Source organism: Streptomyces sp. NPDC002004 (assembly GCF_053593975.1).
Genome location: NZ_JBSFDP010000008.1, coordinates 225,426 through 283,096, shown reverse-complemented (window position 1 = coordinate 283,096; position 57,671 = coordinate 225,426). Strand labels below are relative to the sequence as shown.

The 57,671-nt window shown below is 72.5% G+C and carries 42 protein-coding genes (2 of these 42 cut by a window edge); 18 read left to right on the top strand and 24 right to left on the bottom strand.

Annotated features, from left to right (window positions below):
* The 4 genes in view from ACWCP6_RS16145 to ACWCP6_RS16130 are tightly spaced (at most 22 nt apart) and all read right to left on the bottom strand, a layout consistent with a single transcriptional unit that may run on beyond the window.
* A protein-coding gene (locus ACWCP6_RS16145) for an AAA family ATPase (protein WP_450933050.1) crosses the window boundary here: on the bottom strand, window positions 1–716 show its 5' portion. Its footprint begins 277 nt before the window's first position; only the first 716 of its 993 coding nucleotides appear in the window; its start codon is at window positions 714–716; its stop codon lies off the left edge, out of view.
* A complete protein-coding gene (locus ACWCP6_RS16140) occupies window positions 713–1,921 on the bottom strand; it encodes a DUF4350 domain-containing protein (RefSeq protein WP_450933049.1) in 1,209 nt (402 codons plus the stop codon). Before ACWCP6_RS16140 ends, ACWCP6_RS16145 begins: the two co-directional genes overlap by 4 nt.
* Window positions 1,918–2,628 carry a DUF4129 domain-containing protein gene (locus ACWCP6_RS16135; protein ID WP_450933068.1) on the bottom strand — a complete coding sequence of 237 codons (711 nt, stop codon included), beginning with the start codon at window positions 2,626–2,628 and terminating at the stop codon, window positions 1,918–1,920. Before ACWCP6_RS16135 ends, ACWCP6_RS16140 begins: the two co-directional genes overlap by 4 nt.
* 22 nt (window positions 2,629–2,650) lie before the next feature.
* Complete coding sequence (locus ACWCP6_RS16130) at window positions 2,651–4,006, bottom strand: DUF7544 domain-containing protein (protein WP_450933048.1); 1,356 nt, start codon at window positions 4,004–4,006, stop codon at window positions 2,651–2,653.
* Between the two features lie 140 nt (window positions 4,007–4,146).
* Here ACWCP6_RS16130 and mtnA point away from each other — a divergent pair, with 140 nt between their 5' ends.
* The 7 genes from mtnA to ACWCP6_RS16095 all read left to right on the top strand — a co-directional run bounded on the left by mtnA (window position 4,147) and on the right by ACWCP6_RS16095 (window position 12,987).
* Entirely contained in the window at window positions 4,147–5,295 is a 1,149-nt protein-coding gene (mtnA, locus tag ACWCP6_RS16125) for an S-methyl-5-thioribose-1-phosphate isomerase (RefSeq protein ID WP_450933047.1), read from the top strand.
* 15 nt (window positions 5,296–5,310) lie between these two features.
* Entirely contained in the window at window positions 5,311–6,000 is a 690-nt protein-coding gene (gene mtrA, locus ACWCP6_RS16120) for a two-component system response regulator MtrA (protein ID WP_450933067.1), read from the top strand.
* Window position 6,001: 1 nt separating this feature from the next.
* Entirely contained in the window at window positions 6,002–8,131 is a 2,130-nt protein-coding gene (gene mtrB, locus ACWCP6_RS16115; protein ID WP_450933046.1) for an MtrAB system histidine kinase MtrB, read from the top strand.
* Window positions 8,121–9,965: an LpqB family beta-propeller domain-containing protein gene (locus ACWCP6_RS16110; protein WP_450933045.1), complete on the top strand. Its 1,845-nt coding sequence runs from the start codon at window positions 8,121–8,123 to the stop codon at window positions 9,963–9,965. The genes mtrB and ACWCP6_RS16110 overlap by 11 nt, the downstream gene beginning before the upstream one ends.
* A gap of 303 nt (window positions 9,966–10,268) precedes the next feature.
* Window positions 10,269–11,006 (top strand): ComF family protein, encoded by a 738-nt coding sequence (locus ACWCP6_RS16105; protein ID WP_450933044.1) that lies wholly within the window; start codon window positions 10,269–10,271, stop codon window positions 11,004–11,006.
* Between the two features lie 318 nt (window positions 11,007–11,324).
* Entirely contained in the window at window positions 11,325–12,017 is a 693-nt protein-coding gene (hpf, locus tag ACWCP6_RS16100) for a ribosome hibernation-promoting factor, HPF/YfiA family (protein ID WP_450933043.1), read from the top strand.
* A gap of 226 nt (window positions 12,018–12,243) precedes the next feature.
* Window positions 12,244–12,987 carry a response regulator gene (locus tag ACWCP6_RS16095; RefSeq protein WP_450933042.1) on the top strand — a complete coding sequence of 248 codons (744 nt, stop codon included), beginning with the start codon at window positions 12,244–12,246 and terminating at the stop codon, window positions 12,985–12,987.
* 218 nt (window positions 12,988–13,205) lie between these two features.
* On the opposite strand, the gene ACWCP6_RS16090 is transcribed toward ACWCP6_RS16095, so the two are convergent.
* Both ACWCP6_RS16090 and ACWCP6_RS16085 read right to left on the bottom strand, forming a co-directional pair.
* Entirely contained in the window at window positions 13,206–14,408 is a 1,203-nt protein-coding gene (locus ACWCP6_RS16090) for a winged helix-turn-helix domain-containing protein (RefSeq protein WP_450933041.1), read from the bottom strand.
* Between the two features lie 182 nt (window positions 14,409–14,590).
* Window positions 14,591–15,163 carry a GNAT family N-acetyltransferase gene (locus ACWCP6_RS16085; RefSeq protein ID WP_450933040.1) on the bottom strand — a complete coding sequence of 191 codons (573 nt, stop codon included), beginning with the start codon at window positions 15,161–15,163 and terminating at the stop codon, window positions 14,591–14,593.
* Between the two features lie 201 nt (window positions 15,164–15,364).
* Here ACWCP6_RS16085 and secA point away from each other — a divergent pair, with 201 nt between their 5' ends.
* The gene (gene secA / locus ACWCP6_RS16080; RefSeq protein WP_450933039.1) at window positions 15,365–18,181 is read left to right on the top strand and encodes a preprotein translocase subunit SecA; all 2,817 of its coding nucleotides are present in this window, start codon (window positions 15,365–15,367) and stop codon (window positions 18,179–18,181) included.
* Between the two features lie 94 nt (window positions 18,182–18,275).
* Here the strand turns inward: secA and ACWCP6_RS16075 are convergent, their stop codons facing one another.
* A complete protein-coding gene (locus tag ACWCP6_RS16075; protein ID WP_450933038.1) occupies window positions 18,276–18,866 on the bottom strand; it encodes an Rv3235 family protein in 591 nt (196 codons plus the stop codon).
* Between the two features lie 311 nt (window positions 18,867–19,177).
* Here ACWCP6_RS16075 and ACWCP6_RS16070 point away from each other — a divergent pair, with 311 nt between their 5' ends.
* Complete coding sequence (locus ACWCP6_RS16070) at window positions 19,178–19,693, top strand: DUF6912 family protein (RefSeq protein WP_450933037.1); 516 nt, start codon at window positions 19,178–19,180, stop codon at window positions 19,691–19,693.
* Between the two features lie 136 nt (window positions 19,694–19,829).
* Entirely contained in the window at window positions 19,830–20,495 is a 666-nt protein-coding gene (locus ACWCP6_RS16065; protein WP_450933036.1) for an HAD family hydrolase, read from the top strand.
* A gap of 226 nt (window positions 20,496–20,721) precedes the next feature.
* On the opposite strand, the gene ACWCP6_RS16060 is transcribed toward ACWCP6_RS16065, so the two are convergent.
* The gene (locus ACWCP6_RS16060; protein ID WP_450933035.1) at window positions 20,722–21,288 is read right to left on the bottom strand and encodes a DJ-1/PfpI family protein; all 567 of its coding nucleotides are present in this window, start codon (window positions 21,286–21,288) and stop codon (window positions 20,722–20,724) included.
* Window positions 21,289–22,025: 737 nt separating this feature from the next.
* Here ACWCP6_RS16060 and ACWCP6_RS16055 point away from each other — a divergent pair.
* From ACWCP6_RS16055 to ACWCP6_RS16045, 3 genes are all read left to right on the top strand, one after another.
* Entirely contained in the window at window positions 22,026–26,969 is a 4,944-nt protein-coding gene (locus ACWCP6_RS16055) for an NAD-glutamate dehydrogenase (protein ID WP_450933034.1), read from the top strand.
* A gap of 172 nt (window positions 26,970–27,141) precedes the next feature.
* Window positions 27,142–27,630, top strand: a complete 489-nt coding sequence (locus ACWCP6_RS16050) for a GtrA family protein (RefSeq protein ID WP_450933033.1) — start codon at window positions 27,142–27,144, stop codon at window positions 27,628–27,630.
* Window positions 27,608–29,161, top strand: coding sequence for a hypothetical protein (locus ACWCP6_RS16045; RefSeq protein ID WP_450933032.1), 1,554 nt, complete (start codon window positions 27,608–27,610; stop codon window positions 29,159–29,161). The genes ACWCP6_RS16050 and ACWCP6_RS16045 overlap by 23 nt, the downstream gene beginning before the upstream one ends.
* Window positions 29,162–29,177: 16 nt before the next feature.
* Here ACWCP6_RS16045 and ACWCP6_RS16040 read toward each other — a convergent pair whose 3' ends face one another.
* The 4 genes from ACWCP6_RS16040 to ACWCP6_RS16025 form a co-directional block, all read right to left on the bottom strand.
* Window positions 29,178–30,860, bottom strand: a complete 1,683-nt coding sequence (locus ACWCP6_RS16040) for a glycosyltransferase family 2 protein (protein ID WP_450933031.1) — start codon at window positions 30,858–30,860, stop codon at window positions 29,178–29,180.
* Window positions 30,857–33,076 (bottom strand): CDP-glycerol glycerophosphotransferase family protein, encoded by a 2,220-nt coding sequence (locus tag ACWCP6_RS16035; protein ID WP_450933030.1) that lies wholly within the window; start codon window positions 33,074–33,076, stop codon window positions 30,857–30,859. Before ACWCP6_RS16035 ends, ACWCP6_RS16040 begins: the two co-directional genes overlap by 4 nt.
* A 255-nt stretch (window positions 33,077–33,331) precedes the next feature.
* The gene (locus ACWCP6_RS16030; protein ID WP_450933066.1) at window positions 33,332–34,174 is read right to left on the bottom strand and encodes an ABC transporter ATP-binding protein; all 843 of its coding nucleotides are present in this window, start codon (window positions 34,172–34,174) and stop codon (window positions 33,332–33,334) included.
* Window positions 34,175–34,208: 34 nt separating this feature from the next.
* Window positions 34,209–35,138 carry an ABC transporter permease gene (locus ACWCP6_RS16025; RefSeq protein ID WP_450933029.1) on the bottom strand — a complete coding sequence of 310 codons (930 nt, stop codon included), beginning with the start codon at window positions 35,136–35,138 and terminating at the stop codon, window positions 34,209–34,211.
* Between the two features lie 166 nt (window positions 35,139–35,304).
* Between ACWCP6_RS16025 and ACWCP6_RS16020 the strand changes: the two genes are divergently transcribed.
* Window positions 35,305–35,925 carry a TetR/AcrR family transcriptional regulator gene (locus tag ACWCP6_RS16020; protein ID WP_450933028.1) on the top strand — a complete coding sequence of 207 codons (621 nt, stop codon included), beginning with the start codon at window positions 35,305–35,307 and terminating at the stop codon, window positions 35,923–35,925.
* 147 nt (window positions 35,926–36,072) lie between these two features.
* Here ACWCP6_RS16020 and ACWCP6_RS16015 read toward each other — a convergent pair whose 3' ends face one another.
* Window positions 36,073–36,333, bottom strand: a complete 261-nt coding sequence (locus tag ACWCP6_RS16015; protein ID WP_450933027.1) for a hypothetical protein — start codon at window positions 36,331–36,333, stop codon at window positions 36,073–36,075.
* A 483-nt stretch (window positions 36,334–36,816) separates the two neighbouring features.
* On the opposite strand from ACWCP6_RS16015, the gene ACWCP6_RS16010 reads away from it, so the two are divergent.
* Window positions 36,817–37,254 carry a hypothetical protein gene (locus tag ACWCP6_RS16010; protein ID WP_450933026.1) on the top strand — a complete coding sequence of 146 codons (438 nt, stop codon included), beginning with the start codon at window positions 36,817–36,819 and terminating at the stop codon, window positions 37,252–37,254.
* 151 nt (window positions 37,255–37,405) lie between these two features.
* On the opposite strand, the gene ACWCP6_RS16005 is transcribed toward ACWCP6_RS16010, so the two are convergent.
* The 4 genes from ACWCP6_RS16005 to ACWCP6_RS15990 all read right to left on the bottom strand — a co-directional run bounded on the left by ACWCP6_RS16005 (window position 37,406) and on the right by ACWCP6_RS15990 (window position 42,820).
* Complete coding sequence (locus ACWCP6_RS16005; protein ID WP_450933025.1) at window positions 37,406–38,332, bottom strand: ADP-ribosylglycohydrolase family protein; 927 nt, start codon at window positions 38,330–38,332, stop codon at window positions 37,406–37,408.
* 158 nt (window positions 38,333–38,490) lie between these two features.
* Window positions 38,491–39,474, bottom strand: a complete 984-nt coding sequence (galE, locus tag ACWCP6_RS16000) for a UDP-glucose 4-epimerase GalE (protein ID WP_450933024.1) — start codon at window positions 39,472–39,474, stop codon at window positions 38,491–38,493.
* 119 nt (window positions 39,475–39,593) lie between these two features.
* Window positions 39,594–41,396 (bottom strand): glycosyltransferase, encoded by a 1,803-nt coding sequence (locus tag ACWCP6_RS15995; RefSeq protein ID WP_450933023.1) that lies wholly within the window; start codon window positions 41,394–41,396, stop codon window positions 39,594–39,596.
* Window positions 41,397–41,488: 92 nt separating this feature from the next.
* Window positions 41,489–42,820 carry a glycosyltransferase 87 family protein gene (locus ACWCP6_RS15990; RefSeq protein ID WP_450933022.1) on the bottom strand — a complete coding sequence of 444 codons (1,332 nt, stop codon included), beginning with the start codon at window positions 42,818–42,820 and terminating at the stop codon, window positions 41,489–41,491.
* An 81-nt stretch (window positions 42,821–42,901) separates the two neighbouring features.
* Here ACWCP6_RS15990 and ACWCP6_RS15985 point away from each other — a divergent pair, with 81 nt between their 5' ends.
* A complete protein-coding gene (locus ACWCP6_RS15985; protein ID WP_450933021.1) occupies window positions 42,902–45,025 on the top strand; it encodes a glycosyltransferase family 39 protein in 2,124 nt (707 codons plus the stop codon).
* 137 nt (window positions 45,026–45,162) lie between these two features.
* On the opposite strand, the gene ACWCP6_RS15980 is transcribed toward ACWCP6_RS15985, so the two are convergent.
* Window positions 45,163–45,741 (bottom strand): MarR family winged helix-turn-helix transcriptional regulator, encoded by a 579-nt coding sequence (locus tag ACWCP6_RS15980; protein WP_450933020.1) that lies wholly within the window; start codon window positions 45,739–45,741, stop codon window positions 45,163–45,165.
* A gap of 128 nt (window positions 45,742–45,869) precedes the next feature.
* Between ACWCP6_RS15980 and ACWCP6_RS15975 the strand changes: the two genes are divergently transcribed.
* Window positions 45,870–46,280: an organic hydroperoxide resistance protein gene (locus tag ACWCP6_RS15975; protein ID WP_450933019.1), complete on the top strand. Its 411-nt coding sequence runs from the start codon at window positions 45,870–45,872 to the stop codon at window positions 46,278–46,280.
* A gap of 539 nt (window positions 46,281–46,819) precedes the next feature.
* Here the strand turns inward: ACWCP6_RS15975 and ACWCP6_RS15970 are convergent.
* Window positions 46,820–48,376, bottom strand: a complete 1,557-nt coding sequence (locus ACWCP6_RS15970; protein WP_450933018.1) for a hypothetical protein — start codon at window positions 48,374–48,376, stop codon at window positions 46,820–46,822.
* On the bottom strand, window positions 48,373–51,960 hold the full coding sequence (locus ACWCP6_RS15965) for a CDP-glycerol glycerophosphotransferase family protein (RefSeq protein WP_450933017.1): 3,588 nt from the start codon (window positions 51,958–51,960) through the stop codon (window positions 48,373–48,375). The genes ACWCP6_RS15970 and ACWCP6_RS15965 overlap by 4 nt, the downstream gene beginning before the upstream one ends.
* 113 nt (window positions 51,961–52,073) lie before the next feature.
* On the opposite strand from ACWCP6_RS15965, the gene ACWCP6_RS15960 reads away from it, so the two are divergent.
* Window positions 52,074–54,143 carry a bifunctional glycosyltransferase/CDP-glycerol:glycerophosphate glycerophosphotransferase gene (locus ACWCP6_RS15960; protein ID WP_450933016.1) on the top strand — a complete coding sequence of 690 codons (2,070 nt, stop codon included), beginning with the start codon at window positions 52,074–52,076 and terminating at the stop codon, window positions 54,141–54,143.
* Window positions 54,144–54,198: 55 nt separating this feature from the next.
* Here ACWCP6_RS15960 and ACWCP6_RS15955 read toward each other — a convergent pair whose 3' ends face one another.
* From ACWCP6_RS15955 to ACWCP6_RS15940, 4 genes are all read right to left on the bottom strand, one after another.
* Window positions 54,199–54,588, bottom strand: a complete 390-nt coding sequence (locus ACWCP6_RS15955; RefSeq protein ID WP_450933015.1) for a hypothetical protein — start codon at window positions 54,586–54,588, stop codon at window positions 54,199–54,201.
* A gap of 173 nt (window positions 54,589–54,761) precedes the next feature.
* Window positions 54,762–55,679: a carbohydrate ABC transporter permease gene (locus ACWCP6_RS15950; RefSeq protein ID WP_450933014.1), complete on the bottom strand. Its 918-nt coding sequence runs from the start codon at window positions 55,677–55,679 to the stop codon at window positions 54,762–54,764.
* Window positions 55,676–57,034 carry a carbohydrate ABC transporter permease gene (locus ACWCP6_RS15945; RefSeq protein ID WP_450933013.1) on the bottom strand — a complete coding sequence of 453 codons (1,359 nt, stop codon included), beginning with the start codon at window positions 57,032–57,034 and terminating at the stop codon, window positions 55,676–55,678. The genes ACWCP6_RS15950 and ACWCP6_RS15945 overlap by 4 nt, the downstream gene beginning before the upstream one ends.
* Window positions 57,035–57,040: 6 nt before the next feature.
* Window positions 57,041–57,671, bottom strand: partial view of an ABC transporter substrate-binding protein gene (locus tag ACWCP6_RS15940; RefSeq protein ID WP_450933012.1) — the end only. Its footprint extends 770 nt past the window's final position; only the last 631 of its 1,401 coding nucleotides appear in the window; its start codon lies beyond the right edge, outside the window — the gene reads right to left on this strand; it ends in the stop codon at window positions 57,041–57,043.

Below are 57,671 nucleotides of genomic sequence, written 5' to 3'. Positions count from 1 at the left end.
TCCGGAGAAACGGTTGTCTTCGCGACGGCGGCGCGGGCGGCTTCCAAGTCGGCGGCGTTCGCGACGGGGCGTACGCCGGCGGCGTGCAGATCACGCGGGTTGAAGCCCTCGGCATGGCGGGTCAGGACGTCGATCTCGTCCTGACGGGTCGGCAGCGGCACCGTGAGCTTCAGCAGGAAGCGGTCCAGCTGGGCCTCGGGGAGGGGGTAAGTGCCCTCGTACTCGACGGGGTTCTGCGTCGCGGCCACGAGGAACGGCTCGGGCAGCGGGCGCGGGGTGCCGTCGACGGTGACCTGGCGTTCCTCCATCGCTTCGAGGAGGGACGACTGCGTCTTGGGCGGGGTGCGGTTGATCTCGTCGGCGAGCAGCAGGTTGGTGAAGACCGGGCCGGGCTGGAAGGAGAACTCGGCGCTGCGGGTGTCGTAGACGAGGGAGCCGGTGACGTCGCTCGGCATCAGGTCGGGCGTGAACTGGACGCGCTTGGTGTCGAGTTCCAGCGACGCGGCCAGCGCACGCACGAGCAACGTTTTCGCCACCCCGGGGACTCCTTCAAGGAGAACGTGTCCGCGGCACAGGAGGGCGACGACGAGGCCGGTGACGGCGGGGTCCTGGCCGACCACGGCCTTGGCGATCTCCGCGCGCAGTGCCTCCAGGGAGGCGCGTGCGTCGTGGGACTGCCCGGTGGGCCCGGCATTGTCAGTGGTCGGGTCCGTCATGAATGGCGTACCTCTCTTTCGAGGGCGTCGAGTTGGTCGGCGAGTGCGATCAGGGCCGCGTCGTCGCGGGGCGGCGGTCCGAAGAGGAGGGTGTGCAGGTCCTGGCCGGGGCGGTCGAGCCGGGAGGTCAGGGCGGGAAGGAGCGACTCCTGCGTGTGCGCCTGCGCGGGGGACACGCCGACAAGGGGCGCGAGCCGGGTGCGTGTGGCGTTGCGCAGGGCCGAGGCGGCGCGATCGCGGGCGTCGGCCTTGCGGTAGAGGCGGGCGCGGCCTTCGACGGTCTCGGAGGCGCGGATCGCGACGGGGAGACGTTCGGCGACGAGGGGGCCGAGGCGTCGGCCGCGCCAGAAGGCGACGAGGACGACGGCGATGGTGAGCTGCAGGGTGCCCCAGAGCCAGCCCGAGGGGATCAGGTCGAAGAAGCTGCGGCGGCCCGTGTCGTCGGCCGTCATGTCGGAGAGCGAGGGGAGGTACCAGACCAAGTGGGGTCGGGAACCGAGCAGTTGGAGGGCGAGCGAGGCGTTGCCCTGCTCGTCGAGACGGTCGTTGGTGAGGATGTCCGCGGCGCCGAGTACGACCGTGTCGCCGCCGTGCGTGGCGGGGATGCGCACGACGGTCGGCAGGCCGCCGCTGGGGTAGCAGGAGTCCACGGCGGGCAGCGAGGTGTGGTAGCGGATGCCGCCGGTGTCGGCGTCGCCGGCGCGCCTGGCGGCGGGCAGGTCGCAGTGCGGAGCGAGCGTCGACTCGGTGCTCGGGGCGGCGTCCGCGGAGACCCCCGGAGCCAGGGTGCCGACGGACGGGATGTCGGGGGCGACGAGGACGGTGCGGCCGCCGGAGCCGGTGAACGCCGCCCGCAGACGGCCCTGCTGACGGTGCGTGAGAAGGTCGGGGACCGCCACCAGCAGTGTGGTGTCGGGGCCGGCCGCGGCGCGGGCCTCGTCGAAGCGGGTGACGACGCGGGTGGACACGCCGTGCGGGGCGAGGAGTTCGGCGACCGCCCGGCTGCCGGAGGGGTCGGCGGAGCGTGGATCGAGGCGGCCGTGCTGGGCTCCGGAGCGGACCACGGCCAGAGCGACGGCGGCCGCGAGGAGGATCAGCAGGGCGAGCACCGGGCCGCGTGTGCGCGTCCACACCTGGCGGGCGCGCGGCGACGTCGACGTGGTGGGCGCGCCGGGAGCGGGCGGGAGCGTGGTGGTCCGGGTCATGCGCCCGCGCCTCCGCTCGGGGTGCCGGGGGCTTCATCGGCCGCGCCGGCGGCGCTCGCCGTGAGGACGGGCTTTGTGCGCTCCAGTTCCTCGTCGAGCGCGGTGAGCCGGTGGTACGCGGCCTCGTCGGCGGTGCGGCCACCGTATGTGACGTCGTCGAACTCGCGGGCGGCGGCGCGCAGTCGGTCCGTGTGCGAAGGAAGGGAGCGGCCCGCTTCCGCGGCTGCCTCGTCGGCGGTGCGGCCGGGGCGGACGTCGAGGAGGGCGCGCTCCTCCAGGGAGCGTACGACGGCGCGCATCCGCTCCTGGAGGGCCTGGCTCCAGTGGCCCTGGGCGGCGTGCGCCTCAGCGGCGGCCCGGTGCTCGGCGGCGCTGCGCGGGCGGTCGTCGAAGAGCGGTGCGGACGACGACGGGGCCCGGTGGGGTGTGCCGAGACGCCACCACAGGGCAGCCATGACCGCGACGACGACCAGCACGATGACCACGAGTCCGACCGCACCGCCCGGGCTGGCGCCCGACGCGGCGTCGAACAGGCCCTCGACCCACTCCCAGAAGCGGTTGAGGGCGCGCTGGAACAGGCTCGGGTCGTTCTCGTGGTACATCCGCTTGGACAGCTCGCGCTTGGCGGCCTCCCGCGCGGGATCGCGCGCGATCGTCACCGGCGGCTCGTCGCCGGAGCCTGCCCGTAGAAGCGCCGCGGCGAGCATTCCCCCCGTCGAGGTCACGCCATCAGCTCCCCGGGACGGTGCCGGGGGCGGCGGTGCCGTGGTTCTCGACACCGGCCGCGCGGGCCAGCTCCAGGTCGAGCGCCTCACGGCGGATCCGCCGGTCGATGTACAGGAGCACGGTCACCCCGGCGATGATGGGCAGCGTCAGCGTGCGGCCGACCATCGTGCCGATGCCGGTGACGACGAGGAACGTCCAGCCCACGCTGCCGCTGCCGTTCAGGAACCCGGCTATGCCGTCGCCGGAGACCGCGCCCGCGACGAGGGTGAACGGAATCACGATGATCGCCGCGATGATGTCGGCGACCACGACGGCCAGCAGCTGGATGCCGAAGATCCGCCACCAGGAGCCGCGGACGAGCTTCACGGAGCGGCCCATCGACTTCAGGACGCCCTGCTTCTCCAGCATCAGCGCGGGCGAGGCGAGGGAGAAGCGGATCGTCAGCCAGACCGCCACCACCATGGCGCCGAGCGCGCCGAGGAAGGCCAGGGCGATCCCCGCGTCGGTGCTGCCCGAGGCGGCCACCGCGACACCGGGCACGATGCCCAGGGTGAGGATCACGCCGGCGATGAGCGGGAGGAGCAGCGTCAGGCCGAGCAGCCTGAGCAGCCGCGGCCGGGCGTCGCGCCAGGCCTCGCCGACGGTCACCGGCTTCCCCAGGACCGCCCGGCTCATGACCATGGTGAGCATGGCCGTCGCGATGATCGTGCCGAGCAGTGCGATCACCGCGACGACGGCGGAGTTCAGCATGGTGTCGCCCATGGCGCGGCTGAGGTCGCCGACGGAGGCGTTCGGATCGCTGAGGGTGCTCGAGTCGGCGGTGTTCCTCAGCGCCAGGCCCTGTACGAGGACGGTCGCGAGCTGGATGACGGCGGCGACGGTCAGCGAGATGCCGAGCACGCTGCGCCAGTAGGTGCGCATGGTCGACACGGCGCCGTCGAGGATCTCGCCGAGGCCCAGCGGCCGCAGCGGGATGACACCGGGCTTGGCCGCGGGCGGCCGGCCCTGCCAGGCACCCCAGCCGTAGCCCCCGGCGGGGCCGGGTCCGCCCCAGCCGCCGGGACCGCCCTGACCCGGACCGCCCCAACCGCCGGGACCCTGAGCGCCCCCGCCCGGACCGGGCGGCGGGGCCTGGGCCGGGCCCTGAGGGCCTGGCGAGGACCAGGAGGCGGGCGGCGGCTGCTGCTTCGACCACGTGGCTCCGGGACCGGCGCCCTCGGAGCCGGCACCCGGCTCCTGTCCGCCCGGGGCCGGTCCGGTGCCGTCGGCGGGCTCGGCGGGGCGCGGCTCTCCCGGCTCCCGGCCGTCTCCGCCGGAGGGGTCAGATCCGGGCGAGGCCCAGCCCGGAGTGTCGTTCATCGTCGCTCCTTCACGGTGCCCGTCCGCGGTCGCGGCAGCAGGTTGCCAGCCATCGTGTCACGCTGTGCCCGGCAACGTACCGGGGGTCGAGCGGGCTGCACACCTTCAATTGTCCGTCGGGTACGGGGCAGACTGAGCGGATGGCTGATCAGTACGCGCGACCCGGTGAGGACATACCGGCCACGGACATCCCCGCGATCAGATGGGACGAGCCACCCGAAGGACCCGTACTGGTCCTTCTCGATCAGACCAGGCTGCCCGCAGACGAGGTCGAGCTGGTGTGCACCGACGCCCCGGCGCTCGTCCAGGCGATCCGCACGCTCGCCGTCCGCGGAGCACCTCTGCTGGGGATCGCCGGGGCCTACGGCGTCGCGCTCGCCGCCGCACGGGGCTTCGACGTGGAGGAGGCCGCCGGGGCACTGGCCGGCGCACGGCCCACCGCCGTGAACCTCGCGCACGGCGTGCAGCGGGCGCTGACCGCGTACCGCACCGCGATCGCCGACGGCAGCGGACGTGAAGGGGCCGCAGATGCGGCGCTCGCCGAGGCGAAGGACCTGCACGCGGAGGACGCCGCGGCCAGCCAACGGATGGCCGCGCACGGCCTGGCACTCCTCGACGAGCTGCTGCCCGGCGGCAATCACCGGATCCTCACCCACTGCAACTCCGGATCGCTGGTGTCAGGGGGCGAGGGCACGGCGTTCGCGGTGGCGCTCGCGGCGCACCGGGCAGGACGGCTGCGCCGGCTGTGGGTCGACGAGACACGGCCGCTGCTCCAGGGCTCCCGGCTCACGGCCTACGAGGCGGCACGCACCGGGATGGCGTACACGCTGCTCACGGACAACGCGGCGGGATCACTGTTCGCGGCGGGCGAGGTGGACGCGGTCCTGATCGGGGCGGACCGGATCGCGGCGGACGGTTCGGTGGCGAACAAGGTGGGCAGCTATCCGCTCGCGGTGCTGGCCCGCTATCACCATGTGCCGTTCATCGTGGTGGCGCCCGTGACGACCGTGGACCCGGACACGGCGGACGGTGCCTCCATCGAGGTGGAACAGCGACCCGGCCACGAGGTGACGGAGGTGCCGGTGCCCCAGGTGCCGCTCGTGCCGGTGGCCGGGCTGGAAGCAGGCAGCGGGGTCCCCGTGGCGCCGCTGGGGACACAGGCGTACAACCCGGCATTCGACGTGACGCCGCCCGAGCTGGTGACGGCCGTCGTCACCGAGCAGGGCACCGTTTCCCCCGTGACGGCCGAGGCACTGGCAGGGCTGTGTGCCAGGTCACGCCACAGATAACGATTGGCTAATGGGATGATGTCGTTTATGAAGGGACGAGTCCTTGTCGTCGACGACGACACCGCACTGGCCGAGATGCTCGGGATTGTGCTGCGTGGTGAAGGTTTCGAGCCGTCGTTCGTGTCCGACGGTGACAAGGCGCTTGCCGCATTCCGCGAGACCAAGCCCGATCTGGTGCTGCTGGACCTGATGCTCCCCGGCCGGGACGGCATCGAGGTGTGCCGCCTGATCCGGGCCGAATCCGGCGTGCCGATCGTCATGCTCACCGCCAAGAGCGACACAGTCGACGTGGTGGTGGGCCTGGAGTCGGGAGCGGACGACTACATCGTCAAGCCGTTCAAGCCCAAGGAGCTCGTCGCCCGCATCCGTGCGCGGCTGCGGCGCTCCGAGGAACCCGCACCGGAGCAGCTCGCCATCGGTGACCTCGTCATCGACGTGGCCGGGCACTCCGTGAAGCGGGACGGCCAGTCGATCGCGCTCACCCCGCTCGAGTTCGACCTGCTGGTCGCGCTCGCCCGCAAGCCGTGGCAGGTGTTCACCCGCGAGGTCCTGCTCGAGCAGGTGTGGGGCTACCGCCACGCGGCCGACACGCGCCTGGTGAACGTACACGTGCAGCGGCTGCGCTCCAAGGTCGAGAAGGACCCGGAGCGGCCCGAGATCGTGGTCACCGTGCGTGGCGTCGGATACAAGGCCGGACCGAGCTGACATGTCCAGGGACGACAGTGCCGTCCCGGCCCCCGGCACGCCCGGGGGCCCCTCGGGGCGGCCTGTCGGCCACATATCGGCGGCGGCCCGCCTGAGACGGCTGATCGACAGCGGACTGCTGCTCCAGGGCGGAGTGAAGGGCAGCCCCGTGCTGCGGCTGTTCATGCGCTGGGTGCGGCGGCCGCTGCTGCCCGCCGTGCGGCTCTGGCGGCGCAACATCCAGCTGAAGGTCGTCGCGACGACACTGCTGATGTCGCTCGGAGTGGTCCTGCTGCTCGGCTTCGTCGTCATCGGCCAGGTACGCAACGGCCTGCTCGACGCCAAGGTGAAGGCCTCGCAGAGCCAGGCCGACGGCGGCTTCCGCGCCGCAAAGGACACGGCCGACTCGGCGAGCGGCCGAGGACCGGACGCCACCGCGCCCGACGGCCACACCGAGCAGAACGCCGCGGTGTGGATGAACAAACTGGTCGAACAGCTCTCCAGCGGCGGCCAGAGCGCGTTCGACGTGGTCACGCTCAGCCCCGGGGGCGACGGCGACGCCGGCAGCGTGCGGGCGCCGCGCGGATCCGGCGGCGTCGACCCGCTGCAGAGCGTTCCGGAGGACCTGCGCCGCCGCGTCGCGCAGACCACCGGCGCATCCCAGAGCTACACCCGCATCACCTTCGTCGACGGCCAGGAACCCGAGCCCGCCCTGGTGATCGGCAAACAGCTCAGCGACCCCCACAGCGACCCGTACCAGCTGTACTACCTCTTCCCGCTCACGCAGGAGGAGAAGTCGCTGAGCCTGGTCAAGGGCACGCTGGCGACCGCCGGCCTGTTCGTCGTGGTGCTGCTCGGCGCCATCGCCTGGCTGGTGGTGCGCCAGGTCGTCACCCCCGTACGCATGGCCGCCGGCATCGCCGAGCGGCTGTCCGCCGGACGCCTCCAGGAACGGATGAAGGTCACCGGCGAGGACGACATCGCCCGCCTCGGCGAAGCCTTCAACAAGATGGCATCCAACCTTCAGCTCAAGATCCAGCAGCTGGAGGACCTGTCACGGATGCAGCGCCGGTTCGTCTCGGACGTGTCGCACGAGCTGCGGACGCCGCTGACGACCGTACGGATGGCCGCGGACGTCATCCACGAGGCGCGCGAGGACTTCGACCCGGTCACCGCCCGGTCCGCCGAACTGCTCGCCGACCAGCTCGACCGGTTCGAGTCGCTGCTCGCCGACCTGCTGGAGATCAGCCGGTTCGACGCGGGAGCAGCGGCCCTGGAGGCCGAGCCGATAGACCTGCGCGAGGTCGTGCGCCGGGTCGTCGACGGCGCCGCGCCGCTCGCCGAGCGCAAGCACACCCACATACGCATCGTCGGTGACCAGCAGCCCGTGGTCGCCGAGGCCGATGCGCGGCGCGTCGAACGCGTGCTGCGCAACCTCGTCGTCAACGCCGTGGAGCACGGCGACGGCAAGGACGTCGTCGTACGGCTCGCCGCGGCGGGCGGTGCGGTCGCCATCGCGGTGCGGGACTACGGCGTGGGCCTCAAGCCCGGCGAGGCGACCCGCGTCTTCAGCCGCTTCTGGCGCGCCGACCCGGCACGCGCCAGGACCACCGGAGGCACGGGCCTCGGGCTGTCCATCGCCCTCGAGGACGCGCGGCTGCACGGCGGCTGGCTGCAGGCCTGGGGCGAACCCGGGGGCGGCTCACAGTTCCGGCTGACGCTGCCGAGGACGGCGGACGAGCCCCTGCGCGGGTCCCCGATACCCCTGGAACCCGACGACTCGCGGCGCAACCGCGGACGCCGCGGCGGCGCCGGCACGCCGCAGGGCGGCATGAGCGCCCGCGCCACGGTGCCTCCGCAGGCGCCCGCAGGTGCGACGGCGGTCGGCAGCCGCATGGGGGCACGCACCTCCATACCCCCGCGGCTGCCCACGAGCACGGCGCCCACACCGACGGCTGACCCGACGGCGCTGCCGGGGAACGGCGCCCGCGTCGTGCCGCGGGCCACGAACGAGGCCGACAGCGCGGCACCCGCGCAGAACGGCGCGGCCGACGGGCCCGCCGACGACAGTCAGACGGGGCGCACCACAGGCGGGGCTTCCGCCGACGGATCGGCCCCGGGCAGGGAAGGGGAGGCCGCTCGTGGGCGGTGAGCGGTGGTCCCGACGACGGCGCACGATCCGCACCGGAGTCGCCCTCGGGTGCGGCGCCGCGCTGCTGGCCGGCTGCGCGTCGATGCCGGACAGCGGAGACCTGCGCGGTGTGGAGGCCTCGCAGCGGCCCGACTCCCAGGTGCGGGTGTTCGCGATGCCGCCACGGGACAACGCGTCCCCGTTCGAGATCATGCAGGGCTTCCTGGAGGCACTGACCAGCGACGACCCGCAGTTCGACATGGCGCGCAAGTACCTGACGAAGGACGCGTCGAAGAACTGGCACCCGGACCGTTCCACGACGATCCTCGCCGACGGCCCCAACACCAGCGCCGACCGGGTCGGCAACGGCACGGAGGGCGGTCGCACCTACACACTGAGCGGCCGCAGGGTCGCCCGCGTCGACGGGCAGCAGGCATACGAGCCCGCCGGGGGGACGTTCGGCGAAACCGTGCACCTCACCCAGGAGGACGGCCCCGACGGCCGGCAGTGGCGGATCGACGCGCCGCCGGCGGGCGCCGTGCTCGGACAGTCCGACTTCGAGCGGATGTACCAGCCCGTCAACAAGTACTACTTCGCGCTCGGTTCACCGTCCCGGGAGAGCGGCCCCGAAGGACTCGTCGCCGACCCCGTGTTCGTACGCCAGCGCGGTGTCGACCCGCTGACACAGACCGTGCGGTCGCTGCTCGACGGGCCCACCCACTGGCTCAACCCCGTGGTGCGCTCAAGCTTCCCGACCGGTACACGGCTCAAGGACGGCGTCAAAGAACTGGCGCCCGACGACGAGAACAAGCTGAAGGTGCCGCTGAACGCACGCGCCGACCGGGTCGGGCAGAAGCAGTGCCTCGAAATGGCCGCCCAACTCCTCTTCACCCTGCAGGACCTGGCGTCGACGGCTGTCGACCAGGTGGAACTGCAAGGGTCGAACGGTTCCCAGCTGTGCGTGCTCGGCGCCGACCGCGCCGAGACCATCGCACCGCACCGCACCGCCGGCCGCGCCGACTACCAGTACTTCCTCGACGCCAAGAGCCGACTGGTGCGCCTGCCCGGAAACGGTGGCGGCGGCAGCCCCGAACCCGTACCGGGACCCTTCGGCAAGGACGACCGGGCGTGGCGCGCGGTCGCCGTGTCCCGCGACGAGGACCGCGCGGCCGGCGTGTCCATGGACGGACGGCAGCTGTACGTCGGTGCGCTCGTCTCCGGCGCCTCGCTCGGGGACCCGGTGGTGCGCAGCCACGCCAAGGAGGAGAAGGACGCGCTGACGGCGCCCAGTTGGGACGGCCGCGGCGACCTGTGGGTGGCCGACCGGGATCCCAAGAGTCCGCGGCTGCTCATGCTGGAGCAGGGCGGCGGGACGCCGCTCGAGGTGAAGACGCCGGGCCTTGACGCGTCGCGCATCGAAGCGGTGCGGGTGGCCGCCGACGGTGTGCGCATCGCGCTGCTCGTGGAGGAGAACGGCAAGCGGACGCTGCGGATCGGCCGTGTCGAACGACAGGGAGACGCGGGCCGTCCGTCCGACGTGGCCGTCGTCGAAACCCGGCCCGCCGCACCGCAGATGGAGGACGTCACCGCCATGTCCTGGGCAGGCAGCAGCCGTCTCGTCGTGGTCGGGCGCGAGTCCGGCGGCGTGCTCCAGATGCGGTACATCCAGTGCGACGGCTCCGCGCCGACGGCCGGACTCCTTCCCGGCCTCACCGGTGTCAAGGCCATCACCGCATCCGACGACGACCGGCTCCCCCTGGTCGCCCAGTCCGATGACGGAATCGTCCGCCTCCCGCCGGGCGCGGCCTGGCAGACGGTGCTCAAGGACGGGACGGCACCGGTTTACCCCGGGTGAGCGCCCCGCCCCCGGGCCCGGCGTGAAGGGGTGGGCGTCCTGCCCCGGACCACGGCCCGAAGGGGCGAGGAGCCCGCCCCGGGTCACGGCCTCGGCGGTGCGCGCCGTGCGCAAGGCCGCTCTGCGCCGTGCACGAGGCCGCTCTCCGGGGCGAGCGCACCCGCGAGGGCGGCCGGGTCGGCAACGGATCCCCGCCGTGCCGGACGCGGGCCCGCCCCGGCACATCACCGACTTGTCATCAGGTCTCGGCCCTCTTGTCCACAGGGGTGGCACCACCCCGCTCCCGTGGGCAGAGTGGTCCACATGCGGGGGTGGTGGCAGGACATCGCCGATCTCGTGTTGCCGGGAGCGTGCGCGGGATGCGGTACGCAGCGCACGGCGCTGTGCTCCAGGTGCCGGGACGCGGTGAGGGAGCGCGTGCCGCGAAGGGTGCGCCCCGATCCGGAGCCCGTGGGGCTGCCGGTGGTGCACGCGGCGGCGCCGTACGCGGACGCGGTGCGGGCCGTGCTGCTCGCGCACAAGGAGCGCGGCGCACTGGGCCTCGCCCGGCCGCTGGGGTCGGCGCTGGCGAGGGCGGTGCGGTGCGGGGCGGAGGGGGGAGGGGAGGGGGGTGGGGGAGCCCCACCCGGCCCGGAGCGCCCCTGGCTCCTCGTCCCCGTCCCCTCCTCCCCCCAGGCCGTCCGCGCGCGGGGCCACGACCCCACACGGCGGATCGCGCTCGCCGCTGCGGGTGAGTTGCGGCGGGCGGGGGTGCGGGCACGGATGGTCGCGGTGCTGCGGCAGCGGCGGGCGGTGGCCGACCAGGCGGGGCTGGACGCGCGGGAGCGGCTGGCCAATCTGGACGGGGCGCTCGAGGTGGCGGCAGGGGGTGTCGGGCTCATCACCCGAGGGGCCGCGATCGTGCTCGTGGACGACCTGATGACCACGGGCGCGTCATTGGCGGAGGCAGCGCGTGCATTACGTGCCGTGGGCACCGAAAATGGGATCAGCGGAGCCGTGGTGGCCGCTTCTCCGGATTCTTTCGAAATAAACAGAAAGTGAAGGGGATCTTGTGTCCTCGCAGGTGGCGACGAGGTCAATTCACCTGAACGGAGGTACGCCCCAGTAGAGGGTGACGACATCCGTCCGGGCGAGATATGTTCGGGTGTGAGGAAAGGCGGGTAGCCGCCCCTCCACTAATCACATTGCTGTGCCCTGGGGTTTTTCCGCTATCACCCGGGGCAGTGGGGTGGAGAGCTCGCCCACGGGGGAGGAGGAGGTGGAAGCACCGAGTCCGAGGCTCCGGCACGTCGTACGGAGCCTGTGCACAAGGGAGACGCTCCGCCGGTACAGCGGAGCAATCCGGGAACGGAGTTCTGCGTGGACATCGTCGTCAAGGGCCGCAAGACCGAGGTGCACGAGCGCTTCCGAAAGCACGTGGCCGAGAAGCTGAAGCTGGAGAAGATCCAGAAGCTCGATGGCAAGGTGATCAGCCTCGACGTCGAGGTGTCCAAGGAGCCCAACCCCCGACAGGCCGACCGCTCCGACCGGGTGGAGATCACGCTCCACTCACGCGGTCCGGTGATCCGGGCGGAAGCCGCGGCCAGCGACCCCTACGCGGCGCTGGACCTGGCGACGGAGAAGCTCGAGGCGCGGATGCGCAAGCAGCACGACAAGCGTTTCAGCCGTCGCGGCGCAGGCAGGGTCTCGGCCGCCGAAGTGGCCGACCTCGTCCCCGACGCCGCCCGGCTCAACGGAGACGGGACGCTCGCACGGGAAGAGGAGCCCGACGGCGTGCCCGTCATGAAGATGGGATGCCTTGAGGTCCAGGGCGAAGGACCGCTCGTCGTACGCGAGAAGACCCACACTGCAGCCCCGATGTCGCTCGACCAGGCGCTCTACGAGATGGAGCTGGTGGGGCACGACTTCTATCTGTTCGTCGACTCCGAGACGAAGGAGCCGAGCGTCGTGTACCGACGACACGCCTATGACTACGGCGTCATTCACCTTGCCCCGGACGTCATGGCCAGCCGGGCCGAATCCGCCGGCGCAGGCGGTGTGATCGGCGGCTGAATTCCCGGGTGACCACGGAAGGTGACCACAGAACCGGTGCCCCTGGTGAGCGCGTGCGCCCCCAGGGGCACCTGTGTGCGCCCACATCCGGCATCGCACTGTCACCGCACTGGCGTCCGGGCATGAAATCATGGCGGCCAGGCCAACCGGTGCGCTGCCGCCCCGGGTTGGCGACGACCCACCCGGCAGCGCAGAAGAAGGGCCTCGGCCTTCAGGGGGAGGAACGATGGCGGACAGCTTCGGACCGATGCACGACGCGGGTGCCGGCGACGGCTCCGTCGGCGTGGGCCCGGCAGGCTCCCCACGGAAGGAGCCCATCAGGGTCCTGGTGGTCGACGACCACGCCCTCTTCCGCCGCGGCCTGGAGATAGTGCTGGCCGCGGAGGAGGACATCCAGGTCGTCGGGGAGGCGGGGGACGGCGCGGAGGCGGTCGACAAGGCCGCCGATCTGCTGCCCGACATCATCCTGATGGATGTGCGGATGCCCCGTCGCGGCGGCATCGAGGCGTGCACCTCGATCAAGGAGGTGGCCCCCAGCGCGAAGATCATCATGCTGACGATCAGTGACGAGGAGGCCGACCTCTACGACGCGATCAAAGCGGGTGCCACCGGGTATCTCCTCAAGGAGATCTCCACGGACGAGGTCGCCACGGCGATCCGCGCCGTCGCCGACGGCCAGTCGCAGATCAGCCCCTCGATGGCGTCGAAGCTGCTCACCGAGTTCAAGTCGATGATCCAGCGCACCGACGAGCGCCGCCTGGTGCCGGCGCCCCGGCTCACCGACCGCGAGCTGGAGGTCCTGAAGCTGGTCGCCACGGGCATGAACAACCGCGACATCGCCAAAGAGCTCTTCATCAGCGAGAACACGGTGAAGAACCACGTCCGCAACATCCTGGAGAAGCTGCAGTTGCACTCCAGGATGGAGGCGGTCGTGTACGCGATGCGGGAGAAGATCCTCGAGATCCGCTGACGGGACCCCCTGGACCCATGGATCCCACGGACCCATGGGCCCCACGGACCCAGGCCCCACGGTCTCCATCGGCACCTGGGGACCCCGGACTCCACGGCACGCCGCGTGCCCCACGGGGCCTCGGCGCTCGGCAAGTCGGCGCCGCCCGACGGCGGCCCTGAGCCCGACGGCGCACCTCCCCTTCCGGCGGTTCCGGCGGTCGGTGCGCCGCCCGTCGCTCAGGCCAGGGCGCGGGCCAGCTCGGCGGTCAGGGACGGCCGGAGTTCGGCGGGGTCCAGCCGTTCCACGCGTACGTCCGTGCAACCCACCCAGCTCGCCGCCTCGACGAGCGCCTCCGCCACGGCGCGGACCGCCTTGGGGCCGTCGAGCGACACCTGCCGGGCCACCAGGGTGCGCCCCTCGCGCGCCGGATCGACACGGCCGACGAGCCGGCCGCCCGCGAGCACCGGCATCGCGAAGTAGCCGTGTATGCGCTTGGGCTTGGGCACATACGCCTCGAGGCGGTGTGTGAATCCGAAGATACGCTCCGTGCGCGCACGCTCCCAGATCAGCGAGTCGAACGGCGACAGCAGCGTCGTACGGTGCCGGCCCCGGGGGTCCGCCGCGAGCGCATCGGGGTCGGCCCAGGCGGGCTTTCCCCAGCCTTCGACCGTCACCGGGACCAGCCCGGAGTCCTCGATCACCGCGTCGACCTGCTCGCCCTTGAGACGGTGGTAGTCGGCGATGTCCGCGCGGGTGCCGACGCCGAGGGACTGCCCCGCCAGCCGTACGAGGCGGCGTACGCACTCGGTGTCGTCCAGGTCGTCGTGCAGCAGATCGTCCGGAACGGCGCGCTCGGCGAGGTCGTACACGCGCTTCCAGCCGCGCCGTTCGGTGCACACCACCTCGCCGTACATCAGGGCGCGCTCCACGGCCACCTTGGAGCCGGACCAGTCCCACCACTCGCCGCCGTTCTTGGCCCCGCCCAACTCCGTGGCGGTGAGTGGGCCTTCGGCGCGCAGCTGCTTGATCACCTGGTCGTATGCGCCGTCCGGCAGTTCGTGGTTCCAGTGCGGGCGGTTGCGGTACGCGCGGCGGCGGAACGCGAAGTGGGGCCACTCCTCGACGGGGAGGATGCAGGCCGCGTGAGACCAGTACTCGAAGGCGTGGGGCCGCGGCGCGGACGCGCCGTCGGCCGTGGGCTTCCAGTACGCGGCCTCGACCGCCTTGCGGCCGACGGCGCCCAGGCGTGCGTACGGGATCAGTTCGTGGGAACGGGCCAGTACGGAGATCGTGTCGAGCTGGACCGCGCCGAGGTGGCGGAGTATGCCGCGGACGCCGGCCCGGCGGTCGGGCGCACCGAGGAAGCCCTGGGCGCGAAGTGCCATGCGGCGGGCCTCGTCGGCGGAGAGGGCGGTGGTGGCGCGCGGCTGACTCGTCATGCTCCGCACGATAGAGGGGGGCACTGACAACGGTGCCGAGTGGTGGGCGGCACCCGGTCCGGAGGGGCGGGCGGGGCGTCCCGCACCGGCGGGGCGGTGGATGCGGCGCCTGCCGCGGTGGCCGGCATTCCCGCGGGCGGACAGGGGCGCCTGCCGCGGCGGGGCCGGCTGCCGCGCGCGGATCAGTGCCGCGGCGGCAGGTAGGGCTCCGCCTGCGGCAGCCCCAGGTCCGACGGGAGCAGGGAGCCCACCCAGCAGTCCCGCAGCGTGCCCTTGTTCGGGAGGCCCGCTCTGAGCACTCCCTCGACCGTGAAGCCGCACTTCTCGGCGACCGCGCGGGAGGGGGCGTTGCCGACCTCGGCGCGCCATTCGAGGCGGGTGCAGGAGAGGTCGGTGAAGGCCCAGCGGGCCACGGCGAGCACGGCTTCGGGCATGTAGCCGCGGCCCCGGTGCTCCTTGGCGACCCAGAAGCCGATCTCCCAGGTGCCCGAGCGCGGGTGGTGCAGGCCGACGGCGGCGAGGACGGGACCGTCCTGCCCGGGACGTACGGAGAAGGTGTACTCCGTGTCGGTGCGCCAGCCCTCGGGAGCCATGCGCAGGACGAAGTCCTCGGCGTGTTCGTGGGCGTAAGGGGAGGGGATCGTCGTCCACCGCTGGATCTCGGGATCCTGGCAGGCGGCGTGGACCTCGTCGGAGTCCTCCGGGGCGAAGGGCCGCAGCAGCAGGCGGTCGGTGGTCAGTGTGACGGGCTCCATCCGCCGATTCTGCTCGCCGGTCCGGTGGCGGCGCCATCACATTTCGGTGCCGGAAGGCGGCACCTTCCGCGGCTCCTGTCCGTTGTCCTAGTGGCTGTCGTACCGGCAGACCTCCCGGTGCGGCGGGGTCCTCGCATACGATGGCCGTTGCTCAACCGAATCCGACCGTGCCAGGCCCGACCGGCAAGGAGATCAACCCCCGTGTCCGTCCTCTCGAAGATCATGCGTGCAGGCGAAGGCAAGATCCTGCGCAAGCTGCACCGCATCGCGGACCAGGTCAACTCCATCGAAGAGGACTTCGTGAGCCTCTCCGACGCCGAGCTGCGCGCGCTCACGGACGAGTACAAGGAGCGGTACGCGGACGGCGAGAGCCTCGACGACCTGCTGCCGGAGGCGTTCGCGACGGTCCGCGAGGCCGCCAAGCGCGTCCTGGGACAGCGGCACTACGACGTCCAGATGATGGGTGGCGCCGCCCTGCACCTCGGCTATGTGGCCGAGATGAAGACCGGCGAGGGCAAGACGCTGGTGGGTACCCTGCCGGCGTATCTGAACGCCCTGTCGGGCAAGGGTGTGCACCTGATCACGGTCAACGACTACCTGGCCGAGCGCGACTCGGAGATGATGGGCCGCGTCCACCGGTTCCTGGGTCTGTCCGTGGGCTGCATCCTGGCCAACATGACGCCGGCGCAGCGCCGCGAGCAGTACGGATGCGACATCACGTACGGCACGAACAACGAGTTCGGCTTCGACTACCTCCGCGACAACATGGCGTGGTCGCAGGACGAGCTGGTGCAGCGCGGCCACAACTTCGCGGTGGTCGACGAGGTCGACTCGATCCTCATCGACGAGGCGCGTACGCCGCTGATCATCTCCGGTCCGGCGGACCAGGCCACGAAGTGGTACGGCGACTTCGCGAAGCTCGTCCTGCGCCTGAAGAAGGGCGAGGCGGGCAACCCCCTCAAGGGCATCGAGGAGACCGGTGACTACGAGGTCGACGAGAAGAAGCGCACCGTCGCCATCCACGAGCCCGGTGTCACCAAGGTCGAGGACTGGCTGGGCATCGACAACCTCTACGAGTCGGTGAACACCCCGCTCGTCGGGTACCTGAACAACGCGATCAAGGCCAAGGAACTCTTCAAGAAGGACAAGGACTACGTCGTCATCGACGGCGAAGTCATGATCGTCGACGAGCACACGGGCCGTATCCTCGCGGGCCGCCGCTACAACGAGGGCATGCACCAGGCGATCGAGGCGAAGGAAGGGGTGGACATCAAGGACGAGAACCAGACGCTCGCCACGATCACCCTGCAGAACTTCTTCCGCCTCTACGACAAGCTCTCCGGTATGACCGGTACGGCGATGACCGAGGCCGCCGAGTTCCACCAGATCTACAAGCTGGGTGTCGTCCCGATCCCGACGAACAGGCCGATGGTCCGCGTGGACCAGTCGGACCTGATCTACCGCACCGAGGTCGCCAAGTTCGCCGCGGTGGTCGACGACATCGTGGAGAAGCACGAGAAGGGGCAGCCGGTCCTGGTCGGTACGACGTCGGTCGAGAAGTCCGAGTACCTGTCGCAGCAGCTCTCCAAGCGCGGCGTCCAGCACGAGGTGCTCAACGCCAAGCACCACGAGCGCGAGGCCGTCATCGTCGCGCAGGCGGGCCGCAAGGGCGCCGTCACGGTCGCCACGAACATGGCCGGTCGTGGTACGGACATCAAGCTCGGCGGCAACCCGGACGACCTGGCCGAGGCCGAGCTGCGCCAGCGCGGTCTGGACCCGGACGAGCACGTCGAGGAGTGGGCGGCCGCGTTGCCGGCGGCGCTGGAGCGCGCCGAGCAGGCCGTGAAGGCCGAGTTCGAAGAGGTCAAGGAAAGCGGCGGCCTGTACGTCCTGGGCACCGAGCGGCACGAGTCGCGCCGTATCGACAACCAGCTGCGCGGTCGTTCCGGCCGTCAGGGCGACCCGGGCGAGTCCCGCTTCTACCTGTCCCTCGGCGACGACCTGATGCGTCTGTTCAAGGCCCAGATGGTCGAGCGCGTGATGTCGATGGCGAACGTCCCGGACGACGTGCCGATCGAGAACAAGATGGTGACCCGCGCCATCGCCTCCGCGCAGGCCCAGGTCGAGTCGCAGAACTTCGAGACCCGGAAGAACGTCCTCAAGTACGACGAGGTTCTCAACCGGCAGCGTGAGGTCATCTACGGCGAGCGGCGCCGCGTCCTGGAGGGCGAGGACCTGCACGAGCAGATCCAGCACTTCATGGACGACACGATCGACGCCTACATCCAGGCGGAGACCTCGGACGGCTTCGCGGAGGAGTGGGACCTCGACCGGCTGTGGGGCGCCTTCCGGCAGCTCTACCCGTGCAAGGTCACCATCGACGAGCTGGAGGAGGCCGCGGGCGACCGTGCGGGCCTGACCGCCGAGTTCATCTCCGAGTCCGTCAAGGACGACATCTACGAGCAGTACCAGGAGCGCGAGAAGCAGCTCGGCTCCGAAATCATGCGGGAGCTGGAGCGCCGGGTCGTCCTGTCGGTCCTGGACCGCAAGTGGCGTGAGCACCTCTACGAGATGGACTACCTCCAGGAGGGCATCGGTCTGCGCGCCATGGCGCAGAAGGACCCCCTGGTCGAGTACCAGCGCGAGGGCTTCGACATGTTCGGCGCCATGATGGACGGCATCAAGGAGGAGTCCGTCGGCTATCTGTTCAACCTGGAGGTCCAGGTCGAGCAGCATGTCGAGGAGGTTCCCGTCGAGGACGCCGAGCCGGTCGCCCTGACGAAGGACGCCCAGGACGCGGTTCCGGCCGGTGTGGGCCGCCCGGAGATTCGTGCGAAGGGTCTCGAGGCGCCGCAGCGCCCGGACCGGCTGCACTTCACCGCGCCGAAGGTGGACGGCGACGGCAGCGTGATCGAGGGCGACTTCGACAACGAGCCGGTCCGTTCCGAGGCCGACGGTCTGACGCGTGCGGAGCGCCGTCGCCAGCAGCAGAAGGCCGGGCGGCGTCGCAAGAAGTGACGCACGCCGTCTCCGTGACGTGACATGAGGGCCGGGCACCCCGGGGGTGCCCGGCCCTCACGCGTTGCCGGGCGTGCGGCCGCGCCGTGGGCGGTCAGCCGCCCAGTTCGACGGCGGTGCAGCGCCAGCGCCGGTCGGCGCCGCGCTCCAGGCGGAAGGCCATGGCGCGGAGCCGGCCGCCCGCCGCGATGCGGGCGAAGGCCTCGATGGCGTCGGCCCGCGGGACGTAGTAGCCGACGTCCCGGACGACCGGGCGGACGCCGCGTGTGCGCAGCGGGGAGCGTTCGGCGAGCCGCGCCAGCTCGTCGTAGGCGCCGCCCGCGGTGTGCCGCAGCATCCAGTGCACGGGGCGCATGCCGCTGAGCACGGCGAGGAGCCTGTCGGCGAAGACATCGGTGGGGCGCGGCGGAGGCGCTGCCGGCACCGTGCGGGGACGGCCCGCATCCGAGCCGGTGCCGCCGACGTGGCCGGCGCCGGGGCTTGCGCCGCCCACGCGATCCGCACCGGGGCCCGTGCCGCCGCCGACGCGGCGCGCGGGCAGACGGCGCTCGGTGGGGCGGCCGCCGGTGGGGCGCCGGGTTTCACGGCGGCCCGGCGGGCGGCTGGAGCGCCCCGGCCCGCCGGGCGGCGCCGCGGCCGTCCGTGCGGGCCTGCCGGTCGTCCTGCGTGTCATCACCTTGTGCATCGTGCTGAGCCCCCGCTCACCGGACCCGGCCGCCACCTGGACGTACCGAGCAGTAACTTCCTGTGTCGGGGATCTTGTACGAGGGGGCGGGGCGGGGCGCAACGCCCGTCTCGGGCGGGGCCGGCGACGGTGAGAATCACCTATCAGAGTGACGGCGGTCGTGCGGCGGCCGGAGGCGGGCGGGGACACGGTGTCCCGTGGTGGACGCGGGGGCGGGCGGGGGAGGGCGCCCCGAAGGGGGACGCGCGCACGTATTCTGAAGCCCTTGAAGCCCTCCTCCGAAGGCCCACACGACGACGAAAGTGGCCAGCATGCGCGTCTACGTCCCCCTGACCCTTCCCGGTCTCGCAGAGGCGCACAAGACGGGTGAGCTCGGACCGGGGCCCCTGACGGCGTACGCGGTGACGCCCGCCCTGCGCGAGTGGTACGTGTCCGACGACATCGAGGAGCTCGAGTACGCGGCGCTCACCCGGGCGGCCGTCGCGTCGCTGCGGCTGCTCGCGGTGGACCCGCGGACCGCGCGGCGCAGGGTCGTCGTCGCGGTCGACGTACGCGATCAGGACGCGGTGGCCGACCCCGACCGGGGACTGGACCCCGGGGCGCTGGGCGAGGTGCGGATCGGGGCGGCGGTGCGGCTGTCGAAGGCGGCGGCCGTCCATGTGGACTCCGACGACGCCGAGCCGGACGTCGCGGCGGCGGCCGATGCGCTGGGTGCCGCCGACCAGGGCGACGACGACGCGCAGTTCGTCGTGGACGGGGCCGAGGACCACGAACTGCTCTGGTACGCGACGCAGGAGATCCCGAACCTGATCGGGCTCGGCGGCTGACCGGGGGGAACGTCTCCGTCACGGTGCGCGCGCCGCGACGCGGACGGCGCCGCGTGCCGCCCCGCCGGGCAGGGCGAGCGTCCTCCGTGGTGGGCCGTCGCGGTCCGTTGTCGGTGGCAGCGGGTACGTTCTAGGCATGGGGAAGAACGGCGCCCACATTGTGTGGGACTGGAACGGCACGCTGTTTCACGACAACGACGCGGTCATCGGCGCGACCAATGCCGCCTTCGAGGAGATCGGGCTGGCGCCGATCACCCTGGAGCGGTACCGGGAGCTGTACTGCGTGCCGATCCCGCGGTTCTACGAGCGGCTGATGGGGCGGCTTCCCACGGAGACCGAGTGGCGGGCCATGGACGACGCCTTCCACCGGCACTACGCCGACCACCGTGTACGCTGCGGGCTCGCCGACGGGGCCGAGGTGCTGCTCGCGGACTGGGGGGCGGCGGGACACAGCCAGTCGATCCTGAGCATGTACGGCCACGACGACCTCGTGCCGCTGGTCAGGGGCTTCGGGATCGAGGCCCACTTCATACGCGTCGACGGGCGCACCGGTCCGTCCGGCGGCAGCAAGGCCGAGCACATGGTGCGGCACCTGTCCGTGCTCAACGGCATCGACCCTGCGCGCACGGTCGTCATCGGTGACGCGGCCGACGACGCCGTGGCCGCCCGGCACGCCGGGGCGCACGCCGTGCTGTACACGGGGGGTTCCCACAGCCGCGCCAGTCTGCAGGACGTCGGCGCGCCGGTCGTGGACACGCTCGCCGAGGCCGTCCACGAGGCGAGGCGCCTCGCCTCGGCATAGCCCTGGGCCGGGCTGAGCCGCCGGGCGGTACGGACGCGGTCCGCTCGGGCAGGACACCCGGCGTCCTGTTCCGACGGCAGCCGGTATCCCGCGCCCACGGCCGGGCCATGTCCCCTCCGGTGGCCGGCGTGCACCCCGCTCCCACGGTCGGCCCGCCACCCCCCCGCCCGCCGGTACGGCGGCGTGGGCGGACGGCCACCCCGTCGCGCCTGCCGCCCCGTGAACCTCAGCTCACCGGCGCCTTGGAGCGCAGCACCGCGAGGAACTCCCGCATCCAGGCCGGGTGGTCGGGCCAGGCGCGGGACGAGACGAGGGTGCCGTCGACCACGGCCTCCGTGTCCTTGAAGTCGGCGCCCGCGGCCAGCATGTCCGGCTCCAGGGCCGGGTACGACGTGACGCGGCGTCCGCTCAGGCCGTCGACCGCGGCCGTGAGCAGCGGGCCGTGGCAGATCTGCGCGACGGGCTTGTCGGAGTCGAAGAACGACTTCAGGATCTTGCGCAGTTCGGGGTCGTTGCGCAGGTACTCGGGTGCCCGGCCGCCGGGGATGACGACGGCGACGTAGTCGCCCGGGTCGACCTCGGAGAAGGCGAGGTCGGCGGGCCAGGTGTAACCGGGCTTTTCGGTGTACGTGTCGAAGCCGGGCTCGAAGTCGTGGACGACGAACTGGAGTTTCTTGCGCGAGGGTGCGGCGATGTGGACGTCGTACCCCTCCTCGCGCAGCCGCTGATACGGATAGAGGACCTCCAGTGACTCCGCCGCGTCACCGGTCACGATCAGGATCTTTGCTGTCATCGCCGCGCGCTCCCCTCAAATCGGTCGAGCAGGGACTACCCGCCCAACCTGCACCCGCACGCGTGCTCCGGCAAGACCCCACGCTTCTGGCCGGAATCTGTCGCTCCGTGCGAGGTTCCGACGTGCTCCGGGGGAAGGCCCCGGCGCGCCGCTCCGCGGGTGAAACCTCGGCGTGCTCCGAAGGGGGAAGCCCCGACGTGCTCCGCAGGGAAGGCCCAGAAGGCCACTGACGTGCTCCGCACAACGGACCCCCGGTGCGCTCCGCAGGCGATGCCCACCGGAGTGTGAGGCTCCCCCCGGAGTACCGGTGCCCCGTACCCCTACCTCGGCCCATCCGCACAACATACGCGGAAAAGCCCTGTGCAGACTGTCAAAGTTCCACGCCTGCTTTTGTACACATACGGCTCATGACGACTCCCCCGTGGAGGGCGATAGCCTTGGACGCGTGATCAGCGCGATATCCCGCGGGGGCACCGTCGCCCCTGCCCTGCGCCCGGAGCACACGGAGTACATCCGTGGCCGGGCGGCGGTCGCTGATCCCCGCGGACAGGGTGGCCCGTCAGTACAGGCGCACTCGCCGACCACCTCGCCGAGCGCGGCGACCTTGGCCGACAACCCTCCGCGCCCATCACATCGCGGCATGACGTCGACCTCGACCGGACACCCCGTGTCGCGGCGTTACGTCTCACTTTTTCCTTCTACGTCACGCAACGGCGCGCGACAGGAGTCAGAGGACAATGCAGACCAAGCTGGACGAAGCCAAGGCCGAGCTGCTCGCACGGGCGGCCCGGGTAGCTGAGAACAGCCCGGTCGGGGGGCACCTTCCGACTGGGACGACGGGCGAGGGCACCCCAGACCAGGACAACGTGCTCGCGTTCCTCCAGCGCTACTACCTGCACACCGCCCCGGAGGACCTCGCCGACCGCGACCCGGTCGACGTGTTCGGCGCGGCGGTTTCGCACTACCGGCTCGCCGAGAACCGTCCGCAGGGCACCGCGAACGTCCGGGTCCACACGCCGACCGTCGAGGAGAACGGCTGGACCTGCAGCCACTCCGTCGTCGAGGTCGTCACGGACGACATGCCCTTCCTCGTCGACTCGGTCACCAACGAGCTGTCCCGGCAGAACCGCGGCATCCACGTGGTGATCCACCCGCAGATCGTGGTCCGCCGCGACCTCACCGGCAAGCTGCTCGAGGTGCTGCCGCGCGAGACGGCCGACAGCGACTCCCTGCCGCACGACGCGCTGATCGAGTCCTGGATCCACGTCGAGACCGACCGCGAGACCGACCGCGCCGACCTCAAGCAGATCACCGCCGATCTGCTGCGTGTCCTGTCCGACGTCCGCGAGGCCGTCGAGGACTGGGAGAAGATGCGCGACGCCGCGTTGCGCATGGCCGACGAGCTGCCCTCCGAGCCCACCGCGGACGACCTGCCCGCCCAGGAGGTCGAGGAGGCCCGCGAGCTGCTGCGCTGGCTCTCCGCGAACCACTTCACGTTCCTCGGCTACCGCGAGTACGAGCTCCGCGACGACGACTCGCTCGCCGCGGTCCCCGGCACCGGCCTCGGCATCCTGCGTTCGGACCCGCGCCACGACGCGGAGGACCACCACCCGGTCAGCCCCTCCTTCAGCCGGCTGCCCGCGGATGCCCGCGCGAAGGCCCGCGAGCACAAGCTGCTCGTCCTGACCAAGGCCAACAGCCGCGCCACCGTGCACCGCCCGTCCTACCTCGACTACGTCGGCGTCAAGAAGTTCGACGAGAAGGGCAATGTGATCGGGGAGCGCCGCTTCCTGGGGCTCTTCTCGTCCGCCGCGTACACCGAGTCCGTGCTCCGCGTGCCCGTGGTCCGCCGCAAGGTCGCCGAGGTCCTCAAGGGCGCGGGCTTCTCGCCCAACAGCCACGACGGCCGCGACCTGCTCCAGATCCTGGAGACGTACCCGCGCGACGAGCTGTTCCAGACCCCGGCCGACGAGCTGCGGTCCATCGTCACCAGCGTGCTGTACCTGCAGGAGCGCCGTCGGCTGCGGCTGTACCTGCGCAAGGACGAGTACGGGCGCTACTACTCCGCGCTCGTGTACCTGCCGCGCGACCGGTACACCACCAGCGTCCGCCTGAGGATCATCGACATCCTCAAGGAGGAGCTCAACGGCGTCAGCGTCGACTTCACGGCGTGGAACACCGAGTCCGTCCTCTCCCGCCTCCACTTCGTCGTCCGTGTGGCGCCCGGCACCTCGCTGCCGAAGCTCACCGACGCCGAGAAGGAGCGCATCGAGGCCCGGCTCGTCGAGGCGGCCCGCTCCTGGGCCGACGGCTTCGCCGAGGCGCTCAACGCCGAGTGCGGCGAGGAGCACGCGGCCGAGCTGCTGCGCCGTTACTCCGGCGCCTTCCCCGAGGGCTACAAGGCCGACCACTCGCCGCGCGCGGCCGTCGCCGACCTGGTCCACCTGGAGCAGGTGAAGGCCGGCGACAAGGACTTCGCGCTCTCCCTGTACGAGCCGGTGGGCGCCGCGCCCGGCGAACGCCGCTTCAAGATCTACCGCACGGGTGCGCCGGTCTCGCTGTCCGCGGTGCTGCCGGTGCTCAACCGCCTCGGCGTCGAGGTCACCGACGAGCGCCCGCACGAGCTGCGGCTGGTGGACCGCTCGACCGCGTGGATCTACGACTTCGGTCTGCGCATGCCCAAGTCGGCCTCCGGCAACGGCGGCGACTACCTCGGCGACGACGCCCGTGAGCGGTTCCAGGAGGCGTTCGCCGCGACCTGGACCGGCTCCGCCGAGAACGACGGCTTCAACGCCCTGGTGCTCAGCGCCGGGCTGAACTGGCGCCAGGCGATGGTGCTGCGCGCCTACGCGAAGTACCTGAAGCAGGCCGGGTCGACGTTCAGCCAGGACTACATGGAGGACACCCTCCGCAACAACGTCCACACCACGCGGCTGCTCGTCTCGCTCTTCGAGGCCCGGATGTCCCCGGACCGCCAGCGCGCCGGCGTCGAACTGACCGACGCCCTGCTGGAGGAGCTGGACGCCGCGCTCGACCAGGTCGCCTCGCTCGACGAGGACCGGATCCTGCGCTCCTTCCTCACCGTCATCAAGGCGACGCTGCGCACGAACTTCTTCCAGGAGACGACGGGCGGGCAGCCGCACAGCTACGTCTCGATGAAGTTCGACCCGCAGGCCATCCCGGACCTGCCGGCGCCGCGCCCGGCGTACGAGATCTGGGTCTACTCGCCCCGCGTCGAGGGCGTGCACCTGCGCTTCGGCAAGGTCGCGCGAGGCGGTCTGCGCTGGTCCGACCGGCGTGAGGACTTCCGCACGGAGATCCTGGGCCTGGTGAAGGCGCAGATGGTGAAGAACACCGTCATCGTGCCGGTCGGCGCGAAGGGCGGCTTCGTCGCCAAGCAGCTGCCCGACCCGTCCGCGGACCGGGACGCCTGGCTCGCCGAGGGCGTGGCCTCGTACAAGACGTTCATCTCGGCGCTGCTCGACATCACCGACAACATGGTCGGCGGCGAGGTCGTGCCCCCGGCCGACGTGGTCCGCCACGACGGGGACGACACCTACCTCGTCGTCGCCGCCGACAAGGGCACCGCGACCTTCTCCGACATCGCCAACTCGGTGGCGGACAAGTACAACTTCTGGCTCGGCGACGCCTTCGCCTCCGGCGGCTCCGCGGGCTACGACCACAAGGGCATGGGCATCACCGCCCGCGGCGCCTGGGAGTCCGTGAAGCGGCACTTCCGGGAGCTGGGCCACGACACCCAGACGCAGGACTTCACCGTCGTCGGTGTCGGCGACATGTCCGGTGACGTCTTCGGCAACGGCATGCTGCTGTCCGAGCACATCCGCCTGGTCGCCGCCTTCGACCACCGGCACATCGTCATCGACCCGAACCCGGACGCGGCCGTCTCCTACGCCGAACGCCGCCGCCTGTTCGAGCTGCCCCGCAGCTCCTGGGCCGACTACGACAAGGAGCTGCTGTCGCACGGCGGCGGGATCTTCCCGCGCAGCGCCAAGGCGATCCAGCTCAACCCGCAGATCCGCGAGGCGCTCGGCATCGAGTCCGGCGTCGCCAAGATGACCCCGGCCGAGCTGATGCAGGCCGTGCTCAGCGCCCCGGTGGACCTGCTGTGGAACGGCGGCATCGGTACGTACGTCAAGGCGTCCACCGAGTCGAACGCCGACGTCGGCGACAAGGCCAACGACGCGATCCGCGTCGACGGCGCCGACCTGCGCGTCAAGGTCGTCGGCGAGGGCGGCAACCTGGGTCTGACCCAGCTCGGCCGGATCGAGTTCGCGCAGCACGGCGGCAAGGTCAACACCGACGCCATCGACAACAGCGCGGGCGTGGACACCTCCGACCACGAGGTGAACATCAAGATCCTGCTGAACTCGGTCGTCGCGGACGGCGACATGACGGTCAAGCAGCGCAACAAGCTGCTCGCCGAGATGACCGACGAGGTCGGCGCGCTGGTGCTGCGCAACAACTACGCGCAGAACGTGGCCCTCGCCAACGCGGTCGTCCAGGCGCCGTCGCTGCTCCACGCCCACCAGCGCTACATGCGCCGTATGACGCGCGAGGGCAAGCTGGACCGGGGCCTGGAGTTCCTGCCGGCCGACCGGCAGATCCGGGAGCGGCTGAACTCCGGACGCGGTCTGACCCAGCCCGAGCTGGCCGTGCTGCTCGCCTACACCAAGATCACCGCGGCCGACGAGCTCATCGGCACCGAGCTGCCGGACGACCCGTACCTGCAGAGGCTGCTGCACGCGTACTTCCCGCAGGCGCTGCGCGAGAAGTTCTCCGAGCAGGTCGACAAGCACGCCCTGCGCCGCGAGATCGTCACGACGCTGCTGGTCAACGACACCGTCAACACCGGCGGTACGACGTTCCTGCACCGGCTGCGCGAGGAGACCGGGGCCTCCATGGAGGAGATCGTGCGGGCCCACACGGCCGCGCGGGACATCTTCGGGCTGGGCGCGGTGTGGGACGCGGTCGAGGCGCTCGACAACATCGTCGCCGCCGACGTGCAGACCCGGATCCGGCTCCACTCGCGCCGCCTCGTCGAGCGCGGTACGCGCTGGCTGCTGAACAACCGGCCGCAGCCGCTCCAGCTCACCGAGACCATCGGCTTCTTCAGCGAGGGTGTCGCCCAGGTCTGGTCCGAGCTGCCGAAGCTGCTGCGCGGCGCCGACCTCGAGTGGTACGAGCAGATCCTCGACGAGCTGGTGGGCGCCGGTGTGCCGGAGGAGCTCGCGCAGCGGGTCGCCGGGTTCTCCTCGGCGTTCCCGACGCTCGACATCGTGGCGATCTCCGACCGCACCGGCAAGGACCCGATGGCCGTCGCCGAGGTCTACTACGACCTCGCCGACCGGCTGCGGATCACCCAGCTCATGGACCGCATCATCGAGCTGCCGCGCGCCGACCGGTGGCAGTCGATGGCCCGTGCGGCGATCCGCGAGGACCTCTTCGCGGCGCACGCGGCGCTCACCGCCGACGTTCTCGGCGCCGGCAACGGCGCCTCCACGCCGGAGCAGCGCTTCACGGCGTGGGAGGAGAAGAACGCGGCCATCCTGAGCCGGGCGCGCACGACGCTGGAGGAGATCCAGGGCTCGGAGACGTTCGACCTGGCGAACCTGTCGGTGGCGATGCGGACGATGCGGACGCTGCTGCGCCAGCACAGCTGACGCACGGCCCGCGCCATGGCAGGCCCGCGGTCCAGCTGACGCCCCGCGACAGCAACGAAACACCCCGTACTGGACAGTGCGGGGTGTTTCGGTTATTTCGGGCAATACCACTAAGGTGGGCGCGACTGTCCGATGAATCGGGTCTCCCGCGAGGCCCGGGAGGGGCCGCGCCGTGACCGTGAAGACCGCCGAGCGTCCCATTGCCGCGCTCCCCGTCCTGCAGGCGCCCCACGTCCCCACCGCCGGGCCGCGCCGCGTCCTCGCGGAGCTTGCGAAGTTCGGCATGGTCGGCGGCAGCGGGGTCGCGGTCAACTTCCTCGTGTTCAACCTGCTGCTGCACGGCCTCGGTGTGGGCGCCATGGCCGCAACGGCGGTCGCCAGCGTCGTGGCCATGGGCACCAACTACCTCGGCTTCCGCTTCTACGCCTACCGGGACCGGGAGCGGCGCACCCGTCGGCAGATCGCGCTGTTCTTCGTCTTCAGCGGGCTCGGCGTCCTGATGGAGAGCGTGCTCTTCTACGCCGGGTACCACGGGGCGGGGATGAGCGGACCGCTCGGCTCCAATGTCGCCAAGGCGCTCTCGATCGTCCTCGCCTCGGCCTTCCGCTTCCTCGTCTACCGGACGTGGGTCTTCCAGAATGACGCGGCGCGCCGGCGCTAGGAGGTGTCCCACGGGCCGCGCCGGCCCCCGAGAGCCGGGCACGGCCCGTACGAGGACGCCCCCCGGGGCCGTCTCCTACGTCCTGCCCGCGCTGTTCCTGCTCGTCCTGCTGTTCCTGCTCGCCGTCGTCGTGCGGCTGCCCTGGGTCGGTGACCTCGGGATGCACGCGGCGACCGTCGAGCGGCTGCGGCACCGGCTGCTCGACCCCGGCGACCCGCTGGTCGCCGCGGACGTCCCCAGCCCGTACTACTCACCGTGGACCGTGCTGCTCGGCGGCCTCGCCCGGGTGACCGGTATGGGCACCTTCGTCGTCCTGCGCGTCGCGGCGCTGATCGGCCTGGCGCTGCTGGTCACGGGTGTCTCGCGGTTCGTCGGTACGTTCACCGGGCGGCGCGCCGCGGCGGCGCTCGCCGTGCTGTGTCTGTTCTTCCTGTGGGGTACTCAGGTCTTCGCCTGGAGCGGCTTCACCGGCCTGGACTCGCTGTCCCTCACGGTGTCGTATCCCAGCACCTTCGCCCTCGGGCTGTCCTTCCACCTGTGGGCGCTGCTGCGCTCCGCCCTGCACAGGGCGGCCTCCTGGGCGGTGTTCCTGGCCCTGGGGCTGATGTGGTCGGTGGTGCTGCTGAGCCATCAGTTCACGGGCGTGGTCGCTTCGCTGGGGGCGCTGGCCATGGTGCTGGGGGAGCGGCCCCGGCCACCGCGCGCGGTGTTCCTGCGGCTGGCCGCCGGTCTCGGGCTCGGGCTGGTGGTGCTGGCCCTGTGGCCGTACTACGACTTCTTCGCGCTGCTCGGGGTCGGAGGGCTGGAGCTGGTCCACCGGCCGTTGTACGGGGCGCTGCCGGCCCGGTTCGGGTTCGTCATGGTCGGGGTGGCCGCGCTCGCGCTGCGGTGGGGGCGCGACCGGCGCGATCCGCTGGTGCTGTTCTTCGTACTGGGCGCGGCGGTGTACGCGGCGGGCGGGCTGACCGGGCACTACTCGTGGGGGCGTGCGCTGCCCGCCGTGCTGATCCCGGCGCAGGTGGCGGCGGCGCTGGAGGTCTTCGAGCGGGGACGGACGGTCCTGCGGGGCGTCTTCGCGGGGGTGCTCGGCGCCGCGCTGGCCGTGGGCGCGTGGGCGCAGTCGGGGGCCCTCGGCTATGTGGTGCCGCCGTCGGCGCTGCCCCGGGTGGTCGCCGACAAGTACCGTGCGCCGTGGACCGGGTACCACTGGATCACCCCGTGGGTGCGGTACGGCGACGTCGTGCTCGCCAGGACGTTTCCCGCGCGGCAGATCCCCGCGTACGGGGCGTACACGGTCGCCCCCGGCTACCCGGACGTCTTCCTGCCGGACGAGCGGGAGCGGGCGGCCGCGGTCGACCGGTACTTCGCGCCGGGGGCGACGGTCGCCGAACGGCGGGCGGTGCTGCGGGAGTACGGGGTGCGGTGGATCGTGCAGCGGCCCGGGGACGGGGGGCTCGGGCCCCGCGATCCGGCGCTGCGGCAGGTGGCCACGGGGCCCGGCGGGCAGGTGCTGTACCAAGTCGTGGGGTGATCCACGGGCGGGCGCGCTACTTGAGGGCGCTCGCCACGAGCTTCGCGGCCTCCCGGATCCTCGGGCGTGCCAGCCGGTGGACGAGTGGGCGTACGACCCGGGCCGTGAGGCCCACCGGGTGCCAGCGGATCTGGAGGCGGCCGGGGCCCCGGCCCTCGGGTTCGACCGTCACACGGTGCGGGGCCGCGCCGTGGTGGTAGTCCACGCGGGCCGAGACGGGCGGGAAGCCGAGGGGAGCGAGGAGGACGCCGGTGTTGCGGAGGCGGTGTTCCTCCAGCTGGAGGACCGGGTGGCGCACGCCGGAGAAGCCGTGCAGCGGAAGCGGCGCCGTCGCGAGGTCCAGCCGGACCCGGCCCTCGAAGACGCCGGGGCGCACGGGGTCCAGGCGGAACGCCGTCGTCTGGCGGCGGCGGCCGGGGGAGAGCAGGAGCCGGGCGACCTTCGGTCCGACGGGCAGGCGCAGGCCGGGATCGTAGGTGCGGATCGTCAGGTCGAGGCTCGCGCCCGGGCCCTCGGCGATGTCCGTGATCTCGTGGCGGAACTGGGCCACTTCGAAAGGACGCGCATCCAGGGCCTGGTCGGTCAGGTCGAGTTCGCGGCGGCCGTCCTCGGTGTCCGGGACCCGGTCGCCCCAGTACTCGTGGCCGTCCGGCCCGACGGAGACGGTGCGCGGGCCCACGCCGTGGCCGAGGCCGCGCGCCGCCAGGCGGGCGTCCGCGAGGCGTCCGTCGCGCACCAGCCGCAGGACGACGCGTTCCGCGCGCGGGAGACGGGCGTAGGCGCCGGGCGCCAGGGTGTCCAGGTACGGGTTCACGATGTCGGCGAAGCCGGCCAGCCAGGCGTCGTCCCGGTAGGGGAGGTCGCCCGCGTACATGCGGAAGTCGTGCTTGAGGAACTTGAAGTCCTTGTCCTCGCGGATCGCGCCGTGGCCGCTGTCGACGAGGAAGGAGTCGATGAGGCGCTGGACGTGGACCCGGTCGCGGACGTTGCCCAGCTTGTGCCGCTGGTTGGATATCGAGGCCTCGTCGGCGTCGGCGTAGGGCGCGATGTACCAGCGGTAGACCGGCTCGGGGACGACCGTGAACGCGTCGGCGAGACAGTACGCCTGTGCCGAGAACAGCTGGTCCTCGTAGTGGATGCCCTCGGGGAAGCGGAGCCGGTGGCGGTCCAGGAACTCCCTCGCGTACATCTTGCTCGTCGACAAGTGCTCGAAGAGCAGCCGGGGTTCGGCCTCGATCCCCTCCACCGTGCGCCGGTCGGCGACCAGGTGCGGCATCCAGGTGGAGCGGGATCCGGTGTCGACGCGTATGCGTTCCACCGCGCCCATCGTGAAGTCGACGGCACGGTCCCGGTGCGCGGCGAGCAGCACCTCCACGGCGTGGGGGGTGAGTTCGTCGTCGCTGTCGAGGAACATCACGTACGGGGAGCGGGAGATGTCCAGGGCGCGGTTGCGGGGAGCGCTGCATCCGCCGCTGTTCTCGGGGAGGCGGAGGTAGGTGATGCGCTCGTCCTCGGCGGCCAGGGCCCGGGCGACCTGGGGCGTGGCGTCGGTCGAGTGGTCGTCGCTGATGACGATGTCGAGGGAGCGGTGCGTCTGGCGGCGCACGGACGCCACCGCGCGGGGCAGCCGGTCGGCGTCGTTGTGCACGATGACGGTGACGGTGACGTCGGGAACGGTCGGCGTGGTGGGCGTGCTCATCGGCGTGCGGCCTCCTCCGGGGTCGGCGCGGGCGTGCGCTCGTCGACGGGGATCACGGGCGGCAGGGACTCCTCGCTCTCGCCGAGGAACACCCGGCGCACGACGCGTTCGGCCGCGTGCCCGTCGTCGAACTCGCAGAAGCGGCGCCGGAACGCGGCGCGGGCCTTCGCGGCCTCCTCGTCGCGCCAGGCGCCCGATGCGAGGAGGTCCGCCAGCTCGCCCTGGGTGCGGGCGACATGGCCGGGCGCCTCGGCCATCAGGTCGAAGTACACGCCGCGCGTCTTCGCGTACGTCTCCCAGTCGTCGGCGAAGACGACGATCGGGCGGTCCAGATTGGCGTAGTCGAACATGATCGAGGAGTAGTCCGTGATCAGCGCGTCCGCGGCGAGGGCCAGCTCCTCGACGGGGTCGTACGCGGAGACGTCGACGATCCGGCCGGTGTGGCGCAGCCCCGCTGTCGGGGAGGCGGCGCCGCCGTAGAAGTAGTGGCCGCGGACCAGGAGCACCGTGTTCTCGCCCAGCCGGTTCGCCAGGGCCTTCAGGTCCAGGCGGGGGGTCCAGGTCGCCTCGTAGTCGCGGTGCGTGGGCGCGTAGAGGATCGCGGTGCGGCCGGGTGCGATGCCGAGCTTCTCGCGGACGGCGCGCACGTCCGCCGCGGTCGCCCGGTAGTAGATGTCGTTGCGCGGATAGCCGTGGTCGAGGGAGACGTAGTGCGACGGGTAGGCCCGCTCCCACATCTCGGTGGAGTGGCTGTTCGCCGAGACGCTGTAGTCCCACTTGTCGACGCGGGCGAGCAGACTGCGGAAGTTGAGGCCCTTGGCCGCGGCCGGGTACTCCAGCTGGTCCAGGCCCATGCGCTTGAGCGGGGTGCCGTGGTGCGTCTGGAGGTGGATCGTGCCCGGGCGCTTGACCACCGCGCTGGGGAAGTTGACGTTGTTGACGAGGTACGTGGCGCGCGCCATCACCTCGCCGTAGCGGCGGGTACCGGGCACGACGTGGTCGGTACCGGGCGGCAGCAGCGGCGCGTTCGCCGCGGACACCACCCACACCTGGTGGATGTGCGGGGCGAGTTCGGCGAGCTTCGCGGCGATCGCCGCCGGGTTGCAGGCCATGCCCCGGTCCCAGTACGCCGAGAACACGGCGAGGTCCGGGTCGAGGGGCCGCCTCAGCCCGGTGCGGTACTGGTGGCGGCGCACCTTCGCGCCGAGCCGCCGCCTGCGGGCCAGGACCGCGGACTTCAGCTCGCGCCGCTTGTGGTTGACGGTCTGGAAGACCCGGTACCGGGCGAACGCGTCGTCGTCGAGCAGGGTCCGGCGCACCCCCTCCAGGCCGCCGGGTCCCCGGTGGCCCGGGGGACGCCAGGTGCGGGCGACCGCCGACGCCCGGTGGAAGAACTCCCGGGCCACCGGCTCCGGCAGCTCGCCCCGGGCGATGACGCGCAGGGCCTCCTGCACCATCACCTCGTACAGCGCGGCTCGCGGCCCCGCGGGGGTGCTCAGCCGGGCCATCAGCCGCTGCACCGCCTCGAACTGCCCGATCAGCGCGTAGTGGTCCTCGGGCGCCGGCGGCGGAAGGCTCGCCGGGCGGAGCCGGCGGTCGTCCAGCGCCACCCGGTCGAGGCAGGCGACACGGCGGGCGCAGAGCAGCGCCGCATACGCGAGGGGGAGCTCGTCGTCGCCGGAGAACGCACCGTCGGCGTGGGCGTGCCAGTACGCCGCGCGCAGGACCTTCGTGCCCAGCAGCGGTGCCGTCGTCAGCAGGTCGGGAACGGCGTCCAGGGCGACGTCCGCATGCCCAGCGCGGGCCAGCACGGCGCTGTCCTCGCTCGGCACCCCGGGGGTGTGCCAGGTCGACCTGATGTGGTCCAGGAGCAGCACGTCCACGGTGCCGGGGAGCCCGGTGAGATGGTCGGCGACGGTGCGCAGGGCGCCCGGGGGCAGTCGGTCCTTGCCGCGTACGAAGTGCAGCCAGTCCCCGGTGGCCCGGGCGGCGCCCGCGGCACGCGCCGCGCCGTCGCCGGTTCCGGCGGGCAGTGGGACCGGCACCACACGGGGGTCGCGCGCCGCGTGCTCCTCGGCGATCCGCTGCGCCGAGGCGCCCACGGCGGCGACGACGACCTCGGCCCCGTCGCAGGGCTGGGCCGCGACGGAGTCCAGGAGGTCGCCCAGGTGGCCCTGGACGTTACGGCCGTGGACGATGACGCTCAGCGTAGGCATACCGCCATAGTGTAACGATCCGGATGTTGATCGGACAAAACGGGCGGGATGGGCTCCTGTGGATCAGGGGCGGGGCCTGCGGCCGGGTCCGGGCGGTGGCCGGTCCACGCGGTGGCCGGTCCGGGCCGTGGACGGGCCCGAGTCGTGGTGGGTCCAGGCCGTGGCGGGTCGAGCCGTGGACGGGTCCGGGCCGTGGTCCCGGTACGTCCGCGTCCTGGCGGGCGTACCGGCGGTGGTCACGGGCCGGACCGTGTCTCAGGACGCCCTGGCCGGCTCCGGATTCCGGGGCTTCGGGGCCTGCGCCGCCGGCGTCGCGGCCTTGTCGCTGCCGCCGGTGAAGGCCTCGTACTCCCTGAGGACGTCCTCCGTCGGGCCGTCCATGCGGAGCACCCCGCGCTCCAGCCACAGCACGCGGTCGCAGGTGTCGCGGATCGACTTGTTGTTGTGGCTGACCAGGAACACGGTGCCCGCGTGCCGGCGCAGCTCGCGGATGCGTTCCTCCGAGCGGCGCTGGAAGGACCGGTCGCCGGTGGCGAGCGCCTCGTCGATGAGCAGCACGTCGTGGTCCTTGGCGGCGGCGATGGAGAACCGCAGCCGCGCGGCCATGCCCGAGGAGTACGTGCGCATCGGCAGCGAGATGAAGTCGCCCTTCTCGTTGATGCCGGAGAAGTCGACGATCTCGTCGTAGCGGTCGCGGATCTCCTCGCGGGACATGCCCATCGCGAGCCCGCCGAGGTAGACGTTGCGCTCGCCGGTCAGGTCGCCCATCAGAGCCGCGTTGACGCCGAGGAGCGAGGGCTGGCCGTTGGTGTAGATGTGGCCGTTCTCGACGGGCAGCAGGCCGGCGACGGCCTTCAGGAGCGTCGACTTGCCGGAGCCGTTCGTCCCGATCAGGCCGATGGCCTCGCCCTTGTACGCGGTGAAGGAGACGTCCTTGACGGCGTGCACCTTGCGGACGCCGGCGGCCTGTTCGGCCTTCTTGCCGCGGACGATGCGGTTCAGGGCCGCGGTGGCGGTGCCGCGGCCCGCGCCGGTGCCGTTGACGCGGTAGACGATGTCGACGTGGTCGACGACGACGGTGGGAACCGGCTCGTCCATGGGGTGCTGCGGGTGCTCGGGGTGTGCGAGGTGCTCAGCCACGGCCGTACGTCTCCTCAGCCTTCCAGAAGTAGATGAACCCGCCGACGCCGGCCAGCAGCGCCCAGCCCAGGGCCCAGGCCCAGACGTGGTGCGGAAGCTGGTGCGCGTGGAAGCTGTCGATCAGCGAGTAGCGCATCAGGTCGATGTAGACGGCGGCCGGGTTGCAGCCCAGCAGGACCTGCACGATGTGCGGCAGGCTCTTGTGCCCGTGGAGCACCTTGTCGAGGCTCCACATCACGCCGGAGACGTACATCCAGGTGCGCAGCAGGAACGGCATGAGCTGCGCGATGTCCGGCGTCTTGCTGCCCATCCGCGCCATGACCAGCGCGAGTCCGGTGTTGAAGGTGAACTGGAGCACCAGGACCGGGAGGGCGAGCAGCCAGTGCATGGTCGGCGGGACGCCGAAGCCGAGCAGGATCACGACCAGCGCGCACATCGAGAACAGCAGCTGCTGGAGCTGCTGAAGGCAGAAGGAGACGGGGAGCGCCGCGCGCGGGAAGTGCAGCGCGCGGACCAGGCCCAGGTTGCCCGAGATGGCGCGGGTGCCGGCCATCACGGACTGCTGCGTGAAGGTGAAGATGAAGACGCCGGTGACCAGGAACGGAACGTAGTCCGGAACACCGCGCTTGGTGTTCATCAGGATGCCGAAGATGAAGTAGTAGACGGCCGCGTTGAGCAGCGGCGTCATGATCTGCCAGACCTGGCCGAGCTTCGCCTGGCTGTACTGGGAGGTCAGCTTGGCGGTCGCGAACGCCGTGATGAAGTGACGGCGCTGCCACAGCTGCCGGACGTAGGCGGGCAGCGAGGGCCGGGCCCCGCTGACCGTGAGGCCGTGCCGGGCGGCGAGCACCGCGAGGTCTTCGGTGGGGGCGGGGGGCGCGAGGGGCGCCGTGCGGGACGGCGCGTCGAGGGCCTGACTCACATCCGTGGCTTTCCGCTAGGGAGGGCTCGGTGGCGACGGCGGGGGCCGCGTCTCCGCTCTCCGTCCCTTTTCTACGTCGGGACGGACCCGTTTCGTCGCAACGTGAGCGTAGGGGGAAACGACGTCGGAACGCAACCGTATCGTCGTAACGCTCTATGCTGACGGTATGGCGACCAACGTGAACGACGACGCGCGACCGCGGCGCAGGACCCCCGCCGGGGCCGCCGTGCTCCGGGAGGATGTGACCGAGGCTATTCGGGCGGCCGTCTTCGAGGAGCTGGCCGCCGTCGGGTACGGCCGTATGTCGATCGAGGGCATCGCGCGCCGTGCGGGCGTCGGCAAGACGGCGGTCTACCGGCGCTGGCGCTCCAAGCTGCACCTGGTCCTGGACCTGGTGTCGGCGGTCGCCGTGCAGGGGCTTCCCATGCCCGACACGGGCTCCCTGGAGACGGACCTCGGTCTCCTCTACGAGGTCGCCTCGCGTGCCCTGCGCCATCCCGTGGCCACGCAGATCATGCCGGACCTGCTCGCCGAGGCCGCCCGCAACCCGGAGATCGAGCAGGCCCTCCAGAAGGCGCTGCGCGAGGGCCAGCACGGCATCGCCAGCGGCATCGTCCGCGCGGCCGTGGCCCGCGGCGAGATCCGGCAGGACGTGGACGAGGACCTGGCCCTCGACCTGATCTCGGGGCCCCTGTACTGGCGCTCGGTCGTCATGCGCACGAAGCCCCCGAAGACGTACGTCCCGGCGCTGGCGTCGGCCACGGCGGCGGCGCTCAAGGCGCTGTAGGACACGCCGCAGGGGCGGATGCGTTGTCCGCGGCGCGAAGCCGCACGGAAAAGCCCCCTGTGCACGCCATCCGCGTGCACAGGGGGCTTTCTCTTCCGGGGCGGCCGGGCTCGCCCCGCGAGCGGGCCGGCCGGGAGGCCACGGGGCTCATGGATGTCTCTCCTTCTGGGGCAGGGGTGACGGGCTCACGCGCCGTCCGCGCGCGATGAGGCCGGTGAGCTTGTACGTGGCCGCCGCGAGGGCGGCGATCTGGACGAACGCCTCGCCGGAGATCACGAGCGTGTACGTGGTCGTCGTCGCCCGGTAGGCGGAGACCGAACTGAGGGCCGCACTGCAGGCGAGGAATGTCGCGACCAGGGTCACGTACAGGGGGCCCGGGGTGGTGATGCGTTGGTGGATGTGGCGCATGGGGTGTCTTCTTTCCAGGGGATTTCCGGCGGCATGGCCGTCCTCGATCCCGGTTCAAGTTACCGAGCCCGGAAGGCCGCGTGGCGTCCCGGCAATTCGTGACTCGGAGAATCCGGGTGCGCGTGCTAAGGGCGGGCGCCGAAACCGTCTGCGTCCGTTCCGCGGCCACGGGATCCGGGTGGCGCCGTGGCCGGTGCGCGCTGCGGCGGGCTGGGGAAGGCGGCCGTCGTCCCCGTGTCAAGCCCCGAAACTCCGTGCGGTGACGTGTGGCTCCGGCTGGGGCCTACTTGAGGCAGGCGGTCGCAGAGAGCGGCCGACGCACCGGCGCCCCTCCGGGAAGTCCCGGCGGCGCGGTTCGCGAGACGGAAGTCCCGCTGCCGACATCGCCCACGACTTCGTCGATGGCGTCCGGAAATTCTCATCGACCATTCCCAGAAGGAGATCCCCATGTCCCACACGAAGCCCTTCAGCCGGCGTCTCGTGATGCTCACCGTCGCCACCGGCCTGGCCGCCGGCGGCGCGATGCTTCCTGCCACGGCATTCGCATCGGCGCCGCATACCGGCGCCGTCGCGAAGACGGCCGTGACTCACGACCATCACGACAAGGGCGACCATGACGGAAAGGAAAAGAAGAAGAGCAAGAAGAACAAGGGCAAGCCCAAGGACATCAAGAACATGCCGGGCTGCCACTTCTACAAGGGCGAGGTCTTCTGCAAGGTGGATCCCGCGAAGAAGCCGGCCGATCCCGGGAAGCCCGCGGACCCGGCCAAGCCTGCGGATCCGGCGAAGCCTGCGGATCCGGCGAAGCCTGCGGATCCGGCGAAGCCTGCGGATCCGGCGAAGCCTGCGGATCCGGCGAAGCCTGCGGACCCCGCGAAGCCTGCGGACCCGGCCAAGCCGGCAGCCCCGGCCGGGGGTTGATTGCCGCAGGTGGCGGCACAGCGGCCCCGGTCGGCTGCCGACCGAGCCGACCGGCCGATGCGGAAGGGGCGGGCGTCTCCACGGACGCCCGGCCCTTCCGTCCCAGCGATCGCGTGCCCGGCGATCGCGTGCCCCGGCGTGGCCCACGCGCTCAGTGCGCGGCCAGCCGCCCGGCGAGCGCGATCAGCTCCGGCAGCCGCAGCACCCGGCCGTCGAACCCCGGCAGCGGCACGTGCAGCGGTGCGGTCCAGCGGGCCGGAACCGCGTCGTACCCGTACAGGGCGCCCGCGAGTGTCCCGGTGACCGCGGCGACGGTGTCGGTGTCGCCGCCCAGGTCGATCGCGGCGCGCACGGCGTCCTCGTACGACCTCGTCGTCCGTACCGCCCACACGGCGGATCCGAGGCAGGGCCACACTGCGCCGTTGAACTCCGTGGCCAGGTCCGGGTGCCAGTCCGGCGCGAGGACGGTCGCGTACCGCCCGCGGTGGTCGGGGCGCACGCAGCCGAGCGTGTCGGGGATCGCCGCGAGCGGATCGGAGCCGTCGAGCGCCACGCGGACCAGTTCGTGAAGGATCGCCGTGCCCTCCCAGGCGGCCGCGTCGCCGTGGGTGAGGGCGGAGATGCGGCGGGCCGCGTCCATGGAGGAGTCACGACCGGCCCGCGCGAAGTACACGGCCGAGGTCGCGGCCCGCATCAGTGCCCCGTTGCCCGCGGCCCGCAGACTGACCTGGAAGTGGATGGCGGCGGCGAGGTCCCACGGCATGCCGTTGGTGAGTACGTCCTCGGTCTGCAGCCCGATGTCCTTGGGTTCGGCCGCGGCCCACCGCTGGAACCGCCCGAAGACGTCGGCCGGTTCGAGTCCTCCGCACTCCAGCAGCGACTCGGCGACCAGAACCGCCATCTGCGTGTCGTCCGTGGCCTCGCCCGGCTCCCAGCCGCCGCCCCCGCACATCTCGTCGCCGCCCCCACCGAACCGTTCGGAGAACGCCCCCTCGGGGCCGAACTCGAACGGCGCGCCCAGCGCGTCCCCCACGGCCGACCCGACGACGGCGCCGAGGGCCCGCTCCTCACGGTTCACACGACCGACTCCTCACCATCTGGACGGGAGCGCCCGCTCCACACCGGAAGCGGCAACCTGTCGCCCGCGACGGCGGCGGGCCCTGCCCGGACCCCGGTCCCGCAGCACCCGGCCGGGGCGCCGGGCCACCCCAGGACGGCGGGCGCCCGGGCGTGGTGTCAGCCCTTGCGGCGGGCCTCCGGGTGGCGGCGGGTCCAGCCCTCCCAGGCCGAGGTGATCATGTCGCGGACGTCGTGCCGGGCCTTCCAGCCCAGTTCCGTGGCGATGCGGTCGGCGGAGGCGACCACGCGGGCCGGGTCGCCGGGGCGGCGCGGGGTCACCTCGGGAGCCACGTCGTAGCCGGTGACCTCGTTGATCAGGTCGATCATCTCCCGTACGGAGACGCCCTCGCCGCGGCCGATGTTGACCGTGAGGTCGGTGCCGGGGGCGGCCGCGAGGCGCCGGGCGACCGCCACATGGGCCTCCGCCAGGTCGACCACGTGGATGTAGTCGCGCACGCAGGTGCCGTCCGGCGTCGCGTAGTCGTCGCCGAAGATCTGCGGCGCCGCGCCCTGCGTCAGCTTCTCGAACACCATCGGGACGAGGTTGAAGACCCCGGTGTCGGCCAGCTCGGGCGCCGCCGCGCCCGCCACGTTGAAGTAGCGCAGCGACGCCGTGGACAGTCCGTGCGCCCGGCCCGCGGCCCGTGCCAGCCACTCGCCGGCCAGCTTCGTCTCGCCGTACGGGCTCATCGGCGCGCAGGGCGTGTCCTCGGTGACCAGGTCCACGTCCGGCATGCCGTACACGGCCGCCGAGGAGGAGAAGAGGAAGGAGCCCACGCCGGCCGCCGTCGTCTGCTCCAGCAGGATCCGCAGGCCCTCGACGTTCTCGTGGTAGTAGCGCAGCGGCTGCTCCACCGACTCGCCCACCTGCTTCTTCGCGGCGAGGTGGACGACGCCGCTGATGTCGTGCTCCTTCAGGGTGCGGCGCAGGAGCTCCGCGTCGAGCGTCGAGCCCTCCACCATGGGGACGCCCTCGGGGACGCGCTCGACGATGCCGGTGGACAGGTCGTCGTAGACCACGGCCTTCTCGCCCGCCGCTGTCATCGCGTGGACGACGTGCGCCCCGATGTAGCCGGCGCCTCCAGTGATCAGCCAGGTCATCGCTCGCTCACCCGTCCTGTCGTCGTGTCGTTCGTCATCGCGTGTCTCCCGGGCCGGGGCCCGGCTCCGGGGACACAGTGCCGGAGGTCGAGCATGCCAGAGGGGGCGTAATCGTCGTATCAGTGAAACAAACGTCCCATCGCGCGTCCCGCCCGGCGTCGCACCACCGCCACCACTCCGCCGAGGCCGGGGGCGACCCGCACCGCCAGGGAACCGGAGTGGGTCGCATACGGGTGCACGAGGAGGACGCCGTGGCGGCGGCTGGGGATCGCCGTCCGGCGGAGCAGGTCGGGGGCGGTGGTGGCGTGGGGGGTGGTGTCGCGGGTCGTGCCGTCGGCGAAGTGCAGGCGCAGCCGGACGTCCCAGGTGCCGGCGGTCAGCGCCGACAGGTCCACCAGGGCGTCGGTGACCCAGGTCGCCGCGTCTGGGTGCACGGCCCTGTGCGTTCCCGCGTCCGCGGCCGGGTGCCCGTTCCTGCGCGTGCCTGTGCTCGTGTCCGGGTGCACGTCCCTGCGTTTTCCTGCGTTCGCGGCCGGGTGCACGTCCGGGCCCGTGTCTGCGCTCGTGTCCTGGGCGGGTTCCCCTCCGGCGGCCCCTGCCCCCGGCTCCGCCCGCAGGGATGCGGTGCGGCGCAGCCCCGCGCGGCCGTCGTGGCGGTCCACGAAGGTGATGTCCACCGTGCTGGGGCCGCCCGTGGCCGCCACACGGCCGTACAGCTCGTGGAGGCGGAGGCTCAGCAGGGCCGCGCCGGGGCGGCGGGGGCGCAGCTCCGCGTCCACGGCCAGGGGGAGCAGCCGCATGGGGCGTACGAGGAGGTGCTCCAGGAGGACGTCGGGCAGGTCGGCCGACCAGACGGGGACCGCGTCGCGGTCGCGGGGGTGCGGGGGGCGCAGGCGGGAGGGGCGGGCGGCGACCTCCTTGAGGCGGGGCAGGTCGCGCGGCTGCTCGGAGGCGAGGACGACGCGGGCGACGACCCGCCCGGGGGCGGGCGCCAGATCGATGTCGGCGGTGTCGAAGGCCGACAGGTAGGCACGCGTGGCGGTCCACCACTCACGGCGGTACGCCGGATCGCGCAGCTCCAGCTCACGGGCGTACATCCGCAGCTCGTGGTCGACGAACTTGGCGCGTGCGGCGCGTACGAGCCGTTTCTCGCCGGCGTCCCGGAGGGTCTCGACGGCCAGCCGGTGGGCCTCGATGCGGGCCTGCCAGTTCGCGCCGTCGCCCCGGTCCAGGGAGATGGAGGGCTGTGCGGCGTCGCGCCGCACCTGCCACACGTACACGGGGTCGGGGATCAGCGCGAGGCGCGGCGCGGCGGCGAGGACGCGCGCGGTGAAGACGAAGTCCTCGTAGCGGAAGCGGCCGTCGGGGAAGCGGATCGCGTGCTCGCGCAGGAAGGCGGTGCGGTACAGCTTGTTGACGCAGAGCGTGTCGTGGACGAGCCGGGGGAGCCGGTCCGGGTGCTCCACGAACGCCGGCTGCGTGTACAGGTCCGGCTGCCACGGGACGTCGCGGCGCTCCGGCAGCTCGCGGCGCAGACAGAGGCCGGACACCACGTCGGCGTCGTGGGCGACCAGGGCGTCGAGCAGTGCCTCCACGGCGCCGACCGCCAGTACGTCGTCGCTGTCGAGGAACATCACACAGGGCGCCGTGGCGGCGTCGACGCCGTCGTTGCGGGGGGTGCCGCAGCCGCCGCTGTTGCGGGCGCGGCGCACCACCTTCAGGCGCCGCGTCGGGTCCTCGGAGGCGAGCCGCTCCAGCACCCGGGCGCTGTCGTCCGTCGACCCGTCGTCGACGGCGATCACCTCGCGCACGACGGGTCCCTGCGCCAGCGCGGAGCGCACCGCGTCGGCGACGTGCGCGGCGTCGTTGTAGCCGATCACGACGACGGCGACCTGTGCCTGAGGGGGGTGCGGACGGTCCACGGATCGAGTCCTCCTGTCGTAGTCCGCTCGGCGCGACGGCGCCGCTGCCGTCGAGCCGCTGGCGCTGCTGCCGTCGGTGAGCCCGAGGCGAGCTAGTCGTTCGTCTCGATTGTCCTGTATGTGGAGAGTGTTCTGTTGGTGAGCGTCGATGATTCCGCGGCCGCCACCGTGCCCGCGCGGCTCGCCGTCCACAGCCGTCGGAACGACAGCGCCGCGGCCGTGGCCAGCAGCCCGTTGCGCACGAGCATCAGCAGCACGCCGGGCAGGGTGGACTGCGTCACCTCGTGGTAGAAGCACGGATACGCGAGGGTGCTGACCGCCGTCGCGACCGTGACCAGCGCGGCGACCGGCCGCTGGGTCGTCTGCCGTGAGGTGAGGCAGACCGCGCAGAGGCCGATCAGCCACACCATGTACTGGGGGCTGATCACCCGGCTGGTGACCGTGAACAGCAGCACGGCGGCGAGCGCCGCGTCGTACGGCGTCGCCTCGGTCCAGCGCACCGCGCGCAGCCGCCACACCAGCAGCAGGCCCAAGGCGGCGAGCGTCAGCAGCACGGACACGGCGGCTACCCACGAGACGTACGGACCGGTGAACTCCATCGCCCCGTACCGGAACGTCACCTGTCCCGGCCAGCCGGCGCGCTTCGCCAGCGACAGGGCCGTGCCGCCCAGCGACTCGATCTGCACCCCGCGCCCGCCCTGTTCGGTGAGGAACGACAGCGGATTGCGGAAGGCCGCCGTCAGCACCAGGAGCAGCGCGCCCGCCGACACCGCCCCGGCGGCCCATGCGTCACGGGAGGTACGTCCGCGCGGCGTGCCGAGCAGGGTCAGCGCGGGCCACACCTTCATCAGCGTGCCGAGCGCGGCGAACATGCCGCCCGCGCGCGGGGAGTGCGCGAGCGCCAGCAGGGCGAACACCGCGAGGGCGGTGACCTGGACGTCGTACCGGGCGAGCGGGGTGTGCAGCAGCAGCGGCAGGCCCGCCGTCCACAGGGCCGCCCCGGCCAGGCCCCGCTCCGGCCGCAGCCCCGCGCGGGTGAGCGCCAGCGTCACCAGGGCATCCGTGGCGAGGGTGAGTGCGACGAACGCCTGGAAGTACGTCAGCCACGGCAGCACCGCCGGCGACAACAGCACCGGACCCGCACCCGGCGGGTACTGCCAACTCGGGTCGTCGGCCGGAAAGGCGCCACGGGCCAGTACTCCGTACCAGTGGAAGTAGAGGACGTGCACCTCGCCCGCGACACCCCCGATTCCGACCGGGTCGCGGCCGTCCCGGGCCAGCAGCCAGAGCATGGCGGCGCGGGTCGTGATCCAGCCGACGGCCAGTGCGACCAGGCGTCTTCGTCGTCCGGCGGGGTTCTCGGGGGTGGGCAGGGAGCCCGGCTCGGGGGTGGGCTGGAGCGAGGTGAGGGCTGCGTACGTCATCAGGGGGGAGCGTAAGCCGCGTACGCGCTGAAACACCGTCAATGCCCGATCAACGTGAGGTAATAGCACAAAATCGGTCACATGGTGGTCAAGGCATCCGCACCCAGCAAGGCGCCGGGCACGTCGGTCCGTCCCCGGCCGGGCATCGGCCGGTGGCCGGGCACTCGTACGCCCCGAGGCTCCTCCCGTGGCCCGTACCGGCTGTCGGCGAAGCGCACGGCGCGGCGCCTGGCCGGCCTCGTCGCACAGTGGGTTCCCGCCCCGTGCACGAGCGCCGCGGTCTGGGCCGTGTTCGTTCCCGCGCTCGTCATGCTCGGCCTCGGCCTGTGGGGCCTGGACCGCGGCTCGATGTGGCGCGACGAAGGCGTCACCTTCGAGGTCGCGCAGCGCAGCCTGCCCGAGATGTGGCGGCTGCTGCACCACGTCGACATGGTGCACGCCCTCTACTACCTCCTCATGCACCTCCTCCTGTCCGTCCATCCCGGCGAGATCATGCTGCGGCTGCCGTCGGTGGCCGCCGCGACCGCCACGGCCGCGGCCGTCGCCGCCATCGGCACCCGGCTAGCCCGCCCCCGGGTCGGCCTGTGGGCGGGCCTGCTCTATGCGGCGACCCCGCTGACCGGCTACTACGCGCAGGAGGGCCGCTCCTACGCCCTCGTCGCCGCCGGGGCCGCGCTCTCCACGCTCCTGCTGGTCCGTGCCGTGAACCGCCCCCGACCCCGCGTGCTCGACTGGTACGCCTACGCGGCCGTCGTCGCCGTCACCACGGTGCTGCACGCCATGGCGGTCCTCGTCCTGTTCGCCCACGCGGCGACGCTGGTCGTCTCGCGGGTGCCGCGCGCGGTGTGGCGGGGCTTCGTCTGCGCGCTGGGCGCGGCGGCGCTGGTGCTGGTCCCCTTCGCGTACGTCTCGCACACCCAGATCGCTCAGCTGGAGTGGCTGACGGCGCCGGGCGCGCGGGAGGCCGACCTGCTCGTGCGCGCCTTCGCCGGGCCCAGCCGGGTCGTGCTGTTCCTCCAGCTGGTGCTCGTCTCGGTGGCGCTGCGCGCCCCGCTCGAGCGCGCGCGCCGGCTCTCACTGAACACCGTGGCGCTGCCGCTGATGGTGCTCCCGCCGCTCGTGCTGTTCGCGGTGTCGGACTACTACCGGCCGCTGTACGACCTGCGGTACGTGCTGTTCGCCCTGTCGGGTGCGCCGCTGCTGGTGGCCGGGGGCGCCGAACGCGTGGTCCTCTCGCTCGGCCGGCTGCGGTCCCTGGCCCGGATGCCGCGGCGGGCCGTCACCGCACTGTTCGGGATCGGCCTGGCCGGCCTCGGCTTCTGGTGGCAGCTGCCGGTGCACCAGGCCGACCGCACAGCGGCGAGCCGCCCGGACGACCTCGGGGCCGTGGCGCGTGTCGCCGCCCGCGAGGTGCGGCCCGGCGATGCCGTGCTGTTCCTGCCCTCCATCGGACGCCGTACCGAGCTGGTCTACCCCGACAGCTTCCGCGGCACCTACGACGTCGCGCTCGCCAAGAGCGCCGCCAACTCCGACACCCTGTACGGCCGTGAGGTCGGCGCGGACGAACTGCGCGGCCGTCTCATCAAGTTGAACCGGGTATGGGTGCTCTCGGAACGCTGGGCGAGCGACCGCAACTGGTCGCCCACCGACAAGACGGAGCGCGCCAAACTCGCCGCGATCGGCCAGGAGTTCGTCCAGCTCAAGCAGATCCGGCAGAGCGGGGTCACCCTCGCCCTGTACGTACGGCGGCCGTGGCAACGGCCGGGGCTCTACGGCGACGAGGGGCTGCCCGTGGGGCCGGGCGGAGTGCAGCCGCCGGTCGACGGACCCGGGATGCAGGTACCGCCGATCGACGGTGCGCCGGGCGCGGAGTGGTCGCCGCAGGACGGGGCGGGAGTGGGTGCCGGTGGGGCGCCCGCGGGCGGGTCCGGTGTGCAGCCGCCGCCCGCCGGCGGATACGGGGGCGCGTTGTCCGACTCCGGGAGCGGGCCGTACGTGCCGCCGGGCAGCCGGTACCAGGGAGGCGAGCAGGCCGGAGGGTACGCGCCGCAGGCCCCGCAGGTGCCGGGTCCGCAGGGCGCGGTGCCGGGGATGCCGGGGGTGCCCGGGGTTCCGGAGCAGGGTGCGCCTCAGCAGGGCGCTCCGCAGCAGGGCGCGCCGCAACTGGGCGCCCCGCAGCAGGAGGCGCCGCCCGCCGGGCAGTGACCGCTCGGCTCCAAGCCGGGTTCCTGGTCGGGTTGCCGGTCCGGGTTTCTGTGCGGTTCCCGGTCCGGGTTCCCGTGGGGTAATGCGGCGGATGTGGTGATCGGCGGTCGCGGAGCGGGCGCCGAGGCGTGGTCGTGCTAGTCGTCGGTCGGGCCGCAGTTCGGGGGGAGGTCCAGGGCCGCCGCGTCCAGCGCCAGGGTGAGGCGGTCGAGCCGGGTGCGCAGATCGCGGATCTCCGCCAGGTCGAAGCCCGTGGACGCGCCGATCCGCCGCGGCACCTGTCGCGCCCGCTCCCGCAGTGCCGTACCGGACTCGGTGAGCAGAACCCGTACCGACCGCTCGTCGCTCGCGCTGCGCTCGCGCCGTACGAGCCCCGCCCCTTCCAGTCGCTTCAGCAGCGGCGACAGCGTGCCGGAGTCGAGCCGGAGGTGCTCGCCGAGCTTCTTCACGGGCAGCTCGCCGTGCTCCCAGAGCACCAGCATCACCAGGTACTGCGGATAGGTGAGCTCCAGGTCCTTGAGCAGGACCCGGTAGACGCCGTTGAAGGCGCGCGCGGCCGCGTGCAGGGAGAAGCAGATCTGCCGGTCGAGGCGGAGGAAGTCCTCCTCGGACACGGTGGCGCCGCCGGGCTCGTCGGGGAACCAGGACCCGGATGTGTCGGCCGGGGGCTCGGCGGCGGTTCCGGCAGGGGTCTCGGCAGAGGGTGATGTCGCCATGGCTCCAGGGTAACCGGTGGCGATGGCGAGCAATTGAGTTGTGCGCAATTGAATTGCGTGCTCTACTGGTGGACGTGAAGCGGCGGCCGACCGAGGCCGCCGGGACCGACGTGTGAGGGATGTGCTCCATGGACGCGCTGTACACCGCTGTCGCCACCGCCAACGGCCGCGAGGGCCGGGCCGTCAGCTCCGACCGGCAGATCGACCTGCCGCTGGCCATGCCGCCGGCGCTCGGTGGCAACGGCCAGGGCACCAACCCGGAGCAGCTCTTCGCCGCCGGCTACGCCGCGTGCTTCGCCAGCGCGCTCGGTCTCGTGGGCCGCCAGGCCAAGGTGGACACCGGCGAGGCGTCCGTCACCGCCGAGGTCGGCATCGGCAAGGACGGTGAGGGCTTCGGGCTCGCCGTGACGCTGCGCGTGGAGCTGCCGGAGTCCCTCGCGGGCGAGACCGGCGAGCGGCTGGTCAAGCAGGCCCACGAGGTCTGCCCCTACTCCCGCGCCACGCGCGGCAACATCCCGGTCGAGCTCGTCGTCGAGTAGGCGGAGCACCTCGCGCAGGCCGAGCTGCCGGAGCAGGACGAGGAGGCCGACCCAGTCGGCTGAGCCTGCCGAGCCTGCCGCGTCGGTCGAACCGAGCAGGCCCGGTCGTCGGACAGCGCGAGTGGCGCGAGTGGCGTGGGTGGCGTGGGTGGGGCGACTGTGCCGCCCGGTCGGCCCGGTCGGCCCGGTCCGCCCGGGTCGAGCGGTCGGCCCGGTCCGCCCGGGCCGACCCGGCGCCCAGGCCGACGCAGACCGTCAGGCCCCCCAGCCGACGGCCCGGCCGGACCGTCATCTCTTCCGCGGCCCCGGAGTTCGCGGCCCGTGGGGCCCGTGGGGTCCGTGCGGCCCCCGACCCGTGGCCCCGCGGCCCGGACCCCGTGGGCCGTGACGCGTGGCGCACAGCCCCGGCCCGCAGCCCCGGCCCGGCCGACGGTCCAGGCCCAAGGCCCCACCCACCCAGCCGGGCCCCCAGCCACCGCGGCCCCTCTCCCGGGCCCGTGGGCCCCGACGCGGCCCGGCCACGCAGGGCCCCGGCCCTCTCACGCCCCGAACGGGTCGACGCGGGCCAGTACTTCACCGGTGTGGCGGCTCCAGTCGACCACCACGGCCTCCGGCGGCACGTGCTGGTCGGGGGAGAGCAGCAGCCACCGCACGTGGTAGCGGCGGGCGATCTCCGTCCGTCGTGCCCGCGTCGACGACGGGTCGAGATAGGCGTGCACCTCGCTCAGGCGGCGCGTGCGCACCGTCTCGTCGAGCGCCGGGTCCGGCCAGGCGGGGGCCACGAGGTTCGGGCCGTAGGCCGGGAGTGAACGGGTGGAGCGGTACCCGTCGGTGAGGACGACCTCGCCGGGGCCGATGTGCTGGGCCGCCCACTCGTAGGTCGGCCAGCGCGGCGGCTGGTCGAAGCCGACGGGGTCCAGGGATCTGGGGACCACAGCGCCCGCCTGGATGCCGAAGAAGCCGAGGACCGCCGCGCCCGCCGCCGTCGCGGCCAGGGCGCGGCGGGGCCATGCCCACGGGCGGGGGGCCGCGACGGCGATCGCCAGGGCGAACTGGAGGGGGACCAGGGTGAGGCCCAGGATGCGGCCGTACGTGTAATGGCCGGTGCACCAGCCGTACGCGACCACGGCCACCTCGAGGCCGAACATCAGCGCGAGCGGGTCGCGGTGGTCGCGCCGGAGCCTGAGCCACAGCGGCGGCAGGCCCGGCAGGGCCAGCCAGAAGCGCTGGGGAAGGTCCGTGTAGAGCTGGGCGTGGATCGCGTCCACGCTGGGGTCGCCGACGAGGGCGAAGACGTCGAAGTAGGGCCACAGCCCCGCCGTCAGGGCGGCGGCCGCCCCGGTGACCGCCCACCCCGGGGGCAGCCGGTACCCGCGGAGCGTGCCCAGCGCGAAGGCCGTCACGCCGATGACCGTGCCCACCGACGTGATCGGATGCACCAGCAGGACGGTCCCGCACAGCACCCCCAGGCCCCCGTACGACCACAGGGCCCTGCGCCCGTCGCCCGCGCCGCGCGCACGACGGCCGGCCCACGCCCACGCCCAGAACGTCAGCCCGATCGCGAAGGTCGACGGATAGGCGAGGTTCCCCGTCATCGACATCAGGCCCAGATAGCCGCTCCACCAGGCCATGTGGGTGCCCCAGAGCACGGTCATGAAGGCCAGGGCGAGCACGGGGGCCCACGGACGCGGCGTCAGCGTCCTGACGAACCGAGCCAGTCCGGTGAGCAGCACCAGCAGGTTCAGCGGGCCGCTCAGCTTCACCACCTCCCAGCCCGGCAGACCCGTCAGCCGCGCGGCCATCCCCTGGGCCACCGCGTACGGCGAGTAGTACGGGCTGCCCGCACCCGGCAGGTCCGCCATGGGATGGCGGGGATGGAGGAGGTCGGCCTCGAGGCGTTCGACGACGGCCGCGTGCTGGCCGAAGTCGCAGCACATCGGGACCCGCCAGTAGGCGAGGGACATCCCCAGCCAGAACAGGGCACCGAGGACCAGGAAGGGGCTCGGCCGCAGCCGGCGGCCGTGCAGCGCCGTCGCGCCGCCGGCCGCCGGCGCCCGGCCGGCGTGCGTCGGGGTGGACGCCGTCGTGGACGTCATCGCAGCAGACGCTCCACGACCCGCTCGGCGGCCCGGCCGTCGTCCAGGTCGCAGTACGTCTCCCGGAACGCCGCGTACGCGTCAGCGTGCCGCTCCTCGATCGACGGCAGCTCGCGCAGGGCCTCGGTCACCTCGGCCGTGGACGCCAGCAGCGGTCCCGGGGCGACCGCCTCGAAGTCGACGTAGAAACCGCGGACCGTGTCCCGGTAGTGCTCCAGGTCGTAGGTGTGGAACAGCATCGGACGGCCCGTGTGCGCGAAGTCGAACATGAGGGACGAGTAGTCCGTGATCAGGACGTCGGCCACCAGGAGGAGTTCGGCGACGCGCGGATGGCGCGACACATCGCGGACGAACGGGGCCCGGGCGCCCGGCAGCCGGCCCGCCGTCAGCGGGTGGGTCCGGGCCAGCAGGACGTGGTCACGGCCGAGGGCCCGTTCCGCGGCCCGGAAGTCGAAGGCGGGTTCGTGGCGGAAGCGGGACCCGGCGTGTGCGCCGCCCGCGTACGCGCCCCCGAAGGACCCGGTCGCCGGGCCGCCCGCCCCGCACGCGAGGTGGTCGCGGTACGTCGGCGCGTACAGCACGACGCGGACGCCCGGCTCGATGCCGAGCTGTCTGCGGACCTGTTCGGCCGTCTTCCCGCGGTCGTCGGCGAGCAGGAGGTCGCTGCGCGGCGAACCGGCCTCCAGCACCTCGCCGTCGAAGGCGAGCGCGCGGGCCAGCAGCGGGGTCGCGAACCGGGCGGGGGAGACCAGCACGTCCCACTGGCGGGACAGTGCGGGCAGCGCGTCGAGGTGCGCGTGGTCCGCGTACAGGGAATCCGTGAGGTCCAGTCCGACGCGCTTGAGCGGGGTGCCGTGCCAGGTCTGTACGACGGTCTGGCCGGGGCGTTTGTCGAACCAGTCCGGCAGATGACCGGACGTCACGATGCGGCGGCACCGCGCCAGCGCGTCGTACCAGTCCGCCGAACCCTCCTCCACGCCCGCCGCGGCGCCCGGCACCTCGGTGCGCTGGTCCCGGGTCACCCACAGGTGCTCCACGTCCGTGCCGCGCCGCACCAGCTCGGCGTGCACGGCGCGCGGGGCGTCCTCGTCGACGGAGCCGATGTAAAGGACCGCGTCCCGCAGGGGCTCCTTGCGCCGCAGCGGGTAGCGGACGGTACGCAGCCGGTGCTGCCGGTAGGCGCCGCGCTCGCCGCGCGCCCGTACCGGACCGGCCTCCACGAGCAGCCGGTCGCCGAACCGGCGGTCCACGGTGAACTCCCGCCCCCCGCACACGCGGTGCCCCGGAAGCCGCGCCCCCACGGAGGCGAGCACCCCCACCGGCACCCCGTCCTCGCCGACGCCCGCGACACCCGTGTCCCCGGCGCCCCCGTCCGCAGGGTCCGGCTCCCGCACATCCCGCAGGAACGCGTACCACCGCCCCTCGCCGAGCACCCCGCCGCCGGGTGCGACCGTCGCCGTGAACCGCCCCGGCGACCGCTCCACCGGGACCGACACCTCCTCCCCGAGGCCGCTGTGCCGCAGCACGAGCTCCGCCTCGCCCCAGCCGCCGTCCGCCAGGGTGCCCGCCACGGTCAGCGTGCCGTCGTCGGACCAGGACAGCGTGTCGGCGAGCGGGCGGCGGGTCAGTTCCACGACCAGCTGGCCCTTGTCGTTGGAGACCGCGCACAGATCGCGGCCGGCGCGCGTCGCGTACCGGCCGGGCGGCAGGTCGAGGGTCGCCGCGACCGAGCGGAGGCCGCCGTCGGGCAGGACGAGGTTGACCTGCCAGCGGTCGCCGTGCGGCGGCTCCACCTCCTTGGGCTCCCGGTGCGGCGCCGGCGCCACACCCTCCAGGTCGCGCAGCGGCAGCCGGGCCTCGAAGCGGTCGCCGGAGACCGTCACCGGGCAGTCGAAGGACGTGCCGGAGTGCTTGTGCTTCAGCCGCAGCGCACGGGGCGCGATGCCGTGCAGCCGGCCCGCGACCACGACGTCGTCACCGTCGCGCCGGTGGGCGTCGGCCCGGGCTGCGTACGCCACGACCTTCAGGGCGAGGCGGCCCTTGCTGAAGGCGACGACCAGGCGCATCCCGTCGCCGAGCTCGCGCACACAGGACTGGGCGGCGGCGCCGTCGAGCGATCGCACGGCGGCACGGCGTACCGTGCCGTGGCCCGCGACGACCACGCCGAGCATCCAGTCTCCCGGCTGCCAGCGGCCCTTGACCTTCAGCAGCTCGGGGCGGACGGTCATCTCGAAGCCGGACAGGTCGTAACAGTGCAGCAGCTGCCGGGAGTTCTCGGTGGCCGCCGGATCGAGGACGGTGCGGGTCGGCACCCTGCGCATCCGGGTGCGGCTGTCCGTGGCCTTCAGGACGCCCGCCTTGACCGAGTGCGAGGGCCTGGTCGCCTCCAGGTTGCGTACGTAGGCGTATCCGCTGATCCGCAGTGTCCCGTCGGCGTCCCACGCCGTCTCACGGACCCGGGCGACGACGGGCAGCTCGTCCCGCCCGAGCCGCGCCACGCCGTCCGGCACCGCGATGGTCCCGCCCGAGGCGCGCGGGAACTCGGCGGTGCGCCGGACCGCGCCGCGCACCCGGAACGCCGTTCCGTGCCGGCGTTCGGCCGACAGCAGTTCGATCAGTTCCGGCAGGCGCCGGTCGCGCACCAGCTGCCACTTGACGCGCAGTCCGACCGGCAGGTCCCGCACCACGGACGGGTCGGCGCGGCGCAGGAAGGCGGCGCTGTCGTCGAGGAACGCGCCGCGGTACTCGGGGCCGCCCATCGGCAGGCCCTCGAGGAAGTACACGAAGTCGTCGCGCAGACAGGAGGCGTCGTACGTCGCCTTGTGCTCGGGCGCGTGCACCGCGAGGAACCGGCTGACGTGGTCGCAGGCCGCGATGCGGTCGCGCACGCCCTTCACATCGGTGCGCCGCCTGGTGATGGAGCCCTCGCGGACACGCCAGTAGTAGACGTGGTCCCGCAGCACGTCGACCGTCTCCGCCAGGAAGTGCGCGGGGATCATGACGGGGGTGTCCTCGTAGAGGCGCCCCTCGGGGAAGGACAGGCGGTGCCGGTCCCAGAACTCCCGCCGGAACACCTTGTTCCAGGCGACCCGGTCGGCGAGCAGACGGAGGTCGCGGGTGATGTGGGTGCGTTCGCGGCCGGAGGTCAGCCACTTGTACTGCCAGGCCTGCTGGCGCCCGTGCTCGCCGAGCCGCCACACATTGCCGGTCGCGAAGTCCGAGCCGGTGCGCTCCAGGCTGCGCACCATCCGCTCGTACGCGTCGTGCGGCACGATGTCGTCGCTGTCCGCGAAGGCCAGGAACTCCGTGCCGGGGGACGCCTCGCGCACCCCGGTGTTGCGGGCCGCGCTCAGGCCCGCGTTGTCCTGGCGTACGTAGCGGAAGCGGGGGTCGCGGGCCGCGAACTCCCGGGCGATGTGCGCGCTGCCGTCGGTGGAGCCGTCGTCGACGAGTACGGCCTCGAACGCGGACAGGCTCTGCCCGGCGATCGACTCCAGGCACTCCGGCAGATAGTCCTCGACGTTGTAGACGGGGACGACGACGCTGAGGCGGGGGATTGTTGAAGAATGCGTCGAATGCGGCAAGTGTGGCATTGTTGCCCTTTTCCCGTCCTGGACGCGCTCCTTGCACCTCATCACCTGGATGAGTGAGGCAAGGTCTTCGACAGGGCGAACACCCATGACTACCGTCAGGTGTTATGTCCCGTTTCTCCGTTGTCGTCCCCGCCTTCAAAGTGCAGGGGCATCTGCGCGCCTGCCTCGATTCGGTCCTCGGTCAGTCGTTCACGGACGTCGAACTGATCGTCGTCGACGACGCGTCGCCCGACGCGGGCGCGCGGATCGCCGCGGAGTGCGCGGAGCACGACCCCCGGGTCGAGCTCGTCCGCCACGACCGTCACGCGGGCGCCGGAGCGGCCCGCAACACCGGTGCCGAGCGCGCCCGCGGCGACCATCTGCTCTTCCTCGACGGCGACGACACCCTGCTGCCCGGCGCGCTCGCCGCCCTCACGGACGCCCTCGACGCGGCGTCCGGGCCGGACGTGCTGCTGTTCGGCCACGAGACCGTCGACTGGTGGGAGACCGTGCGGCCCGGCCCCGACGACCTCACCGACGATCCGCTCGCGCTCACCCCGGCCGCCTGGAACCGGCTGGTGCGACGGGAGTTCTGGACCGGGCACGGACTGCGGTTCGCCGACCACGCCCCGTACGAGGACATCGTGCCCGTGCACCGTGCCGTGCTGCTCGCGGGCGACCGCCTCGCCACCCTGGACCGGGCCTGCGTGCGCTGGCGCAGACGGCGCGCCGGCAGCGTCTCGACGGTCCCGGGCCGCCACCACTTCGCCGTCGTCGACCGGTACGCCGAACTGCTGGCCGCGACCCCGGACCCCGCCGAACGGGCCCGCATCCTGCCGCTCATGGAGCGCCGGCTGCTCGAGGTCCTGGACGACCCGGGCCGCATCCGCCCCGCCGACCGCCGCGACTTCTTCCGCGCCGCCTCCCGGCTGCACCGCGCCCACACCCCCGGCGGCGGCCGCGCCTTCGGCTCCTACGCCGCCCACGAGGCGCTGCGCACCGCGGCCGACCGGCGCCGCCGGATCGCCGGGCAGCTGACGCGGCAGAAGAAGAAGCTGCGGCGGCGCGTGATGGGCCTCGCCTACCGCTCCGATCTGCGCCGCCCGCTCGACCCGCGGCTCGCCGTCTACGGCGCGTACTGGAACCGCGGCGTGTCCTGCAATCCGGCCGCCATCCACGCCCGGGCCCGCGAACTCGCCCCGCACATCCGGGGTGTGTGGGTGGTCAGCAGCCGTCACGCCGACCGGGTGCCCGACGGTGTCGAGTACGTCATCGAGGGTTCCCGGCGCTACTGGGAGACCATGGCCCGCGCCACTTATCTGATCAACAACTCCAGCTTCCCCGGCGGCTTCACCAAGCGCCCCGGCCAGGTCTACCTCCAGACCCACCACGGGACGCCGCTGAAGATGATGGGCATGGACCAGCGCCGCTACCCGGCCGGTACGCACGGCATCAGCTTCCAGAAGGTGCTCGACCACACCGACCAGTGGGACTTCAGCCTCTCGTCGAACCCGCACTCGACGGAGGTCTGGGAGCGCGTCTACCCGTCGGCCGCCTACCGCCCGCTGGAGGTGGGCTACCCCCGCAACGACGTCCTCGCCACCGCGGGCCCGGAGGACCGCGCCCGCGCCCGCTCCGCCCTGGGTCTGGCCGACGACCGCACCGTCCTGCTGTACGCGCCCACCCACCGCGACTACCAGCGCGGCTTTCTGCCCCGGCTCGAACTGGACCGGTTCGTGCGGGCCCTCGGCCCGTCGTACGTCCTCCTCGTCCGCGCCCACTACTTCTACGGCGCCGAAGCGGGCCTCGCCGCCCACCCGCAGATCGTCGACGTCACCGCGCACCCCGCCGTGGAGGACCTGTGCATCGCCGCGGACGCGCTCGTCACGGACTACTCGTCCCTGATGTTCGACTACGCCTGTCTGGACCGGCCCATCGTCACCTACGCCCCCGACTGGCAGGCCTACCGGCTCGCCCGCGGCACCTACTTCGACCTGCTCTCCGGCCGGCCCGGCGAAACCCCGGGCGCCGTCGCCACCTGCGAGGAGGAGCTCGTCGAACTGTTCCGCGACGGCAGCTGGGACAGCTTCGCGACCCGGCGGCTGCAGAGCGCGTTCCGTGCGCGCTTCTGCCCCTACGACGACGGGGGCGCCGCCGAACGCGTCGTACGGGCGGTGTTCCTCGGCGAGTCCTGACCGTCCCCTCCGGACCGGCGGGCGCGCCCGCGCGGGCTGCGGCGACGGCGGCCGGTTACGCGGAACGTACCGGCTGCTCCATGGGCTGCTGCCGCGGCAGTGTGGGCGCGGCGGCTCCACGTTCGGATGATCCGGCACGGCGACGAGCCGCTCCGGGAGCGCCGCGCGCAAGGAGGGCCGCTCGTACGCCGGGTGGGCGGGGCCACGGGCGGCACCGGCGCAGGGCCGACCGCGGGCGGACCCGGCGCTGGAGCCCGAGCCGGGCACCGAGCAGCAGCCGCAGCACCGCTGTGCGGGCGCGCCGCACCAGCGCAACGGCGCGGCGCACCGCCCACCGTTGCAGCCGGAGCGCCGCCAGCAGCGTCAGGTACAGCAGACGGCAGCCGAGCCGCACCAGACGTGCCGGCGCCGCGTCGGTGCGGACCATCACACGGAACCGGGGCACGGCGTTTCCATTCGGCACCATCGGCAGGGGCGGACGGCCCGAGAACGGCCGAAGCGACGACCGGGTCACGTGCGGCGTGGCAGACGGGGGACCGGAAGGGCCGGGGCAGCGGCGGGAGACGGAGCGGGCGGCCCGGATCCGGGCCGCCCCGTGCCTCCGTACCGCGGTCCCGGTTACTTGACCGCGCCCGCCATCACCCCGGAGACGAACTGCCGCTGGAAGGCGAAGAACACGGCCAGCGGGATCACCATCGAGATGAACGCGCCGGGCGCCAGGACGTCGATGTTGTTGCCGAACTGTCGTACCTGCGTCTGGAGGGCGACCGTGATCGGCTGGCTCCCCGAGTCGGCGAAGATCAGCGCGACCAGCATGTCGTTCCACACCCACAGGAACTGGAAGATGGCGAGCGAGGCGATCGCCGGCCCGCCGAGCGGCATCACGACCCGGAAGAACAGGCGCAGTTCACCGGCCCCGTCCAGACGGGCCGCCTCCAGCAGCTCACGGGGGATCTCCGCGAAGAAGTTCCGCAGAAGGAAGACGGCGAACGGCAGACCGAACCCCACATGGAAGAGGACCACACCGACGACGGAGCCGAAGATCCCGATCCTGCCGAAGAGTTCGGCGATCGGCAGCAGCGCCACCTGCACGGGCACCACCAGCAGCCCGACCACGAACAGGAACCACCAGTCCCTGCCCGGGAACTCCATCCAGGCGAACGCGTATCCGGCGAGGGAGCCGACGACCACGACGAGGATCGTCGCCGGGACGGTGATCAGGACGGTGTTGAGCAGCGAGTCCGTGATCGTGGAGTTCTCCAGCAGCTTCCGGTAGCTGTCGAAGGTGATCCGGGACGGTTCCGAGAACACCGTCCACCAGCCACTGGAGCTCAGGTCCGCGGGCGTCCGCAGCGAGGACAGCAGCAGCCCGATCGTCGGCACCAGCCAGAACAGCCCCACGACGACCAGGAACACGCGCAGCAGCCCGCCGCTGACGGCGCCCGCCAGACGGGAGGCGGGCGAGGGGCGCCCGCCTCCTTCGGGGGCCGGGCGGGGGGCGGTCACGCCCGGCGCGCTCACCTCCTGCGCGCTCATCGCCGCACCTCCCGCCGCAGCCGCCGTACGTTGAAGAGCATCACCGGGATGACCAGCAGCAGCAGAAGCACCGCGATGGCGCTGGCGATGCCCGGCTGGTCGTCCGAGAAGGCCGACCGGTACAGCTGGAGCGCCAGGACGTTGGCGTCGGCCTGCGACGAGCCGGGCGCGATGATGAACACCAGGTCGAACACCTTCAGGACGTTGATCATCAGGGTGACGAGGACCACCGCGAGGACGGGTGCCAGCAGCGGCACCGTGACCCGCCGGAACACCTGCCACTCGGTGGCGCCGTCCACCCGGGCCGCCTCCAGCAGCTCACGCGGCACGCCCGCGAGACCGGCCGCGATCAGCACCATCGCGAAGCCCGCCCACATCCAGATGTAGGAGCCGATGATGGCCGGGGTGACCAGGGTCGGGCCCAGCCAGTCGATGCCGTTGTACGGTTCGCGGAAGTTCGAGGCGGGCAGCCGCAGCCGCGCCCCGTCGGCCTTCGAGGACAGCGTGAACGTGCCGTCGGCGGCGGCCCGCGTGGACTCCACCACCCGGCCGCCCTTGACCGCCTCGATCCGCATGCCGGGGTAGCCCAGCTCGGACGCGTCGACGCCGCCCCGGGTGCCGACGCCCTTGCCGCGTGTGAAGTCCTGCCACGTCGTGCCGGTGACCTTTCCCGGCTCGGCGTGCGCCGCCTTCGCCCGCCCGGCGCCGCCCGGCATCTGCTCGGGCGGCACGCCGAGCAGCGGCAGTGCGACCGGCCGCCCGGCCCGCACCGGGTCCGCGGTGATGAACGCGCCGCCGCCCGCCGCCTCCAGCGGCGACCGCGGGCCGGGGTGCGCATGCGGGAACGCCGAGGACTCGGCGAACGTGTCATGGACGCCCACCCACACCGCGTTGGCCACCCCGCGGTGCGGATCCTGCTCGTACACCAGACGGAAGATGATCCCGGCCGCCAGCATCGAGATCGCCATGGGCATGAAGATGACCAGCTTGAACGCCGTGCCCCAGCGCACCCGTTCGGTGAGGACCGCGAAGACCAGACCGAGTGCGGTCGCGACGGTGGGCGCGACGACGACCCAGATCGCGTTGTTCTCGACGGCGGTGAGGATGCCGTCGTCCGTGAACAGCGCCCGGTAGTTGTCGAACCCCACGAACCCGTCGCCGGGCTGGTTCAGAAAGCTGCGGACCAGCGAGTACCCGATCGGGTAGACCACGAGCGCGCCGAGCAGCACCAGGGCCGGCAGCAGAAACAGCACCGCGACCGTCCTGCGGGTGCCCGTCACACTCCTGCGCCGTGCGTCAGGGGCGCCGGGCGCCCTGCCGGTGACGGCGGCGCCTCCCGCGCTTGCCGACGTCATCGCCGGTCAGCCCTTGTACGCCTTGGCCGCGTCGGCCTCCAGTTTGGCCTGCGTCCCCGCGACGTCCTTGGGGTTCTTCAGGAACTCCTGGAGGTCCTGCCATTCGCCCTTGCCGGGCGTCCCGCCGAACGACTGCGGGGCCTGGTCCGACATGTCGAAGCGGAAGCCGTCGCCCGCGTCGATCACGCCCTTGGCGATGGCGCGCTGCACGGCGTCCGGATACGCCGCCAGGTCCACGCTCTTGTTCGGCGAGACGTAGCCGCCCTGCTTCGCCCAGATCGTCGCCGAGTCCGGCGAGGCCAGGAACGTCAGCAGTGCCTGCCCTGCCTTGGAGTCCTTCAGCAGGACGGCGGCCTCGCCGCCCGTGACGGCGGGCGCCTGGGCGCCGACGGGCGGGAACGGGTACACCTTCGCGTCCGTACCGATCTTCGCCTTGGTCTGCGCGATGTTGATCGCGGCGAAGTCGCCCTCGAAGACCATGCCCGCCTTCGGCTGGTCGCCGCCGGTGAAGGTCTGCTCCACCGAGCGCGGGAACTCCGTCTGGAGCGCGCCGCTCTGACCGCCCGCCAGGTACTCCTTCTTGCCGAAGAGCTGACCCAGCGTGGTGAGGGCGTCCTTCACGGACGGATCCGTCCAC

Excerpts from the sequence above, each read along its gene's own strand:
- ACWCP6_RS16140 (WP_450933049.1), bottom strand. The coding sequence starts at position 1,921 with ATGACCCGGACCACCACGCTCCCGCCCGCTCCCGGCGCGCCCACCACG.
- ACWCP6_RS16135 (WP_450933068.1), bottom strand. The coding sequence starts at position 2,628 with ATGCTCGCCGCGGCGCTTCTACGGGCAGGCTCCGGCGACGAGCCGCCG.
- ACWCP6_RS16130 (WP_450933048.1), bottom strand. The coding sequence starts at position 4,006 with ATGAACGACACTCCGGGCTGGGCCTCGCCCGGATCTGACCCCTCCGGC.
- mtnA (WP_450933047.1), top strand. The coding sequence starts at position 4,147 with ATGGCTGATCAGTACGCGCGACCCGGTGAGGACATACCGGCCACGGAC.
- mtrA (WP_450933067.1), top strand. The coding sequence starts at position 5,311 with ATGATGTCGTTTATGAAGGGACGAGTCCTTGTCGTCGACGACGACACC.
- mtrB (WP_450933046.1), top strand. The coding sequence starts at position 6,002 with ATGTCCAGGGACGACAGTGCCGTCCCGGCCCCCGGCACGCCCGGGGGC.
- ACWCP6_RS16105 (WP_450933044.1), top strand. The coding sequence starts at position 10,269 with ATGCGGGGGTGGTGGCAGGACATCGCCGATCTCGTGTTGCCGGGAGCG.
- ACWCP6_RS16095 (WP_450933042.1), top strand. The coding sequence starts at position 12,244 with ATGGCGGACAGCTTCGGACCGATGCACGACGCGGGTGCCGGCGACGGC.
- ACWCP6_RS16090 (WP_450933041.1), bottom strand. The coding sequence starts at position 14,408 with ATGACGAGTCAGCCGCGCGCCACCACCGCCCTCTCCGCCGACGAGGCC.
- ACWCP6_RS16085 (WP_450933040.1), bottom strand. The coding sequence starts at position 15,163 with ATGGAGCCCGTCACACTGACCACCGACCGCCTGCTGCTGCGGCCCTTC.
- ACWCP6_RS16075 (WP_450933038.1), bottom strand. The coding sequence starts at position 18,866 with ATGCACAAGGTGATGACACGCAGGACGACCGGCAGGCCCGCACGGACG.
- ACWCP6_RS16070 (WP_450933037.1), top strand. The coding sequence starts at position 19,178 with ATGCGCGTCTACGTCCCCCTGACCCTTCCCGGTCTCGCAGAGGCGCAC.
- ACWCP6_RS16065 (WP_450933036.1), top strand. The coding sequence starts at position 19,830 with ATGGGGAAGAACGGCGCCCACATTGTGTGGGACTGGAACGGCACGCTG.
- ACWCP6_RS16060 (WP_450933035.1), bottom strand. The coding sequence starts at position 21,288 with ATGACAGCAAAGATCCTGATCGTGACCGGTGACGCGGCGGAGTCACTG.
- ACWCP6_RS16055 (WP_450933034.1), top strand. The coding sequence starts at position 22,026 with ATGCAGACCAAGCTGGACGAAGCCAAGGCCGAGCTGCTCGCACGGGCG.
- ACWCP6_RS16045 (WP_450933032.1), top strand. The coding sequence starts at position 27,608 with ATGACGCGGCGCGCCGGCGCTAGGAGGTGTCCCACGGGCCGCGCCGGC.
- ACWCP6_RS16040 (WP_450933031.1), bottom strand. The coding sequence starts at position 30,860 with ATGAGCACGCCCACCACGCCGACCGTTCCCGACGTCACCGTCACCGTC.
- ACWCP6_RS16035 (WP_450933030.1), bottom strand. The coding sequence starts at position 33,076 with ATGCCTACGCTGAGCGTCATCGTCCACGGCCGTAACGTCCAGGGCCAC.
- ACWCP6_RS16030 (WP_450933066.1), bottom strand. The coding sequence starts at position 34,174 with ATGGACGAGCCGGTTCCCACCGTCGTCGTCGACCACGTCGACATCGTC.
- ACWCP6_RS16020 (WP_450933028.1), top strand. The coding sequence starts at position 35,305 with ATGGCGACCAACGTGAACGACGACGCGCGACCGCGGCGCAGGACCCCC.
- ACWCP6_RS16015 (WP_450933027.1), bottom strand. The coding sequence starts at position 36,333 with ATGCGCCACATCCACCAACGCATCACCACCCCGGGCCCCCTGTACGTG.
- ACWCP6_RS16010 (WP_450933026.1), top strand. The coding sequence starts at position 36,817 with ATGCTCACCGTCGCCACCGGCCTGGCCGCCGGCGGCGCGATGCTTCCT.
- galE (WP_450933024.1), bottom strand. The coding sequence starts at position 39,474 with ATGACCTGGCTGATCACTGGAGGCGCCGGCTACATCGGGGCGCACGTC.
- ACWCP6_RS15990 (WP_450933022.1), bottom strand. The coding sequence starts at position 42,820 with ATGACGTACGCAGCCCTCACCTCGCTCCAGCCCACCCCCGAGCCGGGC.
- ACWCP6_RS15985 (WP_450933021.1), top strand. The coding sequence starts at position 42,902 with ATGGTGGTCAAGGCATCCGCACCCAGCAAGGCGCCGGGCACGTCGGTC.
- ACWCP6_RS15980 (WP_450933020.1), bottom strand. The coding sequence starts at position 45,741 with ATGGCGACATCACCCTCTGCCGAGACCCCTGCCGGAACCGCCGCCGAG.
- ACWCP6_RS15975 (WP_450933019.1), top strand. The coding sequence starts at position 45,870 with ATGGACGCGCTGTACACCGCTGTCGCCACCGCCAACGGCCGCGAGGGC.
- ACWCP6_RS15970 (WP_450933018.1), bottom strand. The coding sequence starts at position 48,376 with ATGACGTCCACGACGGCGTCCACCCCGACGCACGCCGGCCGGGCGCCG.
- ACWCP6_RS15960 (WP_450933016.1), top strand. The coding sequence starts at position 52,074 with ATGTCCCGTTTCTCCGTTGTCGTCCCCGCCTTCAAAGTGCAGGGGCAT.
- ACWCP6_RS15950 (WP_450933014.1), bottom strand. The coding sequence starts at position 55,679 with ATGAGCGCGCAGGAGGTGAGCGCGCCGGGCGTGACCGCCCCCCGCCCG.
- ACWCP6_RS15945 (WP_450933013.1), bottom strand. The coding sequence starts at position 57,034 with ATGACGTCGGCAAGCGCGGGAGGCGCCGCCGTCACCGGCAGGGCGCCC.